At 44.7% G+C, this 57412-nt stretch carries 54 protein-coding genes (2 of these 54 only partly in view); 27 read left to right on the forward strand and 27 right to left on the reverse strand.

The window, feature by feature from the left end; genetic code table 11:
* On the forward strand, positions 1-561 hold the 3' portion of the coding sequence (locus ACFPFU_RS18425; RefSeq protein ID WP_377066790.1) for a gluconate 2-dehydrogenase subunit 3 family protein. The gene continues 147 nt to the left of window position 1, outside the view; 561 of the gene's 708 nt are visible here — the last part of the coding sequence; the start codon falls outside the window, past its left edge; the stop codon is at positions 559-561.
* 95 nt (positions 562-656) lie between these two features.
* The gene (locus ACFPFU_RS18430; protein WP_377066792.1) at positions 657-1349 is read left to right on the forward strand and encodes a 3-keto-disaccharide hydrolase; all 693 of its coding nucleotides are present in this window, start codon (positions 657-659) and stop codon (positions 1347-1349) included.
* An 8-nt stretch (positions 1350-1357) separates the two neighbouring features.
* Here ACFPFU_RS18430 and ACFPFU_RS18435 read toward each other — a convergent pair whose 3' ends face one another.
* The 3 genes from ACFPFU_RS18435 to ACFPFU_RS18445 form a co-directional block, all read right to left on the reverse strand.
* Positions 1358-2074, reverse strand: a complete 717-nt coding sequence (locus ACFPFU_RS18435; protein WP_377066794.1) for a Crp/Fnr family transcriptional regulator — start codon at positions 2072-2074, stop codon at positions 1358-1360.
* 95 nt (positions 2075-2169) lie between these two features.
* On the reverse strand, positions 2170-2646 hold the full coding sequence (locus tag ACFPFU_RS18440) for a type I restriction enzyme HsdR N-terminal domain-containing protein (protein ID WP_377066796.1): 477 nt from the start codon (positions 2644-2646) through the stop codon (positions 2170-2172).
* Positions 2647-2694: 48 nt separating this feature from the next.
* Entirely contained in the window at positions 2695-3411 is a 717-nt protein-coding gene (locus tag ACFPFU_RS18445) for a ComEA family DNA-binding protein (RefSeq protein ID WP_377066798.1), read from the reverse strand.
* 203 nt (positions 3412-3614) lie between these two features.
* On the opposite strand from ACFPFU_RS18445, the gene hemA reads away from it, so the two are divergent.
* Both hemA and ACFPFU_RS18455 read left to right on the forward strand, forming a co-directional pair.
* Positions 3615-4889, forward strand: a complete 1275-nt coding sequence (gene hemA / locus ACFPFU_RS18450) for a glutamyl-tRNA reductase (RefSeq protein ID WP_377066800.1) — start codon at positions 3615-3617, stop codon at positions 4887-4889.
* Between the two features lie 139 nt (positions 4890-5028).
* Positions 5029-6606 carry a WG repeat-containing protein gene (locus tag ACFPFU_RS18455; RefSeq protein ID WP_377066802.1) on the forward strand — a complete coding sequence of 526 codons (1578 nt, stop codon included), beginning with the start codon at positions 5029-5031 and terminating at the stop codon, positions 6604-6606.
* Between the two features lie 197 nt (positions 6607-6803).
* Here ACFPFU_RS18455 and floA read toward each other — a convergent pair whose 3' ends face one another.
* From floA to proS, 3 genes are all read right to left on the reverse strand, one after another.
* A complete protein-coding gene (floA, locus tag ACFPFU_RS18460; RefSeq protein WP_377066804.1) occupies positions 6804-7817 on the reverse strand; it encodes a flotillin-like protein FloA in 1014 nt (337 codons plus the stop codon).
* Between the two features lie 3 nt (positions 7818-7820).
* Positions 7821-8282 carry an NfeD family protein gene (locus ACFPFU_RS18465; RefSeq protein ID WP_377066806.1) on the reverse strand — a complete coding sequence of 154 codons (462 nt, stop codon included), beginning with the start codon at positions 8280-8282 and terminating at the stop codon, positions 7821-7823.
* Between the two features lie 230 nt (positions 8283-8512).
* Positions 8513-9994, reverse strand: coding sequence for a proline--tRNA ligase (proS, locus tag ACFPFU_RS18470; RefSeq protein ID WP_377066808.1), 1482 nt, complete (start codon positions 9992-9994; stop codon positions 8513-8515).
* A 135-nt stretch (positions 9995-10129) separates the two neighbouring features.
* On the opposite strand from proS, the gene ACFPFU_RS18475 reads away from it, so the two are divergent.
* Together ACFPFU_RS18475 and ACFPFU_RS18480 are read left to right on the forward strand one after the other, a co-directional pair.
* Positions 10130-11461, forward strand: a complete 1332-nt coding sequence (locus ACFPFU_RS18475; RefSeq protein WP_377066810.1) for a hypothetical protein — start codon at positions 10130-10132, stop codon at positions 11459-11461.
* 115 nt (positions 11462-11576) lie between these two features.
* Complete coding sequence (locus tag ACFPFU_RS18480) at positions 11577-13046, forward strand: OmpP1/FadL family transporter (protein ID WP_377066812.1); 1470 nt, start codon at positions 11577-11579, stop codon at positions 13044-13046.
* Here the strand turns inward: ACFPFU_RS18480 and ACFPFU_RS18485 are convergent.
* Genes ACFPFU_RS18485 through ACFPFU_RS18495 form a run of 3 tightly spaced genes read right to left on the reverse strand, consistent with a single transcriptional unit; the run spans position 13029 to position 15203 of the window.
* Positions 13029-13562, reverse strand: coding sequence for a shikimate kinase (locus ACFPFU_RS18485; protein WP_377066814.1), 534 nt, complete (start codon positions 13560-13562; stop codon positions 13029-13031). The two genes, ACFPFU_RS18480 and ACFPFU_RS18485, sit on opposite strands and share 18 nt — an antisense overlap.
* A gap of 5 nt (positions 13563-13567) precedes the next feature.
* A complete protein-coding gene (locus ACFPFU_RS18490; RefSeq protein ID WP_377066816.1) occupies positions 13568-14665 on the reverse strand; it encodes a BT_3928 family protein in 1098 nt (365 codons plus the stop codon).
* A complete protein-coding gene (locus ACFPFU_RS18495) occupies positions 14658-15203 on the reverse strand; it encodes a DUF1599 domain-containing protein (protein ID WP_377066818.1) in 546 nt (181 codons plus the stop codon). The genes ACFPFU_RS18490 and ACFPFU_RS18495 overlap by 8 nt, the downstream gene beginning before the upstream one ends.
* 14 nt (positions 15204-15217) lie before the next feature.
* Between ACFPFU_RS18495 and folP the strand changes: the two genes are divergently transcribed.
* Positions 15218-16102, forward strand: coding sequence for a dihydropteroate synthase (folP, locus tag ACFPFU_RS18500; protein ID WP_377066820.1), 885 nt, complete (start codon positions 15218-15220; stop codon positions 16100-16102).
* Positions 16099-16965 carry a diadenylate cyclase CdaA gene (gene cdaA / locus ACFPFU_RS18505; protein WP_377066822.1) on the forward strand — a complete coding sequence of 289 codons (867 nt, stop codon included), beginning with the start codon at positions 16099-16101 and terminating at the stop codon, positions 16963-16965. Before folP ends, cdaA begins: the two co-directional genes overlap by 4 nt.
* 30 nt (positions 16966-16995) lie before the next feature.
* On the opposite strand, the gene kbl is transcribed toward cdaA, so the two are convergent.
* Complete coding sequence (kbl, locus tag ACFPFU_RS18510; protein ID WP_377066824.1) at positions 16996-18189, reverse strand: glycine C-acetyltransferase; 1194 nt, start codon at positions 18187-18189, stop codon at positions 16996-16998.
* Positions 18190-18343: 154 nt separating this feature from the next.
* Here kbl and ACFPFU_RS18515 point away from each other — a divergent pair, with 154 nt between their 5' ends.
* From ACFPFU_RS18515 to ACFPFU_RS18535, 5 genes are all read left to right on the forward strand, one after another.
* Positions 18344-19309 (forward strand): NAD-dependent epimerase/dehydratase family protein, encoded by a 966-nt coding sequence (locus ACFPFU_RS18515; protein WP_377066826.1) that lies wholly within the window; start codon positions 18344-18346, stop codon positions 19307-19309.
* A 103-nt stretch (positions 19310-19412) separates the two neighbouring features.
* Positions 19413-19901, forward strand: a complete 489-nt coding sequence (locus ACFPFU_RS18520) for a copper resistance protein NlpE N-terminal domain-containing protein (protein WP_377066828.1) — start codon at positions 19413-19415, stop codon at positions 19899-19901.
* 108 nt (positions 19902-20009) lie between these two features.
* Positions 20010-22757, forward strand: coding sequence for a DUF1553 domain-containing protein (locus ACFPFU_RS18525; protein WP_377066830.1), 2748 nt, complete (start codon positions 20010-20012; stop codon positions 22755-22757).
* Between the two features lie 6 nt (positions 22758-22763).
* The gene (locus ACFPFU_RS18530; protein WP_377066832.1) at positions 22764-24263 is read left to right on the forward strand and encodes a DUF1501 domain-containing protein; all 1500 of its coding nucleotides are present in this window, start codon (positions 22764-22766) and stop codon (positions 24261-24263) included.
* A 54-nt stretch (positions 24264-24317) separates the two neighbouring features.
* Complete coding sequence (locus ACFPFU_RS18535) at positions 24318-25262, forward strand: sugar phosphate isomerase/epimerase family protein (protein WP_377066834.1); 945 nt, start codon at positions 24318-24320, stop codon at positions 25260-25262.
* 106 nt (positions 25263-25368) lie between these two features.
* Here the strand turns inward: ACFPFU_RS18535 and ACFPFU_RS18540 are convergent, their stop codons facing one another.
* The gene (locus tag ACFPFU_RS18540; protein WP_377066836.1) at positions 25369-25722 is read right to left on the reverse strand and encodes a Spx/MgsR family RNA polymerase-binding regulatory protein; all 354 of its coding nucleotides are present in this window, start codon (positions 25720-25722) and stop codon (positions 25369-25371) included.
* A gap of 147 nt (positions 25723-25869) precedes the next feature.
* Here ACFPFU_RS18540 and ACFPFU_RS18545 point away from each other — a divergent pair, with 147 nt between their 5' ends.
* Entirely contained in the window at positions 25870-26316 is a 447-nt protein-coding gene (locus ACFPFU_RS18545; protein WP_377066837.1) for a DUF4168 domain-containing protein, read from the forward strand.
* Between the two features lie 138 nt (positions 26317-26454).
* On the opposite strand, the gene hemL is transcribed toward ACFPFU_RS18545, so the two are convergent.
* From hemL to rsmA, 8 genes are all read right to left on the reverse strand, one after another.
* Positions 26455-27744, reverse strand: coding sequence for a glutamate-1-semialdehyde 2,1-aminomutase (hemL, locus tag ACFPFU_RS18550; protein ID WP_377066839.1), 1290 nt, complete (start codon positions 27742-27744; stop codon positions 26455-26457).
* Positions 27745-27758: 14 nt separating this feature from the next.
* Complete coding sequence (locus ACFPFU_RS18555; protein ID WP_377066841.1) at positions 27759-29414, reverse strand: ABC transporter substrate-binding protein; 1656 nt, start codon at positions 29412-29414, stop codon at positions 27759-27761.
* A gap of 143 nt (positions 29415-29557) precedes the next feature.
* Positions 29558-31087, reverse strand: coding sequence for a glutamine-hydrolyzing GMP synthase (gene guaA, locus ACFPFU_RS18560; protein WP_377066843.1), 1530 nt, complete (start codon positions 31085-31087; stop codon positions 29558-29560).
* 220 nt (positions 31088-31307) lie between these two features.
* Positions 31308-31712, reverse strand: coding sequence for an HIT family protein (locus ACFPFU_RS18565; protein ID WP_377066845.1), 405 nt, complete (start codon positions 31710-31712; stop codon positions 31308-31310).
* Positions 31713-31773: 61 nt separating this feature from the next.
* Positions 31774-32247, reverse strand: a complete 474-nt coding sequence (greA, locus tag ACFPFU_RS18570; RefSeq protein ID WP_377066847.1) for a transcription elongation factor GreA — start codon at positions 32245-32247, stop codon at positions 31774-31776.
* Positions 32248-32389: 142 nt separating this feature from the next.
* Positions 32390-33322 carry an NAD(P)-dependent oxidoreductase gene (locus ACFPFU_RS18575; protein WP_377066849.1) on the reverse strand — a complete coding sequence of 311 codons (933 nt, stop codon included), beginning with the start codon at positions 33320-33322 and terminating at the stop codon, positions 32390-32392.
* Positions 33323-33337: 15 nt separating this feature from the next.
* The gene (gene mgtE, locus ACFPFU_RS18580) at positions 33338-34705 is read right to left on the reverse strand and encodes a magnesium transporter (RefSeq protein ID WP_377066851.1); all 1368 of its coding nucleotides are present in this window, start codon (positions 34703-34705) and stop codon (positions 33338-33340) included.
* Entirely contained in the window at positions 34693-35475 is a 783-nt protein-coding gene (rsmA, locus tag ACFPFU_RS18585; protein ID WP_377066853.1) for a 16S rRNA (adenine(1518)-N(6)/adenine(1519)-N(6))-dimethyltransferase RsmA, read from the reverse strand. The genes mgtE and rsmA overlap by 13 nt, the downstream gene beginning before the upstream one ends.
* A 264-nt stretch (positions 35476-35739) precedes the next feature.
* Between rsmA and pdxA the strand changes: the two genes are divergently transcribed.
* From pdxA to rpmF, 3 genes are all read left to right on the forward strand, one after another.
* The gene (gene pdxA / locus ACFPFU_RS18590; protein WP_377066855.1) at positions 35740-36759 is read left to right on the forward strand and encodes a 4-hydroxythreonine-4-phosphate dehydrogenase PdxA; all 1020 of its coding nucleotides are present in this window, start codon (positions 35740-35742) and stop codon (positions 36757-36759) included.
* Between the two features lie 76 nt (positions 36760-36835).
* Positions 36836-37396 (forward strand): YceD family protein, encoded by a 561-nt coding sequence (locus ACFPFU_RS18595; protein ID WP_377066857.1) that lies wholly within the window; start codon positions 36836-36838, stop codon positions 37394-37396.
* A 21-nt stretch (positions 37397-37417) separates the two neighbouring features.
* Positions 37418-37609: a 50S ribosomal protein L32 gene (gene rpmF, locus ACFPFU_RS18600; protein WP_377066859.1), complete on the forward strand. Its 192-nt coding sequence runs from the start codon at positions 37418-37420 to the stop codon at positions 37607-37609.
* Between the two features lie 248 nt (positions 37610-37857).
* Here rpmF and ACFPFU_RS18605 read toward each other — a convergent pair whose 3' ends face one another.
* Positions 37858-39420, reverse strand: a complete 1563-nt coding sequence (locus tag ACFPFU_RS18605) for a hypothetical protein (protein WP_377066861.1) — start codon at positions 39418-39420, stop codon at positions 37858-37860.
* 140 nt (positions 39421-39560) lie between these two features.
* On the opposite strand from ACFPFU_RS18605, the gene ACFPFU_RS18610 reads away from it, so the two are divergent.
* From ACFPFU_RS18610 to ACFPFU_RS18620, 3 genes are all read left to right on the forward strand, one after another.
* On the forward strand, positions 39561-40733 hold the full coding sequence (locus tag ACFPFU_RS18610; RefSeq protein WP_377066863.1) for a 2-isopropylmalate synthase: 1173 nt from the start codon (positions 39561-39563) through the stop codon (positions 40731-40733).
* Between the two features lie 105 nt (positions 40734-40838).
* The gene (locus ACFPFU_RS18615) at positions 40839-41429 is read left to right on the forward strand and encodes an O-methyltransferase (RefSeq protein ID WP_377066865.1); all 591 of its coding nucleotides are present in this window, start codon (positions 40839-40841) and stop codon (positions 41427-41429) included.
* Positions 41430-41598: 169 nt separating this feature from the next.
* Complete coding sequence (locus ACFPFU_RS18620) at positions 41599-42861, forward strand: amidohydrolase/deacetylase family metallohydrolase (RefSeq protein ID WP_377066867.1); 1263 nt, start codon at positions 41599-41601, stop codon at positions 42859-42861.
* Positions 42862-43078: 217 nt separating this feature from the next.
* On the opposite strand, the gene ACFPFU_RS18625 is transcribed toward ACFPFU_RS18620, so the two are convergent.
* Genes ACFPFU_RS18625 through ACFPFU_RS18640 form a run of 4 tightly spaced genes read right to left on the reverse strand, consistent with a single transcriptional unit; the run spans position 43079 to position 48103 of the window.
* Positions 43079-44167 carry a hybrid sensor histidine kinase/response regulator gene (locus ACFPFU_RS18625; RefSeq protein WP_377066869.1) on the reverse strand — a complete coding sequence of 363 codons (1089 nt, stop codon included), beginning with the start codon at positions 44165-44167 and terminating at the stop codon, positions 43079-43081.
* 6 nt (positions 44168-44173) lie between these two features.
* Positions 44174-46306, reverse strand: coding sequence for a 7TM diverse intracellular signaling domain-containing protein (locus ACFPFU_RS18630; RefSeq protein ID WP_377066871.1), 2133 nt, complete (start codon positions 46304-46306; stop codon positions 44174-44176).
* Positions 46303-47004, reverse strand: a complete 702-nt coding sequence (locus tag ACFPFU_RS18635) for a hypothetical protein (protein ID WP_377066873.1) — start codon at positions 47002-47004, stop codon at positions 46303-46305. Before ACFPFU_RS18635 ends, ACFPFU_RS18630 begins: the two co-directional genes overlap by 4 nt.
* On the reverse strand, positions 46994-48103 hold the full coding sequence (locus ACFPFU_RS18640; protein ID WP_377066875.1) for a ThiF family adenylyltransferase: 1110 nt from the start codon (positions 48101-48103) through the stop codon (positions 46994-46996). Before ACFPFU_RS18640 ends, ACFPFU_RS18635 begins: the two co-directional genes overlap by 11 nt.
* A 259-nt stretch (positions 48104-48362) precedes the next feature.
* Between ACFPFU_RS18640 and ACFPFU_RS18645 the strand changes: the two genes are divergently transcribed.
* Positions 48363-48827 carry a response regulator gene (locus ACFPFU_RS18645; RefSeq protein WP_377066877.1) on the forward strand — a complete coding sequence of 155 codons (465 nt, stop codon included), beginning with the start codon at positions 48363-48365 and terminating at the stop codon, positions 48825-48827.
* On the opposite strand, the gene ACFPFU_RS18650 is transcribed toward ACFPFU_RS18645, so the two are convergent.
* Genes ACFPFU_RS18650 through porX form a run of 3 tightly spaced genes read right to left on the reverse strand, consistent with a single transcriptional unit; the run spans position 48824 to position 52029 of the window.
* Positions 48824-50044 (reverse strand): alanine dehydrogenase, encoded by a 1221-nt coding sequence (locus tag ACFPFU_RS18650; protein ID WP_377066879.1) that lies wholly within the window; start codon positions 50042-50044, stop codon positions 48824-48826. The two genes, ACFPFU_RS18645 and ACFPFU_RS18650, sit on opposite strands and share 4 nt — an antisense overlap.
* Positions 50019-50468 (reverse strand): tRNA (adenosine(37)-N6)-threonylcarbamoyltransferase complex ATPase subunit type 1 TsaE, encoded by a 450-nt coding sequence (gene tsaE / locus ACFPFU_RS18655; protein WP_377066881.1) that lies wholly within the window; start codon positions 50466-50468, stop codon positions 50019-50021. The genes ACFPFU_RS18650 and tsaE overlap by 26 nt, the downstream gene beginning before the upstream one ends.
* A 7-nt stretch (positions 50469-50475) precedes the next feature.
* Positions 50476-52029: a T9SS response regulator signal transducer PorX gene (gene porX / locus ACFPFU_RS18660; protein WP_377066883.1), complete on the reverse strand. Its 1554-nt coding sequence runs from the start codon at positions 52027-52029 to the stop codon at positions 50476-50478.
* 52 nt (positions 52030-52081) lie between these two features.
* Between porX and ACFPFU_RS18665 the strand changes: the two genes are divergently transcribed.
* The 6 genes in view from ACFPFU_RS18665 to ACFPFU_RS18690 are tightly spaced (at most 50 nt apart) and all read left to right on the forward strand, a layout consistent with a single transcriptional unit that may run on beyond the window.
* On the forward strand, positions 52082-53323 hold the full coding sequence (locus ACFPFU_RS18665; protein ID WP_377066885.1) for an HD domain-containing protein: 1242 nt from the start codon (positions 52082-52084) through the stop codon (positions 53321-53323).
* 17 nt (positions 53324-53340) lie between these two features.
* The gene (gene lpxD, locus ACFPFU_RS18670; RefSeq protein ID WP_377066887.1) at positions 53341-54363 is read left to right on the forward strand and encodes a UDP-3-O-(3-hydroxymyristoyl)glucosamine N-acyltransferase; all 1023 of its coding nucleotides are present in this window, start codon (positions 53341-53343) and stop codon (positions 54361-54363) included.
* A 47-nt stretch (positions 54364-54410) separates the two neighbouring features.
* Complete coding sequence (locus ACFPFU_RS18675; RefSeq protein ID WP_377066889.1) at positions 54411-55805, forward strand: bifunctional UDP-3-O-[3-hydroxymyristoyl] N-acetylglucosamine deacetylase/3-hydroxyacyl-ACP dehydratase; 1395 nt, start codon at positions 54411-54413, stop codon at positions 55803-55805.
* Complete coding sequence (gene lpxA, locus ACFPFU_RS18680; protein ID WP_377066891.1) at positions 55802-56581, forward strand: acyl-ACP--UDP-N-acetylglucosamine O-acyltransferase; 780 nt, start codon at positions 55802-55804, stop codon at positions 56579-56581. The genes ACFPFU_RS18675 and lpxA overlap by 4 nt, the downstream gene beginning before the upstream one ends.
* A 1-nt stretch (position 56582) precedes the next feature.
* Positions 56583-57218, forward strand: a complete 636-nt coding sequence (locus ACFPFU_RS18685; RefSeq protein WP_377066894.1) for an ABC transporter ATP-binding protein — start codon at positions 56583-56585, stop codon at positions 57216-57218.
* A gap of 50 nt (positions 57219-57268) precedes the next feature.
* On the forward strand, positions 57269-57412 hold the start of the coding sequence (locus ACFPFU_RS18690; protein WP_377066896.1) for a hypothetical protein. 342 nt of this gene lie beyond the right edge of the window; the window shows 144 of its 486 coding nt (coding positions 1-144); it begins with the start codon at positions 57269-57271; the stop codon falls past the right edge of the window.

Genomic DNA, 57412 nt, shown 5'->3' on the forward strand with positions numbered 1-57412 from the left:
ATTCTCCACAATGAAAGATTAAAATCAGAGACTTTTTTCACCGAGGAAGAAAGGAAAAAACTTGACCTGCTGGTAGATATCATCATTCCGGCAGACGATGTCTCGGGCAGTGCCACAGATGCCGGAGTGCCTGACTTCATCGAATTCATGATGAAAGACATCCCCTCCTACCAAACCCCGATGCGGGGAGGATTATTTTGGCTGGACCATCGGGCTGATGAGCTATTCGGAGAAAAATTCCTTGATATTTCAAAGGATCAGCGGATTCAGATCATCGATGAAATCGCCTATCCCGATAAGGCCATACCGGAAGTAGAAAGCGGAGTAAGATTTTTCAATATGTTGAGAAACCTGACTGCAACCGGTTTTTTCACCAGTGAGGAAGGGTTCAAGGATCTCGGGTATGTCGGCAACCGGCCCAATGCATGGGATGGTGTACCTGAAGAAGTGCTGTCCAAGCACGGACTTGAAAATGATCCCAAATACAAAGATATTTATTTGGACGTATCCACGAGGGGGACCATAGCCCAGTGGGACGATGAAGGTAATCTTATAGGATAAAAGTGCCCGCCTTTCATAAAATTGGAGCCGGCTTGCGTGAAGGTTTCTCATAGGTATTCGCGCAGGCGCTTCCTTTCCCCAAAACCCTTATAGATATGCATGTTAAAGTCTATATCCTATTTGCCGGCTTGATTCTTCTTAACGGGATCTCCGGTTACACGCAAACCATATCGCTTTATAATGGCAAAGATCTGGACGGCTGGCATGTGGATGTTCCTGAAATGGATAACAACCCTGATGTTCCTAACCCATTTATCATCCGAAAAGGCAGGCTGGTATCTTTAGGAAAACCACTGGGTCACTTGATTACTGATAAAGAGTACGGCAATTACCGGATAGTGGCCGAGTACCGGTTCCCGGGCGAGCCGGGAAACTGCGGGATATTGGTGCACGCCTCAACCCCAAGAGCCTTGTACGACATGTTTCCTCAATCTATAGAAGTCCAGATGATGCATGAAAATGCCGGTGATTTCTGGTGCATCGTGGAAGACATCGAAGTTCCGGATATGGAAGCAAGAAGGGGTCCTAAAGAAGATTGGGGCATCACGGAAGGGAAAAACCGCAGAATTCTCAATCTTACCGACAATTCGGAAAAGCCGCTGGGAAAATGGAACAGGATGGTTATCGAATGCCTGGAAGACCGCATTAAAGTATGGGTAAATGGGGACTTGGTGAATGAAGGGTTCAATGCCACGGCTATCAAAGGACAAATCGCCGTTCAAGCGGAAGGAGCGGAAGTTGAATTCCGAAAACTCACATTGACCCCTATCGACAAGCTTTCCCCCTGATTATCTTCTCACCCTCCATAGAAATCCGAAAGCCGCACCAAGCCCTTTCTGTCGAGAAGTATTATTTTTTTCCCTTGCAGGTCTATTAATCCATCTTTTTTGAATTCAGACAGAAGGCGAATCACTGTCTCGGTTGCAGTACCTACCAGCCCGGCTATTTCTTCCCGGGTGAGTGTAATGTCAAGTTTTTGGTTGGTATGCCCATCTACTCCGTAGGAATCCCCTAATTTCAGCAAGGTAAGTGCAAGCCTTTCCCTGATGGATTTCTGTGTAGCATCTGTGAGTTTACTTTCCATTACACCAAGGTCCTTGCATAGAGCTTGGGTCAGTCTTTTATGAAAATTATTGTCTTCCGTCAGTATTTTTAAAAATATCTCCCTCGGCACAAAACATATTTTGGCATCCTCCACAATGGTGGCGGTAGTGCTGTAAGTTTCTTCTCCTATCAAGGACGTATATCCTACGAAATCTCCCTTGGTGGCCAAACGGATGATCTGTTCCTTGCCGTTTGATGCGGTTTTGAAAACTTTGACTACCCCACTGCTCACACAAAAAACCCCCAAAGGCTTCGTGTTTTCATAGTAGAGTATCTGTCCTTTTTTATGCGAGATGAAATTTTTGTTGTCCGAAATGTTGCAAAGATGCTCATTTGACAAGTTGGAGAACATCGAAAATTTCCTGCTCAAACACAACTCACAAGGTGTACTTTTAACCCGGTCAATCATACTTTTTGTAATTTTTGTCAAATTTATGCCCTTAAATTATAAAAAAACATGACCAATGTCATTATATCTATCATAATTACGAGAGGCATGCCTGATTAACCCAAAATGTAGTCAGGAAAGTTTCGTGTTTGAACATACCTACCCTCTTTTTCCTCACGCCGCATACAAATGTGTTGGACGCCGTTGGTTACCCCCAAATAACGCGCTCCTATTTTAGCATTATAGAGGCATACCTGTTCAACAGTTTTCTGGGTGAGCCTGATTGCAGGAGCTTTGCACTCAATGAGGAGAAAGGGACGGGTATGCCTATCCATAACCAATACATCAAACCTTTTCAAAAGTTCGTTGTACCGCAAGCCTCTTTCCTGTACAATCAGACTTTTGGGATAATCAAGGTATTCTATAAGATACCTTGTGATATGCTGTCTCACCCATTCTTCAGGGGTCAATGATAAAAACTTCTTTCTCAAGACGTCAAAAATAAACAGCTTACCTCCCTCTTTATGAATCTTGAAATCAAAGGAAGGCAGGTTTAATTCCAATTCCAAATACGCCAAGCTGTCTGCACCCATCCCTCAAATATCCCGGATTTATTCAGAATAAAAAAATAATCAGAGAGGCTAAAAATCAAGATATGGAGAAAGCCGGTCCACCCAGGGCTGGTTGAAGATTTTGATCTTTAACAGATCTTCCGGGTCCTGATAAGGTCCATGCTGGTCTCTGTAAGCGATGATGACTCTGGCTTCCCCGGTTTTGATATAGGGATGGGCCACCAATGATCGGAAATCCGTGTTATTGATTTGGATTTTCCTCAGCGCGGGCTTATCAAATGGAAATTGAGCATAAATTTTTTCTGCAAGCTCAGAATTGATGCCATATACCTCCAAAAGTTGCTCCTCTGTATAAAACCCTCCCACTTTTTCCCTGAAATCCACAATCCGGGCGGAAAGTACAGGACCAATGCCGGGTACCATCTGCAACAGGGTTGAGTCCACTTCATGAAAATAAACCGTGTTCAGTTCAGGGGCTTCCCTTTTCCTCAATCCGCTGCTCTTTATTTTGACTGAATCCTGCCCCGATGATAAGACAGGGGGCTCATTAAAATGTCCGCTTACCTGATGCGTTGAATATGCTTTTGTCTCCGGTTCCAACAATGCGGCGGCTTCTGCCACATACATTTCATAATCCTGTTCGGATCGGGACAGTAGCCACCAATCCACAAGAAAAGGAAAAACATAAAGGAACCCCAAGGCGGGCAGAACCATTAAAAATCCCCTTGTCTCTCTTTGAGTAAAACCGAGATATACTTTGAAAAAATAAAAAACCTTATATTTCATAGATTTTTCCTATCAGATGCATAAATTAATAATATTGGAATTATTTTGCAAAAATTCGCATTATTGTAGCTGGTTAAGTGGGAAAACAGGGGAATCACCCCTCTAAATGGCTGATTATTATTTAGAAACATTTTAAATTGTATTCAGACCATTTATTTCGTCCTTATTCTATAATAAATTTGCAGTCGGAAATATAGATTGTCATGCAGCATAAATTCAAAGCATTAAGTTTATCCTATAAAAATGCACCTGTTGAAATCCGGGAGTTGGTTTCCCTGGATGAAGCGGCGATCCGTTCTTTATTGGGTAAGCTTAAGGAATTTTTCAGTGTGACAGATACGCTCATATTATCCACCTGTAACAGGACGGAGATCTATTATTCCCATGAGCTGGATCTCTCCACCGAAATTATCAAATTGGTAGGTTTGGAAAAGGGGTTGGAAGATGCGGTTTCATATATTGAGTATTTCCGGATTTTTCATGATGACAAGGAAGCCATCAACCATTTGTTCAGGGTAGCGATGGGACTGGAAGCCCAGGTCATCGGTGACATGCAGATTTCCAACCAGGTAAAAAGGGCCTATCAAGCCAGTGCTGATATGGAAATGGCGGGCCCGTTTTTACACCGGCTGATGCACACCATATTTTTCACCAACAAGAAAGTAGTACAGGAAACCGCATTCCGGGACGGTGCGGCCTCTGTTTCTTATGCCGCGGTGGAATTGATAGAAGAACTCACTTCCAACACACACCACCCCAGGGTATTGCTGGTAGGCCTTGGCGAAATCGGCGAGGACGTTGCCAAGAATCTTGTGTATCTGCCTGATGCGGAAGTATCTGTTTCCAACAGGACCTTCTCAAAAGCCCAGGAAATGGCCGTTGAGTATGGTTTCAAAGCCATCCCCTTTGAAGACTGCTTTGAAACGATGAAAGAAGCCGATGTCATCATCTCATCGGTAATGAAGTCGGAGCCGTTTATCACCAAAAAACTGGTAAGTACTTTTGATATCAAAAGCTACAAGCTTTTTGTAGACCTGTCGGTGCCCAGAAGTATAGATACTTTGGTGGAAGACATCCCCGGGGTATTGCTTTACAATGTGGACAACATCAAAAGCAAAGCCAGTGAAACGCTGAGCAAACGAACGGCGGCGATACCTCAAGTTGAAGCCATCATTTCGGAAAGTATCCGGGAATTTTATGACTGGAAAAAGGAGATGATGGTATCCCCCACCATCAACAAACTCAAAAATGTCCTGGAACAAATCCGTAAAGGGGAGTTGGAAAGGTATTTGAAAAATGCCGATGCCGAACAGTACGAGATCATTGACCGAATCACGAAAAGCATGATGCAAAAGATCATCAAAGTCCCCGTGGTTCAGCTTCGTGCAGCATGTAAAAGGGATCAGGCAGAAGAAATGATTGAAATCATCACCGACATATTTGACCTGGAAAAAGAAGGCACCCCGAAGAATTCATGATGCCGGTTTTCTACCAGTATCACGATTTCGACCATTTATAAAATATTTCCACCGAAATGATTTTTCCTTCACAAACAATTGCCTTTGTTTTTGAAAATAAAGCATAATCTTTTTAATTTTCTGAAAAACTAAAAGATATATGTCTCTGAACTTTACCCTAAAAAACCTGACATTCCTATTCATTTTGGGTATGGTTTCACCAAGCGTTCATGCACAGACCTGGGAAATATTTGACCGGGATTATCGGCTCATCAGAAAAATAGAAAACGGGAATCTGAATATACTTGGAAGTGCCTTAAGGGTCAACGCTGTGGGTGACGACCTGAATTTACTCAGTCAGGAGTATGAATCCTTTGCCACGATAGATAATTCTTCGATATACCAGTATCTCGAGCCATGGGTCATCGTGAAAAACGGCGGCAAATTGGGGGCTTTCCATGAGTATGGGGATGAAGTACTAAAACCGGAGTACGATAGAATAGAGAACTATTACAACTTGTTGCTAAGTCAAAAAGACAATCAGTTTTTTGTCTATGACAGAGGGACAAAAAAAACGGTCAGGCTGGGGGCTTTTGAATCTGCCCGGTTTGCGAAAAACGGTCAGGTAATAGCCAAAACCCCTCAGGGGTATTTTCTGCCGCTTTCCGAAGAGCCAAACCGGCTTTATGAACATCTGGAAGATCCAAGTGTTGAGTTTATCATTGCCAGGGAACCCTCTGGCTTTGGCTTGATAAACCGTGACGGGGAATACATACTTGACCCCATTATAGAGGAAATCCAACACCTGGAAGGCAACCATTTTTTTGCCCATAACGGCAATGAATACATGCTCATAAAGGCCCAGACCAATAAGGCAGATATAAGGTATACAAGCTATCACCGCATTGCGATAGAAAATGATGTGATGCTGGAATACATCCATGGGAAACTGCGCAGAATCATGAAAAATGATGGCATCCTATTGGATATCACAGGAATGACAAGTGTAAAAAGAACCGGGAGAAATCACTATAATGTCCATTTCAGAGACGGGAAAACCGGGCTTTTGAACCAGAACGGAAGATGGGAAGTGCCCCCTACCCTCACTGCTTCAAACCTGTCCCCTGGCAGCGAAGGTCTTTTCGGGGCCCGCATAGGGGAACAGTACGGATTCATCAATGCAGCCGGCGAAGTTAAAATCCCATCCCGTTTTGATGAAGTCAGGAGATTTTCTGAGGGACTTGCCGGCGTGAAAATGGGAATAACCTGGGGATATGTCGACAAGGACGACCGGATCGTGATCCCTTATTACTTCGATGAAGTCGGTGAATTTTTCAGAGGATTTTCGGTGGTAAAGAAAAACGGAAAATACAACCTCATCAATAAAGAAGGGAAAGAAGTGCTGGAGAACTATTATGATAAAATCTGCCTTACTGATGAAAATTATTACCTCACAGAAGAGATGGGGCTTTATGGACTGGTAAACCCCATGGGTGAGGAGATCTCCACGCCTAAATTTGATGAAATCAGAAGAGAAAATTATGACCGGATTCTCATACGGATAGGCGACCGCTATGGTATCATGAAGGAAAACGGCGACTATTCTCTTCCTCTGTTTTATTCCCAAATCCTTTTTGACAGTGAAACCGAGAAAATCCTGGCTAAAAGTGATGAAATAATAATTGAAGAACCGGAGGAAGAGGACAACCGGAAGAAAAGAAACAAGAAAGGGGCATAAAGCCCCTTTGATTTTTTAACCCTATAACCCTGAGTTCAACTCAAACCTCGAAGATTTTAAACAGTAGGGGGGTAAATTTACGGGATTTTTGATCTGGGTTCCTGTGGGGGGACCAAGCTAAAACCATGGCAAAATCCCAGTCAGGATTGGAAACCATATGCAGTAAGGTCAATCGAACTCAAGTACATAAAATATTGCTATTTGGATTTATCCCCCCCTTTTGGACGGTCAGAGCCCTTATCCGTATCCGCATTAGCGATAGAGTCTCTCATACCCGTATCGGATTTCACATTCTCCATTCTGTAGTAGTCCATAATACCAAGATTACCGGAACGAAAAGCTTCTGAAATGGCTTTGGGAATTTCCGCTTCCGCTTCCGTCACCTTGGCTTTCATTTCCACATTTTTGGCCTTCATCTCCTGTTCCAATGCCACGGCCATGGCCCTTCTCTCTTCGGCCCTTGCTTCAGCTACTTTCAGATCCGCCGTGGCCTGGTCTATCTGAAGTTTTGCCCCGATATTGGAACCAACATCTATGTCCGCGATATCAATGGAAAGAATCTCAAAAGCCGTACCTGCATCTAAACCCCGCTCCAACACCAATTTGGAGATTTTGTCAGGGTTTTCCAGAACACTTTTGTGGTTATGGGCAGATCCTATGGAGGTAACAATCCCCTCGCCTACCCTGGCCAGAATGGTCTCCTCACCGGCGCCGCCTACCAGCTGGGCGATGTTAGCCCGGACGGTTACGCGTGCTTTGGCTATCAATTGTATCCCGTCAGCAGCAACCGCAGCAACGTTGGGCGTATTGATCACTTTCGGATTTACCGAAATCTGGACAGCTTCAAACACGTCCCGGCCAGCGAGGTCTATTGCCGTAGCTTGTTTGAATGAAAGGGTTATATTTGCCTTATCGGCCGAAATAAGTGCCCTGATTACGTTGGGCACATTGCCCCCGGCAAGATAGTGGGTTTCCAGATCATTGGTAGAAAGGTTAAGGCCCGCTTTGGTAGCGGTGATAAGCGAATTGACCACCACACTGGGCGGTACTTTTCGGATACGCATACCCACCAATTCCAGTAAACCCACTTTTACATTGGAAAAGATAGCTGTGATCCAAAGGTTCACCGGAACAAAATAAAGAAATATGAAAAGCAGGATAAGGCCTGCAAAAGCCGAAATAAGAATAAAGGCAGAATTAGATAAGTCCATAATTTATTGTTTTATAATAATCTTATTGTTTTCTATTTTTACAATATATACTTCCGATCCGGCAGGAATAAATCCCCCTTCGGATTTTGCTTCATATATCTTATCTCCGATCTCCACCTTTCCAAATGGCTTACAGTCAGACAATGTCTTTCCCTTCTGCCCTTTTTCTAAGCCGAGCAGCCTGTCATCATATGTTCTGCTGCTGATGGTGTCTTTAAGGGCAAATCTCTCCCAGGCACCGGACCTGAACCCATACAGAATAAAAGAAAGGTTTACCACCACGGCCGCCCCCAGAATGATAAAAGCCGTATCCCTGTCAAAGGAAATAAAGGCATAATAAATCCCCAATGCGGTAAACGCTACTCCGATCAGGCCCACAATAGTGGTGCCCGGCACAAAGAGTACTTCTACTAAAATCAGCATGGCCCCAAACAATACCAAACTGAGCAGTATAAACCACGTCATACGTTATTTCTTTACCCCAAAAGTGATGTTCTATTTATTCAGGCATCTTAACCTTCATGTAAATTAGGGAGTTTTTGTCAAAATAAGAAATATCGTCCTGACGCATGCGTTTTACTCAGTCAGATAAGCAAGCTGAAGACTTAAGTTTTAATGTGGAATTGCCTTATTAAAATGGTCCGGAACACGTTTAAGAACCGGACCATTCATACTTAATAGATAGATTGAAATCATTAATATGCTTTGGCAAACAGCACGCGACCAGCCGACGGCTTTCCGCTTAAAATACAATTCCCCTGATCTCCGTCCCGGTCCAACGGAATACACCTGATCGTAGCCTTGGTCTTTTCCTTGATCCGTTCTTCGGTTTCTGCAGTCCCATCCCAATGGGCGGAAACAAACCCTCCCTTGTTATCCAAAACCTCAACGAATTCTTCCCAAGTATCTGCCATGGTGGTCTTTTCGTCCATGAACCGCTTGGCTTTTTGAAATATATTGTTCTGGATATCTGCAAGCAGTGTTTGGATTTTATCCGTAAGGTCAATCTGATCCAATTGTATGGATTCTTTGGTCAGGGTATCCCTTCTGGCCACCTCCAAGGTGTTGTTTTGGAGATCCCGTGGACCTATGGCTATCCGGACAGGCACCCCTTTCAATTCATATTCCGCAAATTTCCATCCGGGTTTAAAGGTGTCCCTTCCATCAAATTTCACGGAAATCCCTACTGCATCCAGTTTCTCCATGATTTCGGCAGCCTTTTCAGAAATGGCCTGGAGTTCTTCCCCGCTTTTGAATATGGGGACAATGACGACCTGTATGGGGGCCAATTTTGGGGGCAGAACGAGGCCGTTGTCATCCGAGTGGGCCATAATAAGCGCTCCCATCAAACGTGTGCTTACCCCCCAGGAGGTCCCCCATACATATTCCAGCCCCCCATCTCTTGTGGCAAAACGCACATCAAAGGCTTTGGCAAAGTTTTGCCCCAGAAAATGGGAAGTGCCCGCCTGCAGGGCCTTGCCGTCCTGCATCATGGCTTCTATGCAATAAGTAGCCTCAGCACCGGCGAATTTCTCGCTTTCGGATTTGATGCCTTTGATTACCGGCAATGCCATGAAGTTCCGGGCAAATTCCGCGTACACATTCATCATCCGCAGGGTTTCTTCCTGAGCTTCCTCTTTGGTTTCGTGGGCGGTATGGCCCTCCTGCCATAAAAACTCGGCAGTTCGGAGAAAAAGCCGGGTCCTCATCTCCCACCGGACCACGTTGGCCCATTGGTTAACCAAAAGGGGCAGGTCCCTGTAGGATTGTATCCAGTTTTTATACGTACTCCAAATCACGGTCTCCGATGTGGGTCTCACGATAAGTTCCTCCTCCAACGCCGCCTCCGGATCCACAACAACCCCATTACCGGAAGGATCTCCTTTCAGGCGGTAATGGGTCACTACCGCGCATTCCTTGGCAAACCCTTCCACGTGACTGGCTTCCTTGGAAAGAAAGGATTTGGGTATAAAAAGAGGGAAATAGGCATTGGTATGGCCTGTTTTTTTAAACATTCTGTCCAATTCAGCCTGCATTTTCTCCCAAATGCTGTAGCCATAAGGCTTGATCACCATACAGCCCCTAACAGCTGAGTTCTCCGCTAAATCAGCTCTTTTTACCAATTCATTGTACCATAGTGAATAGTCCTCACTTCGTTTTGGCAGTCCTTTACTCATTATTAATTTTTTGTTGTATTAAAAAAACTCTTTATATTTCGGTGTTAGACTGGAGGCAAATATAATTTAAAAAATAATAACCCTCTTGCTATGATCCCGTATATAGTAATTGAGAAATGTTAAATGAGACCCCCTATGAATAATTTCAATCCAATTCGGTACGTAAGCGCGATAGCACTCATAGGCCTGGCTGCTTGTAGCACAAATTACAAGGCGATGCAGGGCGAATCTGATAACTTGTACTTCATGGCATCAGATGCGAGGATAGCTACTGAATTTGCCGTAAAGAACAATAACCCAGATAATTTTAGGGAAATTGAGGAAATCCGCAGCATAGATGTGGATCAGGACAATTTTTCTGCCAGAAATGTAAACCCAGAGTATATCGCAAAATACCAGAGGTCTACTGAGCCGGTTGAAGAAGGGTCCGTATATTTTGACGATGCCGATTCTCAAGCGATGGCACCCCAAGAAGGGGACATCGACGCCTATGATAATTTCCGGGGAAGAAACGGAAACTTCTCCAACCCCATGGTTTTCAACAATTTTATGTTCAGCCCGATGATGGGTATGGGAGGCATGTGGGGTCCCATGGGATTCTATGATCCCTTCTGGGGTCCAGGTATGGGCATGTGGGGTCCGGGTTTCATGAGGCCTGGTTTCGGCATGCGAATGGGTTTTGGAATGGGATTCGGATGGGGAAGCCCTTTTATGAGACCGGGATTCGGTTTCTATGACCCCTTCTGGGATCCTTGGATGATGGGATTTGGCCCACGTTGGGGCATGGGAATGGGAATGTGGGGCGGAGGCATGTGGGGCAGAGGCTTCTACAACCCCGTGATCATAGTTCCTGGAGGAGAAATAGGCAGAAGGCAGCTTGTAAGCAGTGCCAGACCGAGCAGGAGTTCATCTTTGGCTACTGCCACACCAAGAAGCAGATCTGAGGCCACCCAGCCTGGTTCATCCAGAGCCGCCGCCAGAAGGGATGCCGTGGCTTCAAGTCCTAATGCCAGAAACAGGGCAGCCTCTACGCGAAATGATTTCAGCAGGTCTCAAAACGATTATTATAATACTGCTTCCGCAGCACCCGCTGGAAGAAACATCAATTCTCCGGCAATGAACCGGGCCGGAAACACAGCTACTAGGAGCGCTTACACCACTCCAAGTAGAACCGCGACCACACCCAGGACCCAGGCTCCGGCAAACATCAATACCAGAAGGTCCAATGTGGGATCCACAAGGTCCGGATACAGTGCGCCCAGCAGAAATACTTCTCCGTCTTACAACAGGACCAGGAGTACGGCACCAAGCTATAACCAGCGATCAACTGCACCTAGCAGAAGCACATACTCTCCTCCTTCAAGATCATCTTCCCCGTCGTTTAGTGCTCCCAGTAGAGGGGGATACAGCGGAGGAGGTGCCTCCCGGGGCGGAGGTAGTGTAGGAGGAGGAAGAAGAGGGAATTAATTCCCTCTTTTTTTTACCTCTTTCGGATTATTCATTTCAGTTTTCGAATACAGCATTAACTTTTTCGGGCATAATTATTGTCCTGATCAGATATCACTATGCAAATTCCATATATATGAAAACAACAAAGATTATTCTTCCTGTAGTCATTTTTTTGTTTTTCCAGGAAGCTGCTTTGATGGCTCAAAGCGGATACGTAGAAGATGCGTTAAGATTCAGCAGGTTTCAATCTACCGGGACTTCCAGGATTACCGCTCTTGGTGGTACACAGAATTCGTTGGGAGGGGATCTTAGTAACGTGCATGGAAACCCCGCAGGATTGGGATTCTTTCAGCGGTCCGAATTCAGTTTTACAGCAGCCTACGGTGATTGGAATGCTGATACCGGGTTCCTAAACCAAGCCAGGGGTTATAACGCGACCAATTTTTCCTTACCCAACCTGGGAGCAGTAATCAGCAGGGCAAAAGACCCCATGGAAGTCGGTGACTGGAGAGGCGGCTCATTTGGTATCAGTTTGGACCGGCATGCCAGCTTCAACAGTAACCTGGGTTACTTCTCCAACCAGCTGGACCAAGGTTCAATATTGGATTATTACTTGGACGTGTATAATGCAGAAGGGGTACCGGGAGGCACTGACGGCCTGTTTTATGAAGCTTTTCTTATCAATCCCGCCAACGGCGGTTATGATTACTCCCCCAATGCCACAGACCGCTTAGAAAAGTCCGAATTGATAGAAAATGAGGGGAATATGACCCAGATAAGTTTTGCCTATGGCGGGAACTTTAAAAATAAACTGTTCATAGGGGCTTCATTGGGAGTAACTACCGTCACTTATCGGTCCACCCAAACTTACAATGAGGAATTTCTGGACAACAATAACAACCAGACCCTGTTCAGCTCATTACAGGAAAATCTTTTTCTTGATGGGTCAGGCGTAAACCTGGGTCTGGGGGTGATCTACAAACCAGTGGATCAGCTGAATGTCGGGCTGAATTTCAAATCACCCACTTGGATGCGGATCAATGAAGAATATAATGCGGATATTTTCGCTGATTTTTCTCCCCCCTATCAGGATCCTGAATTTGGGTCCATTGCAGAGTCGGATGCTGAAACCGACATATTCATCAGCAGTTATAATTTAAGAACCCCCATGAGAGCGGGAGTAGGCCTTACCTATTTCTTCGGTAAAAACGGTTTCCTTTCTGCTGACATGGATTATCTTGATTATAGCACCGCCAATTTAAGATCCAATGTTTTCAATACAGGAGAAGATAACAGGGATATCCGGCAGCTGTATGGTCAGACTGTAAATTATCGGGTCGGGGGTGAATACCGGCTCGAAATGTTCAGGATCAGGGCGGGTTATGCTTTCTACGGTGATCCCTTCCAGGACAACACGGATACAGACAGAAGCATGAATCAGCTCAGCGGTGGTGTTGGGGTCAGATTACCCCATTTCAGCATAGACTTTGGACTGGTTAGCAGCCGCTTTAATACCTATTATTCTTCCTACCCCGGCTCACCGATAGCTACTACAGAAAACAGCCGAATTACCGGTATGCTGACATTAGGATTTAATTTTTAAAATACGCATCCATTCAGAAATCAAGAGCTCAGTGGAGATGTCCTCTCCTCTGAGCTTTATAATGGCTTTCTCGTAATACTTCTGTCGCTCAAAGTACATGTTTTTAAGCTTAAGAATGATTTCACCGGTTTCAAGACCCGCAAATAGGGGTCGTATTTCTATCTGGTTACTGGTCAACCTGTTCAGTATTTGATTGAGTGGCACGTCCAGATATACAGAAAGCCCATGTTCATTGATCAATGCCATATTTTCATTAAAGCAGGGGGCTCCCCCACCTGTAGCGAGTATAAAAGACTCATCGCGCAACAAAACCCCTTTCAATACGGCAGATTCCAGCTTTCGAAAATACCCTTCTCCTTTTGCTGAAAAAATATCGGATATTCCGGACTTCTCGCGCTGCTCGATCAGGGTGTCCAGATCGTAAAAAGAAAAACCGAGCTGTTTTGCCAGTTCCACCCCCAATGTGGACTTGCCGCTTCCCGGCATCCCCACCAGTACGATTTTATTAGGATTCATGACTGTTATTCAAATATCTTTTTGGCCCGGTCGGGTTCCGGCGTGTTTAAATGATGGAACTTCGCCTTGACCGTTCCATCTTGTAAAAAAACCAAACCGGGATTTGAACGGATAATGGTTTTGACCACTGTGGCATCGGCTAGGTAATAACTGATATCCCAACCGTTTTCCAGCAACACCCGCTTTAATTCGTCATCTGATGACGCTCCCACCAGCTTTACCTCCACATCGGTTCCCCGAAAAGCCCGCTCCAAATTCCCGATTTTGTCAAGGCTCTTATGGGACATTTTTTCGACATTGCTGATCAAGATCAGAATCTTTTTGCCCGAAAGTACCTCATCGGTGAAATCGCCCTCCTCATTCCAAACCGAAAAATCCGAGATTTTAGGCAGGGATTCAGGGTTATTCAGCCTCATTTCCACAAATTCATAACTGTCATCAGCCGGGTATTGGTCAAAAACAAATACCTCATCATCTTTCTCCATCAAATAACTGTACTGGAGCGGGGCCGAAGGCTGCATGGCTTCCTGGATATTGACCCCCTTTTTATAAGCCCTGAAATCAATAAACGGAAGATTACGGATTGCCGCTACTGATAAAACAATGGCCAGAGAAAATGCCAATAACGATCCCCACATGGCCCACCTCGAACTATTTTCCCTGATTTGATGTCTGAAATAAAAGAGAATAAGAATCAATACCAGCAGAACAATGTCCTTGTAAAAGGACTCCCATGGGGTCAGCTTGATGGCATCCCCAAAACAACCGCAATCCGTCACTTTGTCAAAATAGGCCGAATAGAATGTGAGAAAGGTAAAAAAGACGATCATGGCCAGCAACAAATAGATAACCGTCCTGATTTTCCATCCCAGGATCACCATAACTCCCAAAGCGACTTCCACCACTACCAGAAACACCGCAAGCGGAAGGGATATGGCTTTGAAGTACTCGAAAAAAAAGGCTATATCTGATGAAAAGACATCAAAATATTCTTCCAGTTTGATCGCTGTGCCTACGGGATCATTGACCTTGATCAATCCCGAAAAGATAAACAATCCCCCCACCACAAAGCGGATGATATTCAAAATGACCGTTCTAAGCATCTTCCTTCAATTTGATCATACAAAAAACAGCATAATTCAGAATATCCTGATAGTTGGCGGCTACCCCTTCGGAAACCAAAGTCTTTCCCTGGTTATCTTCTATTTGTTTTACCCGGTAAAGTTTCATCAGGATGATGTCTGTTATGGAAGCTATGCGCATGGATCGCCAAGCTTCCCCATAATCATGGTTCTTGTTTTCCAACAGGCCCTTTGTGGCATCCGCCCATTTGTCGTACAAAGGTTCCAGCTCCGGAAAGCCTATCTCAAGCCGGTCATCATCGGCTAAATCGATTTGCATCAGGGCTATCAGACAATAATTAATGATCCCGATGAATTCCTCTTTAACCGGATCCATTATTTTTTGCTCCCCTTTTTCCTGGATAGACCTGATACGTTGTGCCTTGATGAATATCTGATCTGTCAATGAAGGCAACCTGAGTATTCTCCATGCCGTTCCATAATCCTGCGTTTTCTTCTTAAAAAGTTCTTTACAAAGGCCGATAACTTCACTATATTCGCTTGCGGTTTGCGTTTCCAAAGCAACACTATTTTATGATAAAAGATATACAATCAATTTATAAAACCGAAGATAATTTATTTCCCCCAAAAAAAACACTCCAAATCAAAGGAAAGCTTTTTTGTCTGGATAAACCTTGGATAATGGGTATTTTGAACGTCACTCCTGATTCATTCTTTTCCGGCAACCGGTTTTATATGGACCGGGCGGCCTTAGAGGACAAGGCGGCAGAAATGCTTGAAGAAGGCACAAACATACTTGATATTGGCGGATACAGCTCCAGGCCTGGAGCAGCGGAAGTCTCAGAGAAATCCGAACTTGACAGGGTGATTCCCGTAATTAGCAGTATAAAGAAAAGCTTTCCTAATGCATTGATATCCGTTGACACATTCCGGCATAAAGTGGCCAAGGAAGCCGTGCAGGCCGGTGCTGATATCGTGAATGACATCTCCGGAGGGGGCTTGGACGAAAGAATGTTCGAAACGGTGGGGGAGTTGGCGGTGCCTTATATCTGTATGCATATGAGAGGCACTCCTTCAACGATGCAAAAGCTGACGGATTACGGGGATTTGGAAAAGGATATGCTCGAATATTTTTCCCTTAAATTGGAAAGATGCCACCAAGCTGGCATAAAAGATGTTATATTAGATATAGGTTTAGGTTTTTCAAAGACATTAGAACAAAATTACCGGCTGATAAAAAACCTTACTTATTTCAAAACCCTGCAATCTCCGATACTTGTAGGGGCATCGAGAAAATCGATGATCTATAAACTGCTGGAATCTACTCCGGAAGAATCCTTGAATGCCACCACTGCACTGCATATGGCGGCATTGATCAACGGTGCGGATATTCTTAGGGTACACGATGTAAAGGAAGCAAATGAGGCATTAACCATCTATAAACAATTATACAATTGAGATTATTATTTAGAATAGGTTTTTTGGACATTTCCCTGGTCAATGTGATCGACATTGCACTGGTAAGCATCCTGATTTATCAGGTGTATAAATTGATGCGGGGAAGCGTGGCCATAAAAATATTCTTGGGCTTTCTTTCCATCTACCTTATTTATCTGGTAGTAAGCGCGGCGAGAATGGAACTGCTCACCATCATCCTGGGACAGTTTATGGGTGTGGGCGTTTTGGCCGCCATTATATTATTCCAGCAAGAAATAAGGAAATTCCTCCTCATTGTGGGTAAATCTTCCATATTTTCCAATGAAAACCTTTGGCAGGAACTGCTTTTTTGGCGGAAAAGGGAAAGTATTGCCTTTAATGTCACGCCTATCATTGAAGCCTCCAAAACACTTTCCGGAAGCAGCACGGGAGCACTTATTGTCATCTCCAGAAATTCAGAACTTAAATTTTACGCGGAAAGCGGCGATATCATAGATGCTGTCGTCTCCAAAAGACTGCTGGTTTCCATCTTCAACAAATACAGCCCCCTTCACGACGGCAGTGTGATCATCTACAATGGCCGGGTAAAGGCCGCCAGATGCATACTCCCGGTCACGGAACGTGAAGTACCTGCGCAGTTCGGGTTAAGGCACAGGGCTGCCATAGGCATGTCAGAGGCCACCGATACCCTTGTGTTGATTATTTCGGAGGAAACCGGTCAGGTGTCTTTGGCAAAAAACGGCAAAATACTTCACAACCTTTCCTTCCAGGAAGTCAGGGAATTGATAAACAAATACCTGATGGGTGAAGAAATTGAGGATAAATTTGATATCATAGGGCAGGTAGGCAAAATCCAGGCCCAGACCAAAACCACCGAGGTTTAAGTGGATTTACTCAACCTCCCCTTCGCCGGCTTATATCACGCCCAATTCTTTTCCCACCTCTTTAAAAGCTTCTATCGCTGTGTCCAGATGCTGTTTTTCATGTGCGGCAGAAAGTTGGACCCTGATCCTGGCCTGCCCTTTGGGCACCACCGGGTAGTAGAATCCAATCACATAAATCCCCTTTTCCAACAATTTTTCAGCCATCTGCTGGGAAAGTGCCGCATCGTATAGCATAATAGGGACAATGGGATGGGTTCCATCTTTGATATCAAATCCCGCGTCCTTAATTTTCCTCCTAAAATACTGGGTATTTTCTTCAAGCTTGTCCCTCAATTCCGTCGTACCGGACAGCAGGTCAAATACCGCAATGGATGCACCTACTATAGCTGGTGCCAAGGTATTGGAGAACAAATAGGGCCTGGATCGTTGTCTGAGCATTTCGATAATTTCTTTTCTTCCCGAAGTGAATCCACCTGATGCGCCCCCCAATGCTTTGCCCAAGGTACCGGTAATGATATCTATCCTTCCCATCACATTCTTCAGTTCATGCACACCCCTGCCCGTTTTGCCCAAAAACCCGGTAGCATGGCACTCATCCGACATCACCAAAGCCCTATATTTTTCAGCCAGATCAGCTATTTTGTCTAATTGGGCAATGGTGCCGTCCATGGAGAATGCACCATCCGTTACGATGATCTTATTTCCGGCCCCTTTTTGCTCAGCCTCCTGAAGCTGCTTTTCGAGGTCATCCATATCGTTATGCTTATACCGAAAACGCATCGCTTTGCACAACCTCACCCCATCGATGATAGAGGCATGGTTAAGCGCATCCGAAATAATGGCATCCTCCGAACCCAACAAAGGCTCAAAAACGCCTCCATTAGCATCAAATGCCGCCGCGTACAGAATGGTATCTTCCATCCCCAAAAAATCGGAGATTTTCCTTTCAAGTTCTTTATGAATATCCTGGGTCCCGCAGATAAACCGGACTGAAGACATGCCGTATCCATGGGTATCTATGCTCTCCTTCGCGGCCTTTATCACTTTGGGATGGCTGGAAAGGCCTAAATAATTGTTGGCACAGAAATTCAACACTTCGCGTCCGTCTGCGGTGGTGATTTCCGGGCCTTGCGGGGAACTGATAATCCTTTCGGTTTTAAACAGTCCAGCGTCCCTTATGGCTTGTAGCTCTTCTTCCAAAGCAGGTTTAAGTTGTTCATACATGTCAATAAGCAGTCTTGGTCACAAATAGGTTACGAATTTCCAAAATAAAACCACAGTAAGGAATGAAATTACTATTTTTGTATGAAAATTGCAGCAAAATACAATTAAATTCTGAAAGCAATCCCGGATTGCCCCAAATTCAAAATAAACCCATATGGATAAAATTCTGGTTACAGGTGCTGGAGGACAGCTGGGAACAGAACTGACACAGGCTTTGGCAGATAAGCACGGTGCTGAAAATGTGTGGGCAACCGACATTAATCCCGAAATGAGGGAAAAATTTGAATACTGCCACTTTAGGACATTGGATGTACTCGACGGCGAAGCTGTCAGAAAACTGATTGAAAACGAAGCCATCACACAGGTCTATCACCTTGCAGCCGTCTTATCCGCTTCCGGTGAAAACAATCCCCTGTTTGCCTGGCGGCTCAACATGGAAAGCCTGCTGAGCTTGTTGGAACTGGCAAAATCAATCAAGCTGGATAGGATTTTTTGGCCCTCTTCGATCGCGGTATTTGGCCCCAACGCACCCAAGACCCACACCTCCCAATTTGCTGTCAAAGAACCTACCACTGTTTACGGTATCTCAAAGCTCGCCGGAGAGCGATGGTGTGAATATTATCATAAGAAACACCGGGTGGATGTCAGAAGCCTCAGGTATCCCGGACTGGTCGGTTATAAATCACTACCGGGTGGTGGCACCACTGATTATGCTGTGGACATTTATCATAAAGCCATCAACAATCAAAATTTCGGGTGCTTTTTGAAACCGGATACCCGCCTGCCTATGATGTATATGCCGGATGCCATAAAAGCCACCTTACGCCTGATGGATTCTCCTTCGGAGAACATAAAAATACGATCCAGCTATAACCTGGCCGCCATCAGCTTCACGCCTGAGGAAATCTATGAAAGCATCAAAGCCCATCTACCTGATTTCAGCATCGAATACAAACCTGATTACAGACAACAAATTGCCGAAGGATGGCCACAATGCATCGATGATTCCGCTGCTCGCAAAGACTGGGGCTGGCATCATGATTATGACCTGGAAGACATGACGCAGGATATCCTCGCAAATTTGCCCGAGTATATCCCCTATCTACATAAACAACAATAAATTTTAGCCCTCATCACCGGAATAACGACCTGAACATTTATATTTGGGATGGAGCAAAATTTCTCAACAACCCTCCCGCAGTAACCTTATCTCACTCCGACCCATGAAAAAATATACCCTCCTTTCCATTTCCCTCGGGTTTATCATTTTGGCCAGCTGTGATGCACCAACGGAAGAAACCCGGCACGAAGAAGAATTTACCACTCCAGCTATGGAAAAAGAAATCATCTTGGAAGACCGTTATTCAACCTGGCTGACATATGAAGGCACCGTTCCCTGCGCGGATTGTTCTGGCAAACACCTGCAATTAAAGCTTGAAAACAGCCCGGATAAGAAAGAAAGGGCTTATGAACTGACAGAGACTTATCTGGATACCAAAGATGGAGACAGAAAGTATACCACAAAAGGCATTTATCAAGTTCATTATGGCACAGAAGACGAACCCTCTCTTATGGTGATCCGGTTAATCGATGAGGATCAACAGCTATTCATTTCTTTTTCCCAAGAAGCCAATGGCTCTTTGCAATTATTGTCCCAGGAGGAAAAAAAGATGGTCCCCACATCCAATCATACCCTTAAGCCCGTACCCTGACAGAAGGGGACATGGTGCCACTTATCATTTTTTGGCCCTTTTGGAACATTGGCCCTTGCCTGTAACGTTTTATTTGCATAATTTAATTCTTTGGCGCCCAGAATAATCATGAAAAAATACCTGTTTCCGGCTATTGCATTTGTTGCTGTTTCCAGCATACTATATCTGGTTGGTCATCAACGGGAAGTTGATTTCAGCACCGAAGTAAAGCCGATTCTGAATAAACATTGCATTTCCTGTCACGGAGGGGTGAAAAAGAACGCGGGATTCAGCCTCTTATTTGAAGAAGAGGCCCTGGCCCCCACTGAATCAGGTGTGCCTGCTATCATTCCGGGAAAAGCAAAAGCCAGTGAATTCATATCCCGTTTAACGGAGGATGATCCAGAACTCAGGATGCCCTATAATCATCCTCCCCTTAGCAAAGAGCAAATACAGACTTTAACCAAATGGGTGAATCAGGGTGCCAAATGGGGCAAGCACTGGGCTTATGAATTGCCGCATGACGTAGAGGTGCCTACTTCGTCCATAACCTTTAGGGCAGGTTTTTCCTCCGGGGAAGAAAGATCTCCGTTTCTCCAAAATGAAATTGACCATTTTATAGCTAAACAATTACATTCCAAAGAACTTGAACCTTCTCCCCAAGCCGATCCCAAAGTATTATTAAGGAGGGTAAGCCTGGACCTGACGGGATTGCCGCCAAGCGAAAGCCTCAGACAGCATTGGGACACCGGAAAACTTACCTACGAACAGGTCGTGGATGAGCTGTTAAACGACGAAGGATACGGAGAAAAATGGGCATCCTGGTGGCTGGATATGGCCAGGTATGCGGACACCAAAGGATATGAACGGGATGTAAGCCGGGAAATCTGGGCCTACCGGGACTGGGTCATCAGGGCCTTGAACCGGGACATGCCTTTCGATCAGTTTACTATAGAGCAACTTGCCGGTGACCTGCTGCCAAATCCCGGTTTAGATCAGTTGACCGCCACGGCTTTTCATAGAAACACCATGAACAATGATGAAGGAGGCACGGAAGACGAGGAGTTTAGGGTAGCTGCCGTCATTGACCGGGTCAATACCACATTTGAAGTGTGGCAGAGTACCACCATGGCTTGTGTACAATGCCATAGCCATCCTTATGATCCTTTTAAATACGAAGATTACTACCAGTTGATGGCTTTTTTCAATAACACCCGGGACGAGGACACCCACGGCGAGGAACCCAAACTTAAATTTTACGATGATGATGCTGCGGGAGAAATTTCAAAGATTAAGGACTGGGTAACCGAATACGGTTCAAGCAAACAAGCCGAAACTTATGAAAATTTCCTCCTCTACCAGGAACCCAAATACCATGCGCATGATTGCGAAGATTTCACCAATGGAGAACTGATCGATACCAAGTGGTTGGGGCTCTGGGACGATGGTTCATGCTACCTGAGAGGCGTCCATACCGGAGGGGCCGAATACCTCTACCTCAACTATTGGACAGGTAATGATGGCAACCTGATGACCATCAGGAACGGTGGTCCCGAAGGTGAGGTACTCAGCCGCTTTACTTTGAATAAAACTGACGGACGGGTGATCAAAAGGATCCCTTTCAAAAAAGTGGAAGGCAGAGTGGATCTTTATCTGCATATGGAAAACAAAAGCCTGGCGCAACAACAGACCAGCAGCGCCATCAACTGGTTTGCCTTTGTCCCTACGTTACCCGGGACAGCAAAAGACGGATATGAAACAGTGATATCCCAGTTTGACCGGCTGTTAAACATGCCTACGCCCACCGTGCCCATTATGGTGGAAAATCCCCCTTTTATGAAGAGGGAGACCAAGGTTTTTGAAAGGGGCAACTGGTTGCTGCTGGGAGATGAGGTTCAACCGGACGTACCGGACAATCTGAATTCCTGGGATGAGTCATGGCCAAAAAACAGGTTGGGCCTGGCATACTGGCTGACCAGCAAAGACAACCCGCTTACTGCCAGAACCATGGTGAACAGGATATGGGCACAGCTTTTTGGACGCGGCCTGGTGAGCACCCTGGAAGACATGGGCACCCAATCCGACACCCCAAGCCACAAAGAATTACTGGATTGGCTGGCGCTTCGGTTGATGCATGAACACAACTGGCAGCTCAAACCCCTTATCAAAGACATGGTGATGTCCGGAACCTACCGGCAAAGCTCTATTAGCAACCCGGCGTTGTATGAAAAAGACCCGGACAACAAGTGGTATGCCAGAGGACCAAGGTTCCGGCTTAGCGCAGAACAGGTTCGCGACCAAGCATTGGCGGTATCAGGACTTCTTAGTAGAAAAATGTATGGAAAAGCAGTGATGCCTCCCCAACCCGAAAACGTATGGCAAACGGTTTACAACGGGGAAAGTTGGGAAACCAGTGAGGGAGAAGACCGGTACCGGAGAGCCATATATACTTTCCTGAAAAGGACCAGCCCTTATCCTTCCTTCATTACCTTTGATGCAGGGAGCCGGGAAATCTGCACCATAAACCGGACCATTACCAACACGCCTTTGCAATCCCTGGTAACGATGAATGATCCTGTTTATCAGGAAGCCGCCCTTCACCTCGCCAGACAAATGGCTAAATACAACGAAAAAGGTACCGGGAAAGCCATTGCTTATGGCTATGAAAAAGCGGTATTGTCTTCAATCAATACAGAAAAACTTTCACGCCTGGAAGAACTCTACCATTTTTCAAAGCAAGACTTTGAAAAAGACCCTGAAGCCATGGAAAAATATTTGGAAATGGCTGGGAATGATGAAAAAAACCTGGAAATGGCCGCTTTGACGGTAGTGGCAACCGCCATTCTCAATCTCGATGAATTCTTAACCAAATCCTGAAGCGACATGGACAATTTTGAAAGTCTTCTGGCCGAAAAACTGAAAAGGGAACTGGAAACCACCACCAGACGGCATTTTCTTAAAGAATGCGTCAGTGGAATGGGAGGACTAGCGCTGGGATCATTGTTCCTGTCATGTGGGGAAAAGCCCAAATCCGATGGCATCCGGCTCACGGAAAGGGATTTGAATCCATTGTCGCCCCAGTCTCCTCCTTACGGGCCTCAAGTAGAGTCAGTGATCTATCTGCACATGGCCGGCGCTCCTTCCCAGTTGGAGATGTTCGACTATAAACCGGAATTATTAAAACTTCACAACCAAGCCTGCCCTTCTTCCCTGCTCCAAGGCAGAAAGTTCGCTTTTATCCGAGGGACACCCAACTTATTAGGACCTCAGGCGGCATTTCAGCAGACAGGGAAATCCGGTGCCTGGGTATCCGATTATTTACCCTATTTCAAAAAAGTAGTGGACGATGTGGCTTTTCTAAAAGCCGTCCATACGGACCAGTTCAACCATGGCCCGGCCCAGCTTTTTATGCATACAGGCAGCCCCCGCCTCGGAAGGCCCAGCATCGGATCATGGGTCACTTACGGTTTGGGATCGGAAAACCAGAACCTGCCGGGATTTGTGGTGCTTACCTCCGGAGGCAAGACACCCGATGCCGGGAAAAGCGTCTGGGGCAGTGGATTTTTACCCTCCGTATACCAAGGAGTACAATGCCGCTCCAAAGGCGATCCGGTTTTGTACATTGAAGATCCCAAAGGCATGTCCCGCAGTCTGAAAAGAAAAACCCTGGACATCATCAATCAAATCAATGAGGGGGAATTCCAAACTTATGCTGATCCGGAAATCCTGGCACGGATCAACCAATATGAAATGGCCTACAGGATGCAACTCGAAGTGCCTGAGGTGATGAACATCGAGAATGAACCGGAATACATCCACCAGATGTACGGAACACAACCGGGGGAGGAATCTTTTGCCAACAATTGTCTGCTGGCGAGAAAATTGGTAGAAAAAGGCGTACGCTTCGTTCAGCTTTACGATTGGGGATGGGATGCCCATGGCACTGACAAAAGCACAGCCATAGACCTGGGCATGAAAGATAAATGCAGGGAAATCGACCAGCCCATGACCGCCCTGCTTTTGGATTTGAAACAAAGGGGCTTGCTGGACAATACCCTGGTAATATGGGGAGGGGAGTTCGGAAGAACGCCCATGCAGGAAAACAGGGAAGGTAAAACCCAAGGATTTTTGGGTAGAGACCACCATGTAGACGCTTTTACCATGTGGATGGCCGGCGGGGGCATCAAAGGAGGGGCATCTTATGGGTCTACCGATGAAATAGGATTTGCCGGTGTGGAAGGAAGGGTCTCCGTCCATGATGTCCATGCCACCATACTGCATCTCCTGGGCTTTGATCACGAAAAGTTCACTTTTGATTTCCAGGGAAGGCCATTCCGTCTCACCGATGTGGAGGGAGAAATCATCCGGGAAATCCTGGCCTGAACCTGAGAAAAGTCCCAGTTATAAACTTTGGAAAATCACCTTTAAACCTATAAAATGAAAAGAAGAAAATTTTTACAGAACAGCAGCCTTATTGCTGCGGGAATGATGGCTGCCCCTGTCTTTGGTAAGGCAGGCCTCAGTCCAAACCGTAAATTCAGGGTTAGCCTGCATCCTTATGCCATCGGCGTAAAAATCAACCAGGAAGAGATGATAGACAAAGCGGTGGAACATAACTTTGAGGCCATACTGCCCGTCCCCAATCAACTCCAGGAAATGTCAGGAGATCAATTGAACGCTTTTTTATCCAAGATGAAGGAGAAGAACCTGAGTTGGGATGCTGCCGGACTTCCAGTGGACTTCCGAAAGGATGAAGGGTTATTCCGTGATGAGCTCAAGAAGCTTCCCCAAGCCGCAAAAATCCTAAGAAAAGCCGGGGCAGACAGGGTGAGTACCTGGGTAATGCCTACCCATGAGACCTTGAGCTATATGGAAAATTTTAAGCAACACAGCCAGCGGTTGAGAGAAGCAGGGAAAATATTGGCCGATGAGGGGATACGCTTCGGGCTGGAATACGTGGGTACGAGAAACCTGAAGATAAGAGCAAGGTACCCTTTTGTGGGGACGATGAAGGAAATGCTGGAACTGATAGATGCCATCGACCTCCCCAATATGGGGCTGCAATTGGACAGCTTTCACTGGTATTGCTCCAGGGAAACTGTAGAAGACATCGAGAAACTGAAAAACCGGCAGGTTGTCACCTGTGATCTGAATGACGCCACCGCAGGCAGGACCATTGACGAGCAGATCGACGGGGAACGCCAACTTCCCGGTGACAGCGGGCTGATCGATTTGAAAGGATTTATGGCAGCTTTGATCAAAATAGGTTATGACGGGCCGGTAAGGGCGGAACCTTTCAATGCCGCGCTGAACGATATGGAGAACGACGAAGCACTCGCCGCCACTTCAAAAGCCATGTGGAGAACCGTCAATTTGGTTTGACCCAATTTGTTGACAAATATCAATGCGGATGTCATGCTAAACTCGAAACCAGACCGGCATCCGTCATTGCTTCTCCGCCGGCGGCGGAGAAGCAATCCTGTAGGTTTTACTTTAATTTTTCAAGTATTCTCTCTTCCTCCAAGCCAGCTAAAAGCTCCCCGTTCTCAAACTGAATAATCGGCCTTTTTATCATGCTGCTCTTGTCCTTTAAAATGGCTATCGCCTGTTTTTTGTCATCCATGGCGCGCTTTTCTTCCTCATTCAATTTTCTAAAAGTCATTCCCAGTTTGTTGACAACAGTGTCCAGACCCAGTTTGTCCACGAAATCGCTGAGCAATTTTTCGTCCGGTGCATTTTTTTTATAATCGATGAATTCATAGGAATGTCCTGCCGTCTCAAAAAGGTCAAAAGTCTTCTTCATGGTATTGCAGTTCTTAATACCGTAAATTTTAGTAATCATTTTTGTTATAATTTAACTTTAATTAACAGGTTAATTTTATGTTTTTGGAATATTTATTGCAATTTCAATTCATAAAACAAAGTCGAATCAAAAGTTAATCGAATTATGTCTTATTCAAAGTTATCAAAACTTTCATTTTTTTCAATCATGTTGTCATTATGTTTTGTGGTCGGTGCCATGGCCCAACAGCTACCCGCCCCACAACAACAGGTAAATGACAACTTTTCTGATGAGGATTATGAAAAGTTTGTGAAAATCAACATGGAATTCATTCCTGTACAGCAGGAAGCTGAAGAGAGAATGGTCGCTGCTATAGCGGATCAGGGGATGGAAATTGACAGGTTCCAGTTATTGGCCCAGGCGCAGCAGCAAGGAAATATTACCGATGTTTCTGAAGATCCGCAAGAAATCGCCAAGTTCAATGAAGCCGGGCAAGAGGTAATGAAGGTACGACAAGAGGTGCAGCAACAACTTCAGCAAAAAATTGCCGAAAATGAGATGGAAGTACAGACCTTCCAGGAAATGTCCGTCGCCTATAACCAAAGTCCTCAGGTGAAGGAAAAGATCGACAGCATGATCGAAGATCTGGAATAATAAAAATTCTTTTTATATACGATAGCAAAGGGAGAACGATAATCGTTCTCCCTTTTGGTTTATATACACGCGAAGATTTATTGAAGCTGCAGAAAAGATAGATGAATATCTGGACTGTTTTGTTACCTCACGGCATCACTATACGAGTTCTCTCAAGGCAGCTTCATTCGCTTCCAGAATCCTGTCGACATGTTCTTGTTTGAGGGCGGTAGAAAGAAAAAGACTTTCGAACTGGGAAGGTGCCAGATAAATCCCCTTTCTCAGCATAGCCTGAAAGTATTTTCCAAACAACGCCGTATCACAGGTTTGGGCACTTTTAAAATCCACTACAGGCTCATGGGTGAAAAACAGGCTGTACATGCTTCCAATATGGTTCATGGTGTAAGAAAGCCCCAACGATTTCAAACTGTCCCTGATACCGGAAACAATGGCATTGCCCGTCGCCTCCAATGAACTGTATATGGAATTATCATCCCACAATTGCTTCAGCATGGTCAACCCTGCAGCCATGGCAATGGGGTTTCCGGACAGCGTACCAGCCTGATATACAGGCCCTTCCGGGGATACATATTCCATGATTTCTTTCTTTCCTCCATAGGCACCCACCGGCATGCCGCCGCCAATGATTTTTCCCAAAGTGCACATATCAGGTATTACCCCAAAGGCCTGCTGTGCCCCTCCCTGCGATAACCTAAAACCGGTCATCACTTCATCAAAAATCAGCACTATTCCTTCCTTGTCACAAAGCTTCCTTAAGCCCTCCAGAAAACCTGGCTTGGGCAAAACGCATCCCATATTTCCCGCCACGGGCTCCAGAATGATAGCAGCCACCTCCCCTTGGTTGGCCTCCACAAGGTGCTCGACAAACTCCAGGTCATTATAGGGAGCCAAGAGGGTATCTTGGGCGGTTCCTTTGGTAACACCCGGAGAATCGGGGTTGCCCATGGTGATGGCCCCGGATCCGGCGGCTATCAGAAAGCTGTCTCCATGCCCGTGATAATTGCCTTCGAATTTGATGAACTTATCCCTGCCGGTATACCCCCTGGCCACGCGGATGGCAGACATGGTGGCTTCCGTGCCACTGTTTACCATTCTCACCTTTTCCACCGAAGGAACCATTTCAGTGATCAATTCGGCGATTTCCACCTCTTTGGCTGTGGGTGCCCCAAAGGAGCTGCCCTTTTCCATTGCCTTGATGACTGCCTCTCTTACCTCCGGGTGGTTATGTCCCAAGATCATGGGACCCCAACTATTGATAAGTTCTATGTATTCATTGCCGTCTTCGTCATACATATAGGGCCCATCGGCGCGGGTGATGAACAATGGATTTCCTCCCACTGCTCTAAATGCCCTGACAGGCGAATTTACCCCTCCTGGTATGAAATTTTTAGCTTTTTCAAAAAGATCTATGCTCTTCTGGTAATTCATTTGCAAATCGTTTTTTATTCCTGTTCCAGTACTCCTTCTTCCAATCTCAATATCGGGACAAAATTATTATATCTGGATTGGCTGAAATCAAACCCAAAAGTCAGTTGACCATCCATATATCCTTTCTGGGCAAGGTTTTTTTGCAAATCAAAACCATTACGGGCGTTGATCACCTGGGTGACCCAGTGAGCCAATTCATGTCCCAAAAAGGCATTCAAAGGGGGATAACTGTTGAATCTCTTATAATAAGCCTCTCTGAAATCGTCTGTTTCAGGCCTTCCCAAACTCACGGTATTGTTACCTATAAAATGAAAATTCTGTGCTTCCATCATCTCATAACTGGCAAAGTTAAAATATAGCCAGCTGTCCATGACAATGACGGGAATACTGGCACTGAGGGACTCCACCATGGCAAATGTGGGAGAGGCCACGTTGGGATCGTCAGAAAAAATCACCATCATGTCCACCGCCGGGCGGTCATTTCCTCTGAGGCCTATGTTATCAAAGAAACCCCTCATGGTCCGGGCGGTCACTTTTTCGCTCCGCACCACCTGAAAGCCTGAGCGTCGCGCCAATGCTGAAAAGGCTTCCGCCAACAACTCATCCCGGGTAGTCCCGGAATAGGCCACGGCTACCCTCTTTCCCTTAAACCGTCTGCAATAATCAATGACTTTTTCACTGATGGATCCGATTGAAGGCCTAAAGAGATATGAATAATCGTAATTCCTAAGGTTGTCGTTGACATTGGACAGCGGATTCACGTAGGGGATCTGATAGCTTTCTGAAAAGGCGGCGACAACCTCTGTTTCTTCAGGATAAACCGGCCCTAATATAATATCTGCTTTGGTGAAAAAAGGGTCATTCAATATGTTTTTGATTCTGTCAGGGCTACGCTCCGTGTCGAACGTCCTGACTTCCAGCCGCAGCCCCTCTTTCTTCGCATTTTCCAATGCCATTTGGATACCTTGATACAATTGCAGTACAAAGTTATTTCCCTGCAGGGATCTTACGCCAGACCCTCCATTATAATTAAATGGCAACAAAATGGCTACATCGAGGGTCTGGTCGACCTCTCTCCTGACGGTCTCTTCCCTCCCCGTAGACAGGGCTATGTCCCTAATTCTGTCATAAGTGGCCTTTTCTTTAGAGGAAAGGGACCCTTGCTTTTCCAGCTGTTCCTTCAACGCCATCACCAGGCCCGTGTTTTCTTCGTATTGTCCCATTTGGACCATCAGTACGCTGGCGGAACTTACCTTCAAAAATTCATAGGTCGCTTTATGTGCCTCTTCCCGGATATCCCCGTCATTGATATTGGCTATCAGTTTTAGGGCCTCGTTGGGGTTGGATTGTTGAAAATGAACCAAAGCCATCAGATAATAGGCCTCATCTATATTCTTCCAGCCCCGGTCCTGCAAAAGGGGTTCCAAGGCGTTTTTGGCCAGTTCAAACTGCCTGTTGGCGTAAGCAGCCCGGGCAAAATGAAAGCGGGAATAACGGGATAACTCCCCATAATTTTCGAGGTCCATGTAAGGCCTCAATATTTCCATAGCCTGAGCGTATTCTCCCTGATCCGTCAATTTTCTGGCCTTGTCATAAGATTCCAGTTCGCCTTGGGCGAAAGTGGCCCCTAAGGAAAAGCACAGCAATAAAGTACATACTAATATTTTCATCAATAAGGATTTTGGGGTATTGCGGTCAAATACTATACCTGTTTTGCGCAAAAAACCGTGTAAAATACTTCAACACGAATTTAAAGGATTTAAGACCAATAATTCATAAAAAAGCCTGATATATTCAATCAGGCTATCCTTTTTTACTCCCATTCAATGGTGGCCGGCGGTTTGGAACTGATATCATAGACCACCCTGTTTACCCCTTTCACCTTATTGATGATGTCGTTGGAAATCTTTCCCAGAAACTCATAAGGCAAATGCACCCAGTCTGCGGTCATCCCATCAATGGAAGAAACAGCCCTCAAGGCCACCACACGTTCATACGTACGCTCATCCCCCATCACTCCCACAGATTGTATGGGGAGGAGAATGGCTCCCGCCTGCCAAACTTCATCATATAGGCCGGCATCTTTCAGTCCCTGGATAAAAATGTGGTCCACTTCCTGTAAGGTGTGTACCTTTTCAGCCGTAATATCTCCCAAAATCCGAATAGCCAGTCCGGGGCCTGGAAACGGGTGTCTTCCTATGATATTCTCGGGGATTTCCAATGCCCTTCCTACTTCCCTCACACCGTCTTTAAAAAGGGTTTTCAGTGGTTCTACCACCTTCAGCTTCATAAAATCCGGCAGACCTCCCACATTATGATGCGACTTGATGGTGGCTGAGGGGCCGTTCACCGACACCGATTCTATCACATCGGGATAGATGGTACCTTGCCCCAGCCATTTCACTCCTTCAATCTTATGCGCCTCATCATCAAAAACCTCAATAAATGTCCTGCCTATGGCCTTTCTTTTGCCTTCCGGGTCAGAAATTCCTTTTAGGGCATCGTAAAATTTCTGTTTGGCATCCACGCCGATCACATTCAGCCCTAAGTCCCTATAGGAATCCAATACTTCCTCATATTCGTGCTTTCTCAAGAGGCCGTTGTCCACAAACACACAGGTAAGGTGGTCGCCGATGGCCCGGTGAATCAGCGTCGCTGCCACTGAAGAGTCCACCCCTCCTGACAATCCCATCACCACCTTATCCTCACCGATAGTGTTTTTCAACTCCTCTACGGTAATATCGATAAATACATCGGAAGTCCAGTCCTGGGAGCATCCGCAAATCTGGACCACAAAGTCTCTCAGCAAATTCTTGCCCTCCGTGGAATGGGTTACTTCCGGATGAAATTGGATTCCGTAGGTATGCTCCCCCTGTACCTTGTAAGCAGCCACCCGAACAGACGGGGTGCTGGCGATGATGTCAAAGCCCTCGGGAAGTTCTTTGATGGTATCCCCATGAGACATCCATACTTGGGAGCCGTGGGTTATCTCCTTGAACAAGTCAATGTGAGTGTCAATATGGGTGAGATTGGCCCTTCCGTATTCCCGGATCTCAGAAGGAGCCACATTACCGCCGTATTTTTGGGCCATCAATTGGGCGCCATAGCAAACCCCCAGTAGGGGTAATTTTCCTCTCAGTTCGTCGAGGTCCAGGTCTGGAGCCCCTTCATCCCTTACAGAGCAGGGGCTTCCTGAAAGGATAACCCCCTTTATTTCTGGGCCAAGTGGTGGAATTTTATTAAAGGGATGAATTTCACAATATACGTTGAGTTCCCGGACCCTTCTTGCGATGAGTTGGGTATATTGGGAACCAAAATCCAGGATCAAAATCTGTTCTGCCATGCGCAAAGTTAATCAGCATGGGCCAAATCCCGAAATTATATCTTTGTTTTTCAAAATATTGTTTGGAAAATCCCCTTCCTTATGTGGTCTATAAATCAGGGTCCATTCCCGGTAGATGCGTCCGTGTACATAATAAGGGCCATCCCCTGTTTTTTGATGAACATCACACTGATGTTTCATGAATGTTGGATTGGGGCGGTTACCAAAGTCTCCGGAAAGGTCAGCCGAGTTCGCTGAATGCAATCCTGATTTTTTCCGCAATCCGGTTCATCTCGTCATCTGACAGTTTGAGTTTGGGGCGGCTGAAATTGATATCATCCATACTTTTCAGTGGAACCAGGTGGATATGCACATGGGGAACGTCCAACCCGATTACGGCTACCCCGATGCGGGTACAGCGGATCGCCTTTTCCTGTGCGATGGCTACTTTCTTGGCAAAAAGCTGAAGGCTACAATAAAGCTCATCATCAAGGTCAAATATATAGTCCACTTCTTTTTTCGGGACCACGAGCAAGTGACCTTTCACCAGAGGCATGATATCCAAAAACGCAATGTGGTGATCATCTTCCGCCACAATATAGGCGGGAATTTTGCGGTCAATGATTTGTGAAAATATGGAAGACATGATACAGGAAAGTAATTATTTGATACAAAAAATCCCGATCATAAATAATCGGGAAATGAAATTAATAACTTATGTCCAGAACCTCAAATTCCAGAACGCCCGCAGGAGCCTTGATCTGGGCCACCTCACCTACTTTTTTACCGAGCAACCCTTTACCAAAAGGAGATGCCAGGGAAATTTTATTGGCTTTTAGGTCAGCTTCCTCTTCTGAAACCAAAGTATAAGATACCGTCATCCCGTTTTTGAGATTTTTTATTTTTACGGTGCTCAATATTCCTACTTTGGAAGTGTCCAGTTTGGAGTTGTCCAAAATCCTTGCGTTACCCAGGACATTTTCGAGTTTAGCAATTTTCAACTCCAGGTGTCCCTGGGCATCTTTTGCGGCATCATATTCCGCATTTTCGCTCAGATCACCCTTATCCCTTGCCTCGGCAATTTGCTTGGCAATGTCTGCTCTTCCTTTGGTCTTTAATTCATGAAGTTCGTCCTTCAATTTTTTCAGACCCTCTTCGGTATAATACTGTATGTTTCCCATATCAAATCATTAATTGCCTGACAATAAATAAAATAACGGCCTCAACATTGAGACCGTTTCCATTTACTTCCGTTATTTTAAGATAAACAAAGATAAAATAAGAAATCTTATTTTACAATGGATTACCCTAAAATGTAAAGTTTCATTCCTGCCACTCCCCTTTGATTTTGGCCACCAAAACCTGGTTGATTTTTTCGTAGGACTGATGAGTCCAGCCTGCCACATGAGGGGAAAAAAGTACGTTGGTCCGTTCTATCAATTTTTGGAAAGATAGTTTTTCCGAAGGGGTCAACGCATGAAGCTTCTCCTTCTCCAAGACATCCAAGACAGCCCCCCTCAGTTTTTTTCGTTGCAGGGCTTCATTGAGTGTGTCAAAGGAAATAACCTCTCCCCTTGCCGTATTGATCAGGTAGATCGGTTTCCTGAAGTTCTCCAACACTTCCATGGTAAAAAAGCCCCTGGTTTCGTGCGTCAACGGCACATGGATGCTCAACACGTCCGCTTCGGCCTGTATTTCTTCAAAACTGGCTTCCTTTACCCATTGGTCCCCAAAACCCTGTTTATACTTATCGTAAGCCAATACCGTCACATCAAACCCCCGCAGTCTTTTTGAGAATGCACACCCCATATTGCCATATCCAAAAATTCCCACCGTCTTTCCGGCAAGTTCCTCTCCCCGGTTTCCTTCCCTATCCCAAATGCGTCTGCGCACCTGTTGATCTGCCTGGGGCAGATGATTAAATAGGGCCAGGAGCATTCCTAAAGCATGCTCAGCCACGGCATCCCGGTTACCTTCGGGTGCATGGTAAAGTGATATTCCGCGTGGCTTGAGGTAATCCACGTCAATGTTGTCCAGGCCTGCACCTGCCCGGGCTACAAATTTCAGTTTCCCGGCATTTTCCAGCACCTCTCTGTCCAAAGGGGTTTTGGACCTGATGATTACCCCATGGTAATCTCCAATTGTTTCCAAGATTCCTTTCCGGTCGATTTCAGGCAAGTAATGAACTTCATATCCTTCTTTTTCCAGTAAAGGGACAATACCGGGATGCATTTCATCTGTGATCAGAACCTTCATGTTGTAATTTTACTGTTATAGATTCAAAAGTAACGTGGCCACCGTAAAGTATACTGCCAGGCCCAAAAGATCATTAGCGGTGGTGATGAACGGGCCCGAGGCTACTGCCGGATTGATGCCTATTTTGTCCAGGACTATGGGTGTGAGTGTACCCATAAATGATGCCAAAAGTACCACACTGAATAAGGCTATGGCCACCACAAAGGCAAATTGTATGTCCTGACCATACATAAAAACAACGGTTGCAAGCACGAAAGCCGCCAGCACCAAACCGTTCAGGACAGCCACCAAAAGAACTTTAATAAAACGTTTTAGCAGGCTGTCTTCAAAAACAGATTTATTGGCGAGAGACTGGACCACCAAGGTAGAAGACTGGATACCCACGTTGCCTCCTGTCGCTGTGATAAGGGGTATAAAGAAGGCAAGCGCCGTTACCGCACTAAGCCCTTCTTCAAAAAAACCTATAAAGCCGGCGCCCATAAGCCCTCCAACTATGCCTATCAACAGCCAAGGCAGTCGCGCCCTTGAAAGCCTGTATACGGAATCTGATTCTTCCACATCGTCGGTGATACCTGTCATCGCCTGGATGTCCTCCTCTGCTTGTTCCCGTATCAGGTCCAATATATCATCCACTGTAATTCTTCCTACCAACTTGTTTTTCACATTCACCACCGGTACCGCTTCAAGGTCGTATTTTCGCATGATTTCGGCCACTTCCTCCCCTTCCATGTAGGTTGGGACAGAAATAATATTATCCTCGTACAGGTCACCGATTCTGGTTTCCGACGATGCCAGAATGATTTTTTTGAGCGCCACCCGCCCTATAAGCTTCTCTTTGTTGTCCACCACATAGATGGAATAAATCTTATCGACATTTTCGGCCTGTCTGCGAATCTCTTCTATGGTCTGTACCACGGTCCAATTCAGGTTGGCCTTAATGAATTCCTTGGCCATCAAACCACCTGCACTGTCCTCATCATACCGCAACAATTCGATAATGTGCAGGGACTTTTCTTTTTGTTCAAGTTGGCTGATCACCGCTTCCCTGTCCTTGACCACCAGCTGGTTGAGGATATCCACCGCATCGTCGGACTCCATATGATCAATCAGGGTCGCCAACTCCGAGGGCTCCATAGCCTTGATGACTTTGTATTGCGGATCTTCATCAAGTTCTATTAGAATATCCGCCGAATAACCCGGATCAAGCGTACGGAGTACAAACAGAGCTTCTTCCATGTTAAGCTCATCCAAAATGGCCGCAATGTCAGCCTTTTTGGCTCCTTCCATGGATTCCCTGATGAAGGACACGTTCTCCTCCGCAATGCTCTCGCGCAAGTGTTCCAGGTATTCCTTGGAAAGCTCAAATATTTTTACTGTTTCCACGATGCTTCCAGTTTATTGGTGAGATAAACAAACTCCTGAACCCCCAGCCGTTCTGCTCTCAAATCCAACATTTCATCGTCCTTGAACGCGTCACTCAAACCAAGGGGCTTAAGTGCATTTCTAAGCGTCTTTCTTCTGGTGCTGAATGCCTGTTTGACAACCTTGAAGAACAGTTTTTCATCACACTCCAACCGGCTTGCCGTGTTCCGCTTCAAGCGGATCACCCCGCTTTCCACTTTAGGCGGGGGATCAAAAACCGTGGGAGGAACAGAAAAAAGGTACTCAATGTCATAATAAGCCTGCAATAGAACACTCAGTATCCCATAAGTTTTGTTCCCTTTCTTTGCCGACAACCTTTGTGCCACTTCCTTTTGCAACATGCATACGACTTCGGTGACTTTTTGCCTGCACGCCAGTATCTTGAAAAATATTTGGGATGATATATTGTAGGGAAAGTTCCCTACCACTATCAGCTTGTCGTCAAAAAGGTTGTCCAGGTTGAGTTTCAAAAAATCTCCCTCCAGGGTTTGGTTCCTTATCGATGGGTATTTTTCATGCAGGTATAGAACCGATTCCCTGTCAATTTCCACCAGATAAAGGTCCCAGGGTTTCAAAAGCAGAAAGTCTGTCAAGACACCCATTCCCGGTCCTATTTCCAGCACTTGTCTGGTCCCAAGATGGCCGGTAACAGCATCAGCTGTCCTTTCAGCTATACCCAGGTCAGTAAGAAAATGCTGTCCTAAATGCTTTTTTGCCCTGACTTTTCCCATAAGAATGCGGTTATGATAGATTAGGGAATTTTCACATGCCAAAAGTAAGACAATATTATGGAACCTCCATGTACTGAATTGATGTATATACCACAAAAAACAGGCGGTTAGCTGCTGTTTTATGCACCTGGGACCCTCCCTCACCATTATTTACATTCCCTGCGAGTTTAAATAGGCTTGTTTAGGCAGAAATGACTAAATTGCCACATTAAACTTTAAACCCATTCCTTGTTATTTCTTATTTTATAAAAGAAGACATCCACGATGAATATAAAGAAACACAAACCCGTAGTAGGAATCAGCATCGGAGACATCAACGGGATCGGAGCGGAAGTGACCATGAAAGCCCTGCTGGACAACAGGCTTCAAAAGATGATTACACCGGTAATCTATGGTCATGGAAAGGCCCTGACTTATTATAGAAAGCATTTGGGGATGGAGGATTTCAATTTTATGCAGGTAAGGAGTATAGAAGACATCCACCACAAAAAAATCAATGTGATCAATGTGGTACAGGAATGTCCGGAGGTTATCCCCGGAGTAGAAACCCAGGAAGCGGGTAAAATGGCTTTGGGGTCGCTGGATCAATGCATAGTGGATCTTAAAAACAACCAGTTGGATGCCCTGGTGACCGCCCCTCTTAACAAAAACAACATCCATACACCCGAGAACAACTTTATAGGTCATACCGAGTACTTGATGGAGGCTTTTGAAACGCCCAAAAGCATGATGTTTATGGTCTCCGAAGACATGAGAGTAGGCTTGATTACAAGCCATATTCCCCTAAAGGAAGTGGCCGGGAGCATCACTGCCACCAATATCAAGGAAAAGCTTCTCCTGATGCTCCGGTCACTCGAAGAAGATTTCGGTATCTCGAAACCAAAAGTTGCCGTGCTTGGCCTCAACCCACATGCCGGAGAAGATGGGCTGTTGGGAAAAGAGGAAGTAGACATCATCCTCCCGGTAGTCAAAGAATTTAAAGAACAGGGCAGCCTGGTTTTCGGACCTTACCCTTCTGATGGTTTTTTTGGAATGATGCATCATAAAAAATTCGATGGCATCCTGGCCATGTACCACGATCAGGGCCTCATCCCTTTCAAAACCGTTTCCTTTGAAACCGGCGTGAATTTTACTGCTGGCCTTCCCATCATCCGAACCAGCCCGGACCACGGCACAGCTTATAATATTGCAGGAAAAAATATAGCCGATGAAGGATCCATGAGGTCGGCCATTTATTTGGCACACGACCTGATCAAAAGGAAGGGGGATTGGCCGGAAGAATAAATTAAACCAAGGGGTTTCTTTAATTAAATTATTTATGTAAATTTGCGGTCTTAATTCAGAATGAAGAAGGAAGAGGGTGAAATTCTTGAGGAAATTTGATATTGACATCATCCGCCTGAAAGAGGGAGAGCATCAGTACCGTTTTGAAATAGACCAAGCGTTTCTGGACTATTTTAAAAATGTTAATGAGCATATTTCCGATACTGATCTTGCTGCGGAAGTTACCCTGGACAAAAGGATCAACCTCATCGAGGCTAAATTCGAAATCAGGGGGACGGTGGAACTGACCTGTGACCGGAGTCTGGAGCTTTTCAACTATCCCATGGCTGTCATTCAAAAAGTGATCTACAAATATGGGCAGGAAGAAAAGGAAATCAATGAGGAGATCATCATGATCACCCGGGACACGCCCAGTATCAATGTGGCTCAGTTGATTTATGAATTCATCATGCTCGCCATTCCTGCAAAAAAAATACATCCTGACTACTTGGAGGATATCGATGACGAGGAATTTGACCAGGAAGGAAAGATCGTATATTCCGCCACAAAAGAGGAGGTAAATGGCGGAAATGAAGAAGATGAACATAAGGAGAATCCCTTATGGGAAGCATTGAAAAAATTAAAGAATAAAGAATAATCTAAAAATTTTATACTAGATATGGCACATCCTAAACGGAAAATTTCGAAAACCAGAAGAGATAAAAGAAGGACACATTACAAATTAAATGCCCCAGGCTTGGCTCAGTGTCCCACTACTGGTGAATTCCACCTGCCTCACAGGGCATTTTGGCTGGACGGCAAACTTTATTATAAAGGTCAGGTAATTATAGAAAAAGAAGGTGTGGCTTAGAATCAGGCTTCTTTTTTATTAAAACTCCCAAGAGCCATCTATTCGGATGGCTCTTTTCATTTTAAGGGTTTACAACGCGTTCTGAATCAACCCCGAAAATGAGTCCCATGCGGGAAAAGCAGGGGAATGGATCAGGATAAGGTTCGGTTTATTGGCCAATACCGGGGGCTACGCCCACTGATTGAAGCGAAGGAAGCTTTGAAGCGGCTTCGGCCGGCTTCTGTCCCCTGTTCCCCGTTCCCCGTCTTCTACTTTTCCATACTCTTGATTTTCTCCCTGAATTTTTCCTGAATAACCTCCTGTACAGGCCTATTTTCAATCTTGCTCTCCAACCATGAGATAATGTCCAGGTATAAGAAGGCCCTTTTTTCATAAGGATGTTGTTCAAAGGGCTTCAGCTTCTCTTTTAGTTCCACAAAAGCCCCTTTTAACTCATAATCATAAATTCTGCTGAGCTGCCTCACGAAAAACATCATCTCTTTTTGTACCTGATGCAGGTCGTCCATTTTTATTAAAAACCGGTAGACATTTTTGATTTGCTTCTCCATATCCTCGTCCAATCCCGCCTCATAACTGGCTATCAACTTCAATATATGGGCAAAACACTGCAAATCCTCACTTAAACCTTCGTAGTTGGATTTGATGACTTCATTCAAATAATGGATGGCATTCAGATTATCCCCGCTACCAAAATAAAGACAGGCCACTTTATAATTCATCACCATCAGGTGATGCATATCCATTTTGCTTCTTAGGTCTTTCATCTCGCTCAAAAAAGCAGGGACTATCTCTTTTAAACCTTTTGAAAATTCACCTGTCATAAAATGCATATTGATTTGGTTTGAATAGAGGTATAGGAAGGCCAACACCCGGCAGTTGTCATCCATTATGAAACCCTTGGTTTCCAGACTCTTCCTGAACTCCTCCAGCACTTCGGTAAATCTACCATAATAACCCAGGTAAAAAAGCGTATCCAACAGGTAATGATAGGCCTTCAGATAATTGCCGGTGGCCACTTTCTTCATCTGGGGAGCCGCGTTAAAAAGATCGACCCACCTCTGGGCGGCCCTGTAACATAAAGGAAAATCCTGAATAATATGAAAATACCAGACTTGGGCCTGATAAAGATACATTTTCTCATAAAATCCCAGTGAGGACAGGTTGTATTCAGGCATATTGCTACTGTAAAACTTCTCCAACATTTCCCTGTTTTCCTTATCCTTAATGTAGCCTGTCTTCAGATAAAACCCGTAAAGCTGTAGGGAAAGATTGGAAAACCTGTTTTTCAGGGATACTTTATCGGTCAACTGGATGGTTTGGGCACTTAGGACTTCTGCCCGGTTTCTCATGCTCCGCGTGATATGCTGCGATTCTATCACCTTTTCAAGTTCGACTATCCGCAACATGACCGTGTCCAGAGAATACTGGGCCGCTACCTGTTTCGCCTTGTCAAGGATTTTCAAGCTCTGCATATAAAGCCCTTTGTTGAACAATATCCTGGCAAAATCAATCTGTTCATTCAACTGAAGTTCCACGTTTCTGTCTGCATATAATAACCTCAAACTGGTTAATATCTGTTTATACAGGTGAGCCTTCATATTGGACAGCTGCTTTTTGCTTACCGGAGTCTTTTTAAAAAGAATACCCTCATTGTATTCAGGCATCCTATCCAAAGCATCAAACAACAACAGGTATTTGGCATCCTGGTTGGCCTCCAATCGATGCGCAAAAAGTTTAAAATTACGTTTTTCGGAGGAGGAAAGGGTCTCGACCAATTCAAAAAGAAAATCTTTTTTAGGGTTGGGAATCATATTTTATTTTATCGTAACTACTTTTAAATCATCAATTTATATGAATAAAACAGCAATCAGGTGTCGGACATATAAAGTTAATTCAATTTTTGCTCAAAGCGTAAGGTTTTATTTTAGAAATTGATAAAAACGAGAGAAATATGGATGACAATCAAGTATTGATCTTTGACACCACCTTGAGGGACGGAGAACAGGTCCCCGGCTGTAAGCTTAACACCCCCCAAAAAATTGAAATCGCCCAGCAACTTGAGCTACTGGGTGTGGACGTGATTGAAGCCGGATTCCCCATCTCGAGTCCCGGGGATTTCAAATCAGTAATAGAAATCTCAAAAAACGTGCAGAATGCTATTATTTGCGGGCTCTCACGAGGCGTAAAAAAAGACATAGAAGTGGCCGCTGAGGCTTTGCAATATGCTAAAAGACCAAGAATTCACACGGGTATAGGCACATCGGACCACCACATTAAATTTAAATTCAAAAGCAACAGGGAACGCATTTTGGAATGGGCCGCAGAGGCCGTCGCCCACGCTAAAAACCTCGTGGAAGATGTGGAGTTCTATGCAGAAGATGCCGGAAGAACCGACAATGAATACCTCGCAAGGGTATGTGAAGCAGCCATCAAAGCAGGGGCCACAGTATTGAATATTCCCGACACCACCGGATATTGCCTCCCCGATGAATATGGAGCCAAAATAAAATACCTTGTCGACAATGTAAGAGGTATCGAGAACGTCATCATCTCTGCCCATTGTCATAACGATCTTGGCTTGGCAACGGCCAATGCGATATCAGCCGTCATGAATGGCGCCAGGCAGGTGGAATGTACGGTGAATGGCATCGGAGAAAGGGCAGGAAACACTTCCCTGGAAGAAGTAGCCATGATCATCAAACAGCATCCCCGCCTCAATGTTTTTAATCGTATCAATTCCAAACTTCTGAATCCCATCAGCAGGCTTGTGGCAGAAAGAATGGGCATGATGGTCCAGCCCAACAAAGCCATAGTCGGATCCAACGCCTTCGCCCACTCCTCAGGAATTCATCAGGATGGTGTCATCAAGAACCGTGAAACTTACGAAATCATCGATCCGGTCGATGTGGGTGTTAATGAGTCCATGATCGTGTTAACCGCCAGAAGCGGAAGGGCGGCATTGGCTTATCGATCCCATAAACTCGGTTATACCTTAACCAAACTCGAACTGGACAAAGTATATGACGTCTTTCTGGACTATGCCGACCGAAAAAAAGAGGTGGTGGATGAGGACATCCATCAAATCATAGACGATGCCAAAATCGGCCATAAGCTCGAAGCTTAATCAACATTTCAAAACCAATTCGGTCTTTCTTGGCGGTCAAAATATGCCCATGAAAGCCGATAAGACGCTTCCTTTTTCACATTTTCCGAGTCGTTCGAACAAAAAATGATCAGTGGAATCACAAAGGCTCCTGAGCCGTATTTTGGTATAGATGCGGCCACAAAAGAAAATGGGTTCACCATGCCTTCTGATGTACGGACTTGTTCCCTCCTCAGAACGCTGGCCTCATCCAAACCTTCCGGCAAATTCCTTGAACTTGGAACGGGGACCGGTCTTGCCACCTCTTGGATTCTGGATGGGATGGACCAGACATCCAGCTTTATATCCGTTGACAACGACAAAAGGGTTTTGGCCGTTGCCGAAACTTTTCTGGGAGGGGACAAAAGATTAAACCTGGTCCATGCCGATGGAGAGGCCTGGATAAAATCCAATACAGACCGGCGATTTGATTTTATATTCGCTGACACATGGCATGGCAAATATTTACTTTTGGACGAGGTTTTGGAATTGCTGAATATCGGCGGTTTGTACATTGTCGATGATATGCTCCCCCAGCCCAACTGGCCCGGAGGTCACCACCTGAAAGCTGTCGAATTTGTGAAATATATCGAAAGCCGAAAGGACCTGTTGCTGACAAAACAACAATGGGCTACGGGAATCATCATTGCTGTAAAAAGGGAGCGGACGGACAAATGATCTCCTATCACCTACGTCAGAAAAAAACCGCTCAAAACACTTCCCGACACATTCCGTTCACCCACCTGTTATTTAAAAAAAAATTACTTGTATCCGGGCCAATAACAGATTAAATTAAGAATGTTTTTTTAAAAGCAAAGAAATATTCGACAACTTTAAGGTCCCTCACATGAACAAGAATAACTTCGCCCTTTTTTCCCTGAAAATGCTATTTATGGGATTAACGGCCATTCCTTTCCTTTCACACGGACAGCAATACGATATCCTGATCAAAGGAGGTCACCTCCTTGATCCCAAAAATGGGATCAATGAAACCATGGACATTGCCATTAAAGAGGACCGGGTCGCGCTTGTGGCTAAAAACATTTCCGGAGAGGAGGCCTTTCAGGTTATAGACGCATCCGGACTTTATGTCTCCCCGGGGTTTGTAGACATCCATACCCATAACTATTTTGGCACTGATCCTCACAGTGAATATAGCAATGGATATAATGCCTTGCACCCTGATGGCTTTACTTTTCCTTACGGCGTCACCACGGTGGTGGACACCGGAGGTGCAGGCTGGCGGAATTTTATTCATTTTAAGGAACAGGTCATAGATAGGGTACAGACAAGGGTGTTGGCCATGCTGAACATCGTCGGTCATGGAATGAGAGGGAATCCTTATGAGCAAAACCTGAACGACATGGATCCGAAAATGACGGCCATGGTGGCCAGACAATTCAGTGATCTGGTCGTGGGAATAAAAATAGCGCATTATTCCGGTCACCAGTGGGAACAGATAGACCGTTTGGTCGAGGCCGGGGAAATGGCCAATGTTCCGGTCATGGTGGATTTCGGCGGTGCCAATCCTCCTTTGTCTTTGGAGACGCTTTTTATGGAAAAACTGAGGCCAGGCGACATTTACACGCACATCTTTGGGGGCGGTGGCTTTGGTAGGCAGGCCCTGGTGGATCCTACCGGTCAACTCAGGCCCTTTATATTTGAAGCCGAAAAAAGAGGAATCGTTTATGACGTGGGGCATGGCGGAGCAAGTTTCTCCTATAAAAATGCTGTTCCCGCCATGGAGCAGGGGATGAAACCCCACACCATCAGTACAGACAGCCATTTGAGAAGCGTGCTGAGCGGCATGAAAAGCATGACCAACGTGATGTCTAAATTTCTGAATTTGGGCATGAGTTTGGAAGAAGTGATTACGGCTTCCACGTGGACTCCTGCTCAAGTCATCAACAGAACAGAGCTCGGCCATCTATCGGATGGGGCCATCGCAGACCTGGCTATTTTCAATGTCCTTGAAGGAGAATTCGGCTTTACGGAGAGAACCGGCGTAGGAAAAATGATGGGGACCCAAAAAATTGAAAATGAGCTTACCATGAGGGCGGGACAGATTGTTTGGGATCTTAACGGACTCTCGGCCTCCGACTGGCAGTAAGGCTGTAAATAAATCTCAGATCGAAGGAGGGATTTGTCCTTACAGGCAAAAAACCATTAGGTATGGCCAAATTTTAGAAAAAAGAAGATTTCAACTGCCGTTCAAAAAATGTCGACAACTTTAATTTAACGGAATGGCTAATTCGGTACTCCATGCTCCTGCTTTTATCAGCAAAATCGGATGGCCGGCATGCAATATTCCCTCCCGGAGTACATTATTAACTGTTGGACAAACTGGGAAGCCTTACCACGACCGTGGTTCCCACATTTTGTTCAGAAGAAAGGAAAATATCTCCCAGCATCTGCTCAATGGATTCTTTTACCATATACAATCCCAATCCTGATCCGACGTTTCGTTGGGTAGCCCGGTGGAAAAGGTCGAAAACGTCTTTTTGATGCTTTTCCTCTATGCCGATCCCGTTATCCTTCACAATGATTTCCGCTTCGTTGTTTTTTACGGTAATATTGATTTCAATGATTTTTTCGCCTTCATCCTTTTGGAATTTGTAGGCATTACTGAACAAATTATTTAAAATCACCCTGATTTTTGCCTCATCTGAATAAAACTCCTCTCCCTGGTTTATGTTTACCCTAACGTCCACATCATCGAGCCTCCACTTTTCACTGTAATCCTCCAATTGCTGCTCAAATATCTCCTTAAAGTCAATGGGCACAATGATATTATCAATTTTGGTAGACCTATAGAAATCAAGCATTTTATAAATAAAATCATCCAGCTTCAGGGTGGCGGAATCTATCATATCAAAGTATTCAATGATGTCCTGATCTTTGGTCTCCATCCTTGCCAGTTTAGAAATGCCCGAAATGCTCATTAACGGCCCGCGGAGTTCGTGGGAAAGACTGTACACGAACCTGTTCATTTCAGAGTGAAGCTTCTCAAGCCTTCTTTTCTTTTCTTTCAGTTCTTTTCTGGCCGAATATATTTCCGCAGCATTGATAATGGCGTTTTTGATCTGCTCCAAATTCCAGGGTTTATCAATAAACCTGTACACTTCCCCCCGGTTTATGGCATCTATCACGCTGGCAATATCAGAATACCCGGTCAAGAGTATTCTGATAGGCTCTGGATTGATTTTCACGAGTTTTTCAAAAAATTCGACCCCCGTGGTATCAGGCATCCTTTGATCGGCGATGATCACTTCATATTCGGATTCCTTTGCCATTCTCAAACCTTCTTCCGCATCCAAAGCAGTCTGGACTTTGAATTCCTTTCTTAATGCCGCCTTGAATGAATTAAGATTATTGTATTCATCATCTATATATAGTACTCTGATTTTATTAACCATCCTCATTTAGTTTTGGTTGACAGGAAGTCTGATTACAAAAGTTGTCCCATAATTTTGTTCAGATTCTACTTCTATCGTGCCTTTGTGATTTTCGATGATCGTATATACTATGGAGAGACCTAAACCCGTTCCTTTGCCCACTGGTTTGGTAGTAAAGAAAGGTTCGAAGACCTTATCTTTGATATGGTCTGGCATCCCGGGGCCATTATCACCAATTTTTACCGTGACAAAACCATCTTCATATTCGGTGGATATCCTGAGTTCCGGAAACCTCCCATCCAAGGGATGGTCCACCAAGGCATGTATGGCATTGCTGATGATATTCATAAAAACCTGGTTGATCTTGCCGGCAAGGCACTCGATCATGGGGACCTCCTTATATTCCTTTGTAAGTTTGATCCTGCCAGAAATGGAGCTGTTCAAAAGAATCAATGTGCTGTCGATACCTTCATGGATATCCACCTTTTTCATATCCTGCTCATCCACTCTGGAAAAAAGTTTCAGCCCTCTGACAATTTCAACGGTCCTTTTGGCGCCATCTTCCATTCCATGAAGAAGCTGATCTACTTCTTCCAATAGGTAATCCAATTCGATATCCTCTTCCAAATCGCTGATTTCGGTTTTGCTGGATTCAGAAAATTCCTCTTTCCCCTTTTCCCTGTACACTTCCATCAGTTCGAGGATATCTCTCAAATCTCTTTTCAAAGGAGAAATATTAGAACTCACAAAGTTAATGGGGTTATTGATCTCATGAGCGATGCCTGCTGTCAGCTGACCCAGAGAGGCCATTTTCTCCTGATTGACAAGTTGTGTCTGGGTATTCTGAAGGTTTTTCAAGGTCATCTCCAACTCCTGCGTCCTGGTTTTGACCATCTCTTCCAGGTATATATTCTGTTCCTTAATCAACCTTTCATTTTCTTTAAGTGCCCTCAGTTTATCATGCTGCTCCTTTTCCTTTTCTTTTTCCAGGATGTTGATTTTATCTGCCAGTGCAAAAGACAGCAAAAGCGCCTCAATCGCGGTTCCGGCGAGTAAAGGAAAGTTTGCATAGGATCCCAAATCCAAGACCCCTTGGTTGTGAAGAATGAAGACAACCAGTCCAAACAGTAAAAATGTCCAGGCCAGAAGGAAAAAATAAGCGGACCGATACCCTTTTTTCGCAGCGATGATCCCTATGGTGAAAAAGGCTAATGAAAGAATAAGTCCATTCAAATCCGTCATCATATGACTTAGCTCCACATTGCCCAGGAGGCGAAAAACCAAAGCTGTCACATAGGACAACACAAGTAAGTACAGATATTTTTCATATTTGGGAATGTACACACTTGTTTTCAAGAAATACTGAACAAAAGGGATTACGAAAATGCTGGACATGGCAGTGAATCCTATGGTACTCACTTCATAGAGATACGCGTTCTCCTTGAGAAAAAAGTAGGAATAGCCTGAAAGCGACAATTGCGCCAATGCGATAAACAACACATAGAAACAATAAAACAAGTATACCTTATCCCTCACAGAAAAATACAGAATAAGATTGTATAAAAAGAGGGCGATCATTATTCCGAAATAAGAGCTGATGATGATCAACCTCATGCTATAATTTTCAAAAAAGCTTTTCTGGGTAGAAATGGAAATATCAAAATCAACCGGTACTTTCGATACTACCCTGAAAACTATTTCCGAACGGTAATTGTCGTCCGGTGTTACTTCAAAAAAGGGGTTAGGGTTCCTCAAAGGATTCGAGTAGGGAAAGGCCGTTCCTTTTTTTCCCATCACCTCAGGTTCGCCATCAGCGGAAAGCCTTATCATCTCTATCTCCCGGAAAGAAGGGTAGTTGACCTCAACGACATAAACGCTATCCTCTTCCAACTGTCCAAACTCAGAAAGATCAACTTTTACAAATAGGTTTTCCGAAATCACCCCTAGATCAATTTTTTGTTCAGCGGATTCATGAAAAAACTGCTCTTGCAGGGCTCCCAGGTCTTCTATATCTCCACCTAGCCGATACTCATATCGGTGGAACCTTATTCCTTCATCCTTACTATAGACACCTAAATAATAAATAATAGGAACGGTTACAAATAACACCAAAAAAAGGGACAACCCTATGTTTTTAAAATATGGGTACAGGTTTTTCATTTACTAGGCTTAGGTATCTGCAACTCAAACTTCAACTCCATTTCGCCCCTGGGGCCACTCTCCACAGTCCGGAAATTAATCTTTTCTCTTAAACTGAAAATATAATCTCTTTCTACCTCATTTGCAAAGGGGAGGTTTTCTATATCGTTGATTTCAAGAGCAGTAGCTATCAACCCCTCTTTTGGATAATAAAATGAGCCGTTATCTCCCAACACGGAAATAACCTCATACCCTACGCTTTTGGAAATACTCAATGTCACGGGTGAACTGAGGCCGAAGAGCTTTTTCAGCTTCAGCTGTGGCAAGATGGCAATTCCCACCCTAACAAGATATATGCTTCCGATTCCATAGCCGGCCACTTCCCTGCTATTCCAAAGCCCGCAGTACTCAGCCACTTCCAAGTCCGCAAATTCCGCCATGTATTCCTTGATCTTGGGATCAATGTCCATTATCGCCATCTCGAACGGGAGTAGGAAATTAACGGTACGGAGCTGGATTCTCCCTCCCCCCAATACCCGATAGTCATCCATGGATTCGAAAAGGATCAGGTATACATGAGGGTTCAGCGCCCAGGAACGGTCAGCCGATGTCACCTTGGTGATTCCATAAGACTCCAAGACTTTATGATGCCCATAGATGTATTTTTCCGTAGCCTCTACATCATCTATAGCCCTAACAATCCTTACTCTAACCTTCATAAAAATTGATAATTTCGTCCAAATCAATATAATACCTGCCTGACTCCACTTTTTGGCCCAAAAGGATCATCCTCGCATAATGACAACAGGCAGCGCCTCCCATAAAAACTGAAGAGGCTAACTGCGGCCAAGAAGTAATCGATTTGCCTAGTTCCGAAAAACTATATTTAACCCTTTTCGAAAGATTATCATATTGCAACAAAGCCATCATAATCTCCCTCCCTTTTTCAGGCAAAATCTCCAAAAGGTGGCTCTCTTCTCCAAAAGGTTTCAAAAAGCCATGAAAAATCGGTCTTTTGGGTATTATATCAAATCTTTCTATATCTATCATTCCCCTGTCACTGGTATCCATCAGCACCGGTATCCCTGCTTCTTTCGCCTTCAGTCTACTCAGGATTTTAATCGGCAAACTGTCACACTCCTCTATCAGCAAATCCAGTTTTCCATTCAAGTTAAAAAAATCATTCAGGTTTTTATCATTAATCCCCGAACTAAATAAGGTTACTTTTAGATATGGGTCCATTTCGGCAATTTCCCTGGCTACAATCCATGATTTTTTTATGCCCAGACTATACAGGCCGGTGCGGATCCGGTTCATATTACTCAAGTCCAGCGTATCGAAATCAGCAATCCTCAACTCACCAACGCACCTTTCCATGGCGATGCTGATGGCCACACTCTGTCCCACAGAGAGCCCTATAATACCCACGGTCTTGCTATATAACTGACGCTGTTCCTCATCCGTGATTTTATACCGGTTTCTAATGGTCCGCAGGCGTATGAAATCCTCCTCCTCCAATATTCTGACCATGGTTTTTCTCCAGGGATAATAAATCCAGTTGCCCCGTAGTCCAGGCTTCAATCCCGAAAAATGGTAGTATTCAGCCTTCTTCTCTCCCAATTCCTCTAAAGTGAATTTTTTACTCGGATGGCTGATTTTTACTAATTCCGAAAGTTGTTGGTCAAAAGTATCAAAAACCATAACCTCCCCACTATCCTTTATATTTTTTATCTTCACTAAATCCTTCTCATCACGGGGGTTAAGTATTATAGGTTTATAACATTGATCAAACTCATCATCTTTTTTTGAGTTATCCATTGGCATTTAGCTAAAGCGGGTGATAATTCGGTAAAGTTATATTTTTGAGTTTATAAACAAACACATCTTTTTCCATTTTATTCAATTACTGTTTTTTGATATTCAAATACATGATAATGGAGAATAAAATAAATTTTTGAAGTTTAAGATATAATAGCTAAACTAACAAACAATTATTGAATAAGATTAATAATTTCTTTAAAATCAAATTTTAGGAATCATTCTTTAAATTTCGAAGGGTTATTACGATATTTATATCATGGAACGAGAAAAAATCAGGGTACTTTACGTTGACGATGAGGTAAACAACCTGAAAGCTTTTAAGGCTACATTCAGGAGGGATTATAAAATTTTTCTGGCTGAATCTGCAAACGAAGGTAGGGAAATCCTCCTTCAGGAAGACATTGATATCATCATCACTGACCAAAGAATGCCGGAAGAGAATGGGGTTGATTTTCTTGAATCCATCATCCCTATGCATCCGGACCCCATGCGGATACTGCTGACGGGGTATACCGATATTCAAGCTGTAATTGATGCCATCAACAAGGGTAAGGTCTATCACTATTTGACCAAACCCTGGGAAGAGGATTATCTAAGAACGGTGGTTAAAAACGCCTATGAGGTATACTCTTTGAGAAAGGAAAACAAACAATTAACAGACAGCCTTTTGAAAGCGAATGACCAGCTTGAATTTCTGCTGAGACAGAATCTGCTGTCTTAGTACCTCGCCGCCAATAGAAGCTGTAATTCTTTGTGGGCCATATGAAATTTCCTCCCCAAGTGGGCATTGGTAAGGCTACCTCTGTAAGTGTATACGCCCTTCATAAACCATTTATAGTTGAAAATCATCTCCTCAGCCCCTCCCAGGTCTGCCATTTGCAGTAAAATCGGGGTAAAAATATTGCTTAAGGAAAATGAAGCGGTGCGGGATACCCGGGAAGCAATATTCGGAACACAATAATGGATCACGCCGTGTTTTACGTAAGTGGGCTCTTCGTGTGAAGTCATCTCCGAGGTCTCAATACATCCGCCCTGGTCTATGCTTACATCGATGATGATGCTGCCTTCCATCATCTGCCCGACCATTTCTTCTGGAACTACAATTTTAGACCGCCCTTTTTCTGCCCGCAAAGCCCCGATGACCACATCCGCTTCCTTTAAGGCATGTCCTAAAATATAATTGTCTATTGTAGAAGTAAACACCTGTTGGCCGATAAGCTGCTTGATCCGCCGTAGTTTATAGATGTGATTGTCAAAAATTTTGATGTTTGCCCCCAGCCCCAGGGCAGTACGGGCCGCATATTCGGCTACTGTACCCGCCCCGATGATCACGACTTGCGTAGGAGGCACACCGGTAATCCCTCCCATAATCAGTCCCTTACCTTCATTTACGCTGCTGAGATATTCCGCTGCAATAAGCATTACGGTACTGCCCGCTATTTCACTCATAGCCCTTACCACGGGCATTCCGCCTACTTTATCTTCGAGATTTTCAAAGGCGACAGCTGTGATTTTCTTTTTATTAAGCGCTTGGATGAATTCGGCATTTTGTTTGCCCAGCTGAAGGGCCGAAATGAGACATGCGCCTTGTCTCATGTAACCTATCTCTTCCAAAGTCGGCGGCTCCACCTTTAATACCACCTCCACATCAAATACCTCCTGCGGCGAAGAAACAACCTTTGCGCCCGCATCTGAATAATCTTTATCACTGAATTTTGCCTCTTTTCCTGCATTGGTTTCCACGAAGACCTCTTGGCCGTTATTCACCAATAATCCCACAGCTTCCGGCGTAAGCACGACCCTTTTTTCCTGGTCCGCAATCTCTCTGGGGATCCCTATCAAAACCGAGCTGCCTTTTTTCCTTATCCTTGCCAGCGACTCTTGGGTATATACCCCGGATTCTTTGGCAATCTTAGTGAATCCCGTTTCTGCTACCATCTTTAATGATTTTAACCATTATTTCTCTTTTTTCCTGATCTTTTCTCAGGATTTCCACAAAAGCAAATTCATCAGGAATAAATTCAGGAACCTTCTCCGCCCATTCCACAAAGCAATAGTTACCACTATAAAAATACTCATCCAATCCGATTTCCCATGCTTCCATAGCATCCTCTATTCTATAAAAATCAAAATGGAAAATTCTGTCTCCGCCTTTATTCTCGTATTCATTTACAATAGAAAATGTGGGACTTGTCACAGGGTCAACAACGCCCAGCTGTTCGGCTATCGCCTTAATAAGTGTAGTTTTCCCGGCTCCCAACTCACCTTTAAAAACCCATACGTTCAGATCTTTGCATAAATCTATAACTAATTTGGCGGATTGAGAAATTTCCTCAAGGTGATTACATATAATTTTTTTCAAATATCGATCATTTTGGCTGCAGATGAACAATAGGAACAATCACTTCTTCCAGAGATACTCCACCATGCTGAAAAGTATCTTTATAATAGTTTACATAATAATTATAATTATTGGGATAAGCAAAGAAGTAATCCTCAACCGCGAATACATAACTGGAAGATATATTCACTTTAGGTAGTTTGGCGAGGTCGGGCTTGTTGACCTCAAACACCTTCCCGGATTCAAAGTTAAGGTTTTTGCCCTGCTTGTACCGCAGGTTTGTGGTTACATTTCTGTCTCCGATAATTTTGTAAGGTTTGTTTACTCTCTTGGTTCCATGGTCCGTGGTTACAATCACATCCGCCCCGGCATCACTGATTTTTTTGAAGAGTTCAAACAAAGAGGAATGCAAAAACCAGCTCGCGGTCAATGACCTATAGGCCGATTCATTGGGGGCCAGTTCCCTGATCATTTTCATGTCGGTCCGCGCATGGGACATCATATCCACAAAATTATACACCAACACGTTCAGATCATTTTTAAGGAGGTTGGGAAATTGTTCCAGCACAGCCTTACCTTGGTTGGTCTGAAGGATTTTATGATAATTGGATTTAATATTCATCCTGTTCTTTTTCAAATTGACCTTTAAAAATTCCTCTTCATTGTTGTTTTTCCCTTCATCGGTCTCTTCCCCCTCCCATAGATCCGGATGGAACTTGGCCATATCCAAAGGCATCATGCCGCTAAAAAGCGCGTTCCTCGCGTAAGCGGTGGTGGTGGGCAAAATACTGTAGTAAGTATTGTCCTGATGAATCACAAAATAATCCCTTAACTGGGTTTCTATCACCTCCCATTGATCCAACCTGAGATTGTCGATAACAATAAAGAAAAGCGGACGGCCCGCTTTCACCTTGGGGAAAACCATCTCCTTCATCACCTGATGGGACAGGACGGGTTTGTCGATATTGGGTTCGTTCAGCCAGTCCAGGTAATTTTCCTTGATAAACCGTGCAAAATTGGAATTGGCTTCCACTTTTTGGGTTTCCAATACCTCCTGCATGCTCTTATTTTCTGTCTCGTCAATCTCCAGTTCCCAATAAGTAAGTTTCTTATAGATCTCCGCCCACTCATCATGACTGATGGCATCATTGTAAGCCATGCTGATGTTTCTGAAGTCCTGTTGGTATGACAAATTGGTCTTTTCACTGATCAACTGCTTATTTTGAAGGATTTTTTTTACGGAAAGCAAAATCTGGTTGGGGTTGATAGGTTTGATAAGATAATCCGCAATCTTGGCCCCTATCGCGTCATCCATAATATGTTCTTCCTCACTTTTTGTGATCATCACCACCGGGATCTGGGGCTTGAGGGATTTGATTTGCTGGAGGGTCTCCAGCCCGGTCATTCCCGGCATCATTTCGTCCAAAAAGACCACATCATAATTTTGCTCCTCAACCTTTTCTACTGCATCGAGCCCGCTGTTCACAGTGATGATATCATATCCTTTTTCCTTCAGAAAGAGTATATGGGGCTTTAGAAGATCTATTTCGTCATCCGCCCACAATATTTTGAATTTTTGCATTTTTATTGGTTTAATTTTTCTAAGATTGGTTACTTTTGGCAAATATCCTCTAATGATCAGGACATTGAAAAGCCAAAAGATAATCAATGACCCGGTATATGGGTTTATCAATATTCCAAGTGAACTTATTTTTGCTGTTATAGACCACCCATACTTCCAAAGGTTACGCAGAATCAGGCAGCTAGGTTTGACCGACATGGTATATCCCGGCGCACTCCATACACGATTTCACCATGCTATTGGTGCCATGCACCTGATGAGTGTTACCTTGGACCATTTAAGAAACAAAGGTGTAGAAATCGCTGACAATGAATACGAAGCGGCGTTAATCGCCATTCTTTTGCATGACATCGGGCATGGCCCTTTTTCACATGCGCTGGAATCCATCATCTTGAGGGATATTCACCATGAATCATTGTCACTGCTGTTCTTTGATATATTGAACAAGCAATTTGGTGGCCAACTTTCACTTGCAAAAGCGATATTTACGGGAAATTACGAAAGAAATTTTTTCCATCAGCTTGTTTCGAGCCAATTGGATATAGACAGGTTGGATTACCTACAAAGGGACTGCTTTTTCACGGGGGTGTCCGAAGGTACCATCGGCGCGGACAGAATCATCAAAATGATGAACATCGTCAATGACCATGTGGTCATTGAAGAAAAAGGTATTTACAGCATTGAGAATTTCCTGAGCGCTCGCCGGCTCATGTATTGGCAGGTATACCTGCATAAAACCACGCTCTGTGCTGAAAAAATGCTCATCAACCTCATCTTGAGGGCCAAACACCTGACCCAGTCCGGCACACGATTGAACGGATCGGAAGAATTGGTTTACCTGCTCAGCAGAGAAGTCAGACAAAGGGATTTTGCTGAATCATCCGATTTGTTGGACATTTTTTCCAGACTGGACGATTTTGATATTTGGGGAGCCATTAAACTGTGGAAAAACCATGAAGACCATGTGCTGCGGGAGATTTCCAATATGTTTCTCTCCAGAAACTTATTTAAAATAAAATTGGTAAACCAGCCCTTTTCCCCTGACATTCTGTCATCCATGCGGACAAAAGTCATACAACAGTTGCTCATTCCCGAACATGAACTTCCCTATTTTTTTTCCTCAGGAGATATCAGTAACCACGCCTATGTGGCCAAAGACAAAATATGGATACTCACAAAAAAAGGAGAAGTGATGGACGTGGCCCAGGCCGCGGACCTGCCAAATATCAAGGCAATGAGCAAAATTGTAAAAAAATATTATGCTTGTCATGCTAAAAAATTAACTTTACGATAATTTTAAAACCAAATTAAATGGAATTCACCATCAATCAAATAGCTCAACTTTTGAACGGAAGGGTAGAAGGTGATGGTTCTCAGAAAATATATAAGCTGGATAAAATTCAGGAAGGGAGTCCGGGAGGTATCAGTTTTTTGTCTAACCCAAAATATGAACCTTATCTATATACAACTGGCTGTTCAGCGATTATAGTGTCGGAAGATTTCGAGCCACAAAAAGAAGTACAGGCCATCCTGATCCGGGTTAAAGATGCTTATTCGGGTTTTACCAGGTTACTGGAAATCTATGGGGACTCAAAAACTACCCAGCTTGTCGGCGTAGAAGAGCCCTCCTATATAGACAGCACCAGTTCCATGGGAGAAAATGCTTATCGTGGCGCTTTCTCTTATATCGGCAAAAACTGCAAAATTGGAAACAATGTCCAAATACATCCTCAGGTATATATCGGTGACCAAGTGACCATAGGGGATAACTGTGTTTTCCATCCCGGCGTAAAAATCATGAAGCAGAGTCAAATAGGCAATAACTGCGAGTTTTTTGCCGGCGCGGTAGTGGGTTCTGATGGGTTTGGTTTTGCCCCCCAGTCAGACGGTACTTACAAAAACATACCCCAACTGGGGAACGTTATCATTGAAGATGATGTAAGTATAGGGGCCAACACCACCATTGACTGTGCTACTATGGGTTCCACCATCATCAGACGTGGAGTGAAAATAGACAACCTGGTACAGATCGCCCATAATGCAAAAATCGGGGAGGACACCGTTATTGCTGCCCAATCAGGAATCTCCGGATCATCTGAAATCGGCCGCAACTGTGTATTGGCAGGAAAATCAGGAATTGTGGGACATGTGAAACTGGCCGACAGGACCACCGTTGGCGCCAATACCGGCGTATCCAAGTCCATTGACAAACCAGGCCATACCGTTTTGGGCTTCATCGGATTTGAAATCAAGGATTTTTTGAAATCCTATGCGGTATTCAAAAAATTACCACTTCTACAGAGCAAATTAAAAGATCTGGAAAAAAAACAATAAATTTGCCTTTTATTCGGATTTTTGTCGCTTGATAGCTAAAAATTTTAATGAAAGTAAAACAACACACCATCAAAAAACAAGTCACCTTATCAGGTGTGGGTCTACATACAGGGATCGAAGCTTCCATGACTTTTGTGCCTGCCAAACCCAACCATGGATACAAATTCCAACGCATGGACCTTGAAGGTCAGCCCATCATCGATGCTGATGTGGACAACGTTATCGATGTGTCCAGGGGTACCACTTTGGAGCAAAGTGGCGCCAGGGTCTTTACGGTAGAACACGTACTTGCCGCACTGGTGGGAATGGAAATTGATAATGTATTGATTCAACTCAGCGGCCCGGAACCCCCTATATTGGATGGAAGCAGCATCCAGTTTATCGACGTATTGGAAGAGGCGGGATTGGAGGAACAAAATGCTTTGAGAAGATTTTTCGAAGTACCCGAGAGCATCCATTACAAGGACAGCTCCAGAGAAGTGGAAATGGCTGCCCTGCCCCTGGATGACTTTAGGGTCACTGTTATGGTGGATTATAACTCCCCTGTATTGGGAAGTCAGCATGCCTCCATCACAGACATCAGCCAGTTTAAAAACGAAATTGCTTCTTGCAGGACTTTTTGCTTTCTGCATGAACTTGAAATGCTCTACCAAAAAAACCTGATCAAAGGCGGTGACCTCAACAATGCCATTGTGGTGGTGGATAGGGTAGTGAAAGAGGAGGAACTCTCCAATCTGGCCAAGATGTTCAACAAACAGAAAGTGGAGGTCAAGAAAGAGGGAATATTGAACAATGTGGAACTGAGGTATAAAAACGAGCCTGCCAGACACAAACTGTTGGATGTCATTGGTGACCTTGCTTTGGTGGGGAGACCACTAAAAGCACAGATCCTGGCTGCAAGGCCAGGGCATGCCGCCAACGTCGCTTTTGCAAAGAAAATAAAAAGGGCCATGGAAAAAGCAGGACCTATGCATATCCCCTATTATGACCCCAAATCCCCTCCTGTGCTGGATATCAACCAAATCAGCAATATCCTCCCACACAGGTACCCCTTCCAATTGTTGGATAAAATCATCTATCTGGATGAAAAAATAGTTGCCGGCGTGAAAAATGTGACCATAAACGAACCGTTTTTTATGGGACATTTCCCCAACAACCCGGTCATGCCTGGTGTCTTACAAGTAGAAGCTATGGCACAGACGGGGGGAATTCTCGTGCTGAGCACCGTTGAAGACCCGGAAAACTATTGGACCTACTTCCTTAGTATTGAAAATTGCAAATTCAGGAAAATGGTGCTCCCGGGTGATACGTTAATTTTCAAGTGTGAGTTACTTAACCCTATCCGAAGGGGTATAGCAAAAATGAAAGGCGAAGCATTTGTTGGCAATGCTTTGGTATGTGAGGCCGTTATGACTGCCAGCATCGTAAGAAAAGACGCATGATCAGTAAGTTATCCCAAATACATGAGCAGGCAAACCTGGGTCAAGATGTGACTGTGGAACCGTTTACCACTATACACAAAAATGTGGAGGTCGGTACAGGCACATGGATCGGATCAAACGTAACCATTTATCCGGGAGCAAGGATAGGTAAAAACTGTAAGATTTTCCCGGGCGCTGTTATCGCAGCTATCCCCCAAGACCTTAAATTCCAGGGTGAGGATTCTCTGGTAGAGATCGGCGACAATACCACCATCAGGGAGTGTGTGACCATCAACCGGGGCACCTTGGATAAAAAAACCACCAGAATAGGGAATAACTGCCTTCTTATGGCTTACGTGCATATTGCCCACGATTGTATCATCCACAATCAGGTAATCATCGCCAATTCCGTACAAGTGGCCGGTCACGTCACCATAGACGACTGGGCTTTTGTAGGGGGCAGCAGCGCTATCCATCAGTTTGTGAAAATCGGCATGCACAGCATGATCTCAGGAGGATCGCTGGTCCGAAAAGACGTGCCCCCTTTTACCAAGGCCGCCAGAGAACCTTTGAGTTACGCCGGCGTCAATTCCTTGGGATTGCGAAGGAGGGGCTTTTCAGGTGACACCATCAGCCAGATCCAGGAGGTCTACCGTTACCTCTTTTTAAACAGCCTGAACAACAGCAGGGCGCTGGAAGAAATCGAAATCAACCTCCCCGCCACCAAAGAACGGGATGAAATTGTGAATTTTATCCGGTCTTCTGAACGGGGCGTGATGAAAGGCTATATCCAATAAGATGTTTTTGCTGAACCTAAAAGGAGCCGGAAAGAGATTCCAGCATGAATGGATTTTCCGTTGCCTTGATTTGGAGCTTGGGCCTGGCCAGCAACTGGCGATTACCGGGAGCAACGGGTCCGGAAAGTCCACGTTGATCAAATGTATCGCCGGTCAGATGCCGCTTACCGAAGGAGGCCTGGCCTACTTTAAGAGCGGAAATGAAGTGCCGGCTGCTGAGTTTTACCGGCATATCGTTATCAGCGCGCCTTACTTGGAACTCCCCGAGGAGTTTACACTCAAAGAATTTCTTAACTTTCATTTCAAGTTTAAAAAAATCCGCGAAAATACCAGCCTCCGGGAATTTGTCGACATGGTTTACCTGGAACAGGCCCTAAACAAGCCTATCTCCTATTTTTCTTCAGGCATGAAACAGCGTCTCAAATTGGGAATATGCTTTTTTTCCGAAGCATCCCTTGTATTACTGGATGAACCCACCTCGAACCTTGATGAACGGGGTATCTCATGGTACTTGGAAATGATCCGGGAACATACCAAACACAAATGCGTGCTCATCGCTTCTAACGATAGCAGAGAATATGGTTTCTGCCAAAACAGGATACGTATGGAGGACTACAAAAAAAAAATTTCGCTTTGAATAGATAAGGAATTCATTAATTTTACAATCGCTATTAATATTACAACTTTATGAAAAACCGGTTCAAATACATAGGGGTGTTTTTTTTTGCAGGACTGGTCTTATTATCCTGCAAGGATGACGATAATGGCATAGGGCCCAAAACCGCTGAACAGCTGGCCACAGAAAGCCTGGCAGGGCCTGATGGAAGCCAG

Source organism: Negadavirga shengliensis, from assembly GCF_042652345.1.
GTDB classification, from domain to species: Bacteria; Bacteroidota; Bacteroidia; order Cytophagales; family Cyclobacteriaceae; genus Negadavirga; species Negadavirga shengliensis.

What these genes read in the sequence shown, in the direction of transcription:
- ACFPFU_RS18430 (WP_377066792.1), top strand. Translation starts at nt 657, where the DNA reads ATGCATGTTAAAGTCTATATCCTATTTGCCGGCTTGATTCTTCTTAAC.
- ACFPFU_RS18435 (WP_377066794.1), bottom strand. Translation starts at nt 2,074, where the DNA reads ATGATTGACCGGGTTAAAAGTACACCTTGTGAGTTGTGTTTGAGCAGG.
- ACFPFU_RS18440 (WP_377066796.1), bottom strand. Translation starts at nt 2,646, where the DNA reads ATGGGTGCAGACAGCTTGGCGTATTTGGAATTGGAATTAAACCTGCCT.
- ACFPFU_RS18445 (WP_377066798.1), bottom strand. Translation starts at nt 3,411, where the DNA reads ATGAAATATAAGGTTTTTTATTTTTTCAAAGTATATCTCGGTTTTACT.
- hemA (WP_377066800.1), top strand. Translation starts at nt 3,615, where the DNA reads ATGCAGCATAAATTCAAAGCATTAAGTTTATCCTATAAAAATGCACCT.
- ACFPFU_RS18455 (WP_377066802.1), top strand. Translation starts at nt 5,029, where the DNA reads ATGTCTCTGAACTTTACCCTAAAAAACCTGACATTCCTATTCATTTTG.
- floA (WP_377066804.1), bottom strand. Translation starts at nt 7,817, where the DNA reads ATGGACTTATCTAATTCTGCCTTTATTCTTATTTCGGCTTTTGCAGGC.
- ACFPFU_RS18465 (WP_377066806.1), bottom strand. Translation starts at nt 8,282, where the DNA reads ATGACGTGGTTTATACTGCTCAGTTTGGTATTGTTTGGGGCCATGCTG.
- proS (WP_377066808.1), bottom strand. Translation starts at nt 9,994, where the DNA reads ATGAGTAAAGGACTGCCAAAACGAAGTGAGGACTATTCACTATGGTAC.
- ACFPFU_RS18475 (WP_377066810.1), top strand. Translation starts at nt 10,130, where the DNA reads ATGAATAATTTCAATCCAATTCGGTACGTAAGCGCGATAGCACTCATA.
- ACFPFU_RS18480 (WP_377066812.1), top strand. Translation starts at nt 11,577, where the DNA reads ATGAAAACAACAAAGATTATTCTTCCTGTAGTCATTTTTTTGTTTTTC.
- ACFPFU_RS18485 (WP_377066814.1), bottom strand. Translation starts at nt 13,562, where the DNA reads ATGAATCCTAATAAAATCGTACTGGTGGGGATGCCGGGAAGCGGCAAG.
- ACFPFU_RS18490 (WP_377066816.1), bottom strand. Translation starts at nt 14,665, where the DNA reads ATGCTTAGAACGGTCATTTTGAATATCATCCGCTTTGTGGTGGGGGGA.
- folP (WP_377066820.1), top strand. Translation starts at nt 15,218, where the DNA reads ATGATAAAAGATATACAATCAATTTATAAAACCGAAGATAATTTATTT.
- kbl (WP_377066824.1), bottom strand. Translation starts at nt 18,189, where the DNA reads ATGTATGAACAACTTAAACCTGCTTTGGAAGAAGAGCTACAAGCCATA.
- ACFPFU_RS18515 (WP_377066826.1), top strand. Translation starts at nt 18,344, where the DNA reads ATGGATAAAATTCTGGTTACAGGTGCTGGAGGACAGCTGGGAACAGAA.
- ACFPFU_RS18520 (WP_377066828.1), top strand. Translation starts at nt 19,413, where the DNA reads ATGAAAAAATATACCCTCCTTTCCATTTCCCTCGGGTTTATCATTTTG.
- ACFPFU_RS18525 (WP_377066830.1), top strand. Translation starts at nt 20,010, where the DNA reads ATGAAAAAATACCTGTTTCCGGCTATTGCATTTGTTGCTGTTTCCAGC.
- ACFPFU_RS18530 (WP_377066832.1), top strand. Translation starts at nt 22,764, where the DNA reads ATGGACAATTTTGAAAGTCTTCTGGCCGAAAAACTGAAAAGGGAACTG.
- ACFPFU_RS18535 (WP_377066834.1), top strand. Translation starts at nt 24,318, where the DNA reads ATGAAAAGAAGAAAATTTTTACAGAACAGCAGCCTTATTGCTGCGGGA.
- ACFPFU_RS18540 (WP_377066836.1), bottom strand. Translation starts at nt 25,722, where the DNA reads ATGATTACTAAAATTTACGGTATTAAGAACTGCAATACCATGAAGAAG.
- ACFPFU_RS18545 (WP_377066837.1), top strand. Translation starts at nt 25,870, where the DNA reads ATGTTGTCATTATGTTTTGTGGTCGGTGCCATGGCCCAACAGCTACCC.
- hemL (WP_377066839.1), bottom strand. Translation starts at nt 27,744, where the DNA reads ATGAATTACCAGAAGAGCATAGATCTTTTTGAAAAAGCTAAAAATTTC.
- ACFPFU_RS18555 (WP_377066841.1), bottom strand. Translation starts at nt 29,414, where the DNA reads ATGAAAATATTAGTATGTACTTTATTGCTGTGCTTTTCCTTAGGGGCC.
- guaA (WP_377066843.1), bottom strand. Translation starts at nt 31,087, where the DNA reads ATGGCAGAACAGATTTTGATCCTGGATTTTGGTTCCCAATATACCCAA.
- ACFPFU_RS18565 (WP_377066845.1), bottom strand. Translation starts at nt 31,712, where the DNA reads ATGTCTTCCATATTTTCACAAATCATTGACCGCAAAATTCCCGCCTAT.
- greA (WP_377066847.1), bottom strand. Translation starts at nt 32,247, where the DNA reads ATGGGAAACATACAGTATTATACCGAAGAGGGTCTGAAAAAATTGAAG.
- ACFPFU_RS18575 (WP_377066849.1), bottom strand. Translation starts at nt 33,322, where the DNA reads ATGAAGGTTCTGATCACAGATGAAATGCATCCCGGTATTGTCCCTTTA.
- rsmA (WP_377066853.1), bottom strand. Translation starts at nt 35,475, where the DNA reads ATGGGAAAAGTCAGGGCAAAAAAGCATTTAGGACAGCATTTTCTTACT.
- pdxA (WP_377066855.1), top strand. Translation starts at nt 35,740, where the DNA reads ATGAATATAAAGAAACACAAACCCGTAGTAGGAATCAGCATCGGAGAC.
- rpmF (WP_377066859.1), top strand. Translation starts at nt 37,418, where the DNA reads ATGGCACATCCTAAACGGAAAATTTCGAAAACCAGAAGAGATAAAAGA.
- ACFPFU_RS18605 (WP_377066861.1), bottom strand. Translation starts at nt 39,420, where the DNA reads ATGATTCCCAACCCTAAAAAAGATTTTCTTTTTGAATTGGTCGAGACC.
- ACFPFU_RS18610 (WP_377066863.1), top strand. Translation starts at nt 39,561, where the DNA reads ATGGATGACAATCAAGTATTGATCTTTGACACCACCTTGAGGGACGGA.
- ACFPFU_RS18615 (WP_377066865.1), top strand. Translation starts at nt 40,839, where the DNA reads ATGATCAGTGGAATCACAAAGGCTCCTGAGCCGTATTTTGGTATAGAT.
- ACFPFU_RS18620 (WP_377066867.1), top strand. Translation starts at nt 41,599, where the DNA reads ATGAACAAGAATAACTTCGCCCTTTTTTCCCTGAAAATGCTATTTATG.
- ACFPFU_RS18625 (WP_377066869.1), bottom strand. Translation starts at nt 44,167, where the DNA reads ATGGTTAATAAAATCAGAGTACTATATATAGATGATGAATACAATAAT.
- ACFPFU_RS18630 (WP_377066871.1), bottom strand. Translation starts at nt 46,306, where the DNA reads ATGAAAAACCTGTACCCATATTTTAAAAACATAGGGTTGTCCCTTTTT.
- ACFPFU_RS18635 (WP_377066873.1), bottom strand. Translation starts at nt 47,004, where the DNA reads ATGAAGGTTAGAGTAAGGATTGTTAGGGCTATAGATGATGTAGAGGCT.
- ACFPFU_RS18640 (WP_377066875.1), bottom strand. Translation starts at nt 48,103, where the DNA reads ATGGATAACTCAAAAAAAGATGATGAGTTTGATCAATGTTATAAACCT.
- ACFPFU_RS18645 (WP_377066877.1), top strand. Translation starts at nt 48,363, where the DNA reads ATGGAACGAGAAAAAATCAGGGTACTTTACGTTGACGATGAGGTAAAC.
- ACFPFU_RS18650 (WP_377066879.1), bottom strand. Translation starts at nt 50,044, where the DNA reads ATGGTAGCAGAAACGGGATTCACTAAGATTGCCAAAGAATCCGGGGTA.
- porX (WP_377066883.1), bottom strand. Translation starts at nt 52,029, where the DNA reads ATGCAAAAATTCAAAATATTGTGGGCGGATGACGAAATAGATCTTCTA.
- ACFPFU_RS18665 (WP_377066885.1), top strand. Translation starts at nt 52,082, where the DNA reads ATGATCAGGACATTGAAAAGCCAAAAGATAATCAATGACCCGGTATAT.
- lpxD (WP_377066887.1), top strand. Translation starts at nt 53,341, where the DNA reads ATGGAATTCACCATCAATCAAATAGCTCAACTTTTGAACGGAAGGGTA.
- ACFPFU_RS18675 (WP_377066889.1), top strand. Translation starts at nt 54,411, where the DNA reads ATGAAAGTAAAACAACACACCATCAAAAAACAAGTCACCTTATCAGGT.
- lpxA (WP_377066891.1), top strand. Translation starts at nt 55,802, where the DNA reads ATGATCAGTAAGTTATCCCAAATACATGAGCAGGCAAACCTGGGTCAA.
- ACFPFU_RS18685 (WP_377066894.1), top strand. Translation starts at nt 56,583, where the DNA reads ATGTTTTTGCTGAACCTAAAAGGAGCCGGAAAGAGATTCCAGCATGAA.